Annotated in this window: 49 protein-coding genes and 1 pseudogene (2 of these 50 cut by a window edge); 21 read left to right on the top strand and 29 right to left on the bottom strand. The window is 69.7% G+C overall.

The window, feature by feature from the left end; all coding sequences use genetic code 11:
- From AC1G9L_RS01305 to xanC, 7 genes are all read right to left on the bottom strand, one after another.
- On the bottom strand, nucleotides 1–1,597 hold the 5' portion of the coding sequence (locus AC1G9L_RS01305; RefSeq protein WP_481070071.1) for an MMPL family transporter. The gene continues 761 nt to the left of window position 1, outside the view; the window shows 1,597 of its 2,358 coding nt (coding positions 1–1,597); the start codon lies at nucleotides 1,595–1,597; its stop codon lies beyond the left edge, outside the window.
- 97 nt (nucleotides 1,598–1,694) lie between these two features.
- Entirely contained in the window at nucleotides 1,695–2,342 is a 648-nt protein-coding gene (locus AC1G9L_RS01300) for a LolA-related protein (RefSeq protein ID WP_481070069.1), read from the bottom strand.
- Nucleotides 2,266–3,240: an LpxL/LpxP family acyltransferase gene (locus AC1G9L_RS01295; protein WP_481070067.1), complete on the bottom strand. Its 975-nt coding sequence runs from the start codon at nucleotides 3,238–3,240 to the stop codon at nucleotides 2,266–2,268. Before AC1G9L_RS01295 ends, AC1G9L_RS01300 begins: the two co-directional genes overlap by 77 nt.
- Nucleotides 3,237–3,524 carry an ApeI family dehydratase gene (locus AC1G9L_RS01290; protein WP_420008274.1) on the bottom strand — a complete coding sequence of 96 codons (288 nt, stop codon included), beginning with the start codon at nucleotides 3,522–3,524 and terminating at the stop codon, nucleotides 3,237–3,239. Before AC1G9L_RS01290 ends, AC1G9L_RS01295 begins: the two co-directional genes overlap by 4 nt.
- 9 nt (nucleotides 3,525–3,533) lie before the next feature.
- Nucleotides 3,534–4,283: a lysophospholipid acyltransferase family protein gene (locus AC1G9L_RS01285; RefSeq protein ID WP_481070970.1), complete on the bottom strand. Its 750-nt coding sequence runs from the start codon at nucleotides 4,281–4,283 to the stop codon at nucleotides 3,534–3,536.
- Between the two features lie 56 nt (nucleotides 4,284–4,339).
- Nucleotides 4,340–5,071 (bottom strand): COG4648 family protein, encoded by a 732-nt coding sequence (locus AC1G9L_RS01280; protein ID WP_481070066.1) that lies wholly within the window; start codon nucleotides 5,069–5,071, stop codon nucleotides 4,340–4,342.
- The gene (gene xanC, locus AC1G9L_RS01275) at nucleotides 5,046–5,315 is read right to left on the bottom strand and encodes a xanthomonadin biosynthesis acyl carrier protein XanC (protein ID WP_003470209.1); all 270 of its coding nucleotides are present in this window, start codon (nucleotides 5,313–5,315) and stop codon (nucleotides 5,046–5,048) included. Before xanC ends, AC1G9L_RS01280 begins: the two co-directional genes overlap by 26 nt.
- Before the next feature lie 131 nt (nucleotides 5,316–5,446).
- Here xanC and AC1G9L_RS01270 point away from each other — a divergent pair, with 131 nt between their 5' ends.
- From AC1G9L_RS01270 to AC1G9L_RS01260, 3 genes are read left to right on the top strand one after another with little or no spacing between them, the layout of a single operon-like run.
- On the top strand, nucleotides 5,447–6,805 hold the full coding sequence (locus AC1G9L_RS01270) for an NAD(P)/FAD-dependent oxidoreductase (RefSeq protein WP_481070064.1): 1,359 nt from the start codon (nucleotides 5,447–5,449) through the stop codon (nucleotides 6,803–6,805).
- On the top strand, nucleotides 6,802–7,818 hold the full coding sequence (locus tag AC1G9L_RS01265; RefSeq protein WP_481070062.1) for a chorismate transformation FkbO/Hyg5 family protein: 1,017 nt from the start codon (nucleotides 6,802–6,804) through the stop codon (nucleotides 7,816–7,818). Before AC1G9L_RS01270 ends, AC1G9L_RS01265 begins: the two co-directional genes overlap by 4 nt.
- Nucleotides 7,811–8,344, top strand: coding sequence for an AAA family ATPase (locus AC1G9L_RS01260; RefSeq protein ID WP_019801363.1), 534 nt, complete (start codon nucleotides 7,811–7,813; stop codon nucleotides 8,342–8,344). Before AC1G9L_RS01265 ends, AC1G9L_RS01260 begins: the two co-directional genes overlap by 8 nt.
- Nucleotides 8,345–8,507: 163 nt before the next feature.
- Here the strand turns inward: AC1G9L_RS01260 and AC1G9L_RS01255 are convergent, their stop codons facing one another.
- From AC1G9L_RS01255 to AC1G9L_RS01240, 4 genes are all read right to left on the bottom strand, one after another.
- The gene (locus tag AC1G9L_RS01255) at nucleotides 8,508–9,869 is read right to left on the bottom strand and encodes an AMP-binding protein (RefSeq protein ID WP_481070060.1); all 1,362 of its coding nucleotides are present in this window, start codon (nucleotides 9,867–9,869) and stop codon (nucleotides 8,508–8,510) included.
- 107 nt (nucleotides 9,870–9,976) lie between these two features.
- Nucleotides 9,977–10,993 carry a cytochrome d ubiquinol oxidase subunit II gene (gene cydB / locus AC1G9L_RS01250; protein ID WP_019800012.1) on the bottom strand — a complete coding sequence of 339 codons (1,017 nt, stop codon included), beginning with the start codon at nucleotides 10,991–10,993 and terminating at the stop codon, nucleotides 9,977–9,979.
- Entirely contained in the window at nucleotides 10,993–12,396 is a 1,404-nt protein-coding gene (locus tag AC1G9L_RS01245; protein WP_019800013.1) for a cytochrome ubiquinol oxidase subunit I, read from the bottom strand. Before AC1G9L_RS01245 ends, cydB begins: the two co-directional genes overlap by 1 nt.
- A gap of 382 nt (nucleotides 12,397–12,778) precedes the next feature.
- On the bottom strand, nucleotides 12,779–13,090 hold the full coding sequence (locus AC1G9L_RS01240; protein ID WP_019800014.1) for a hypothetical protein: 312 nt from the start codon (nucleotides 13,088–13,090) through the stop codon (nucleotides 12,779–12,781).
- 889 nt (nucleotides 13,091–13,979) lie between these two features.
- On the opposite strand from AC1G9L_RS01240, the gene AC1G9L_RS01235 reads away from it, so the two are divergent.
- From AC1G9L_RS01235 to AC1G9L_RS01215, 5 genes are all read left to right on the top strand, one after another.
- Nucleotides 13,980–16,067, top strand: coding sequence for a glycosyl hydrolase family 28-related protein (locus tag AC1G9L_RS01235; RefSeq protein WP_152181437.1), 2,088 nt, complete (start codon nucleotides 13,980–13,982; stop codon nucleotides 16,065–16,067).
- Nucleotides 16,068–16,570: 503 nt separating this feature from the next.
- On the top strand, nucleotides 16,571–18,955 hold the full coding sequence (locus tag AC1G9L_RS01230; protein ID WP_481070058.1) for a S9 family peptidase: 2,385 nt from the start codon (nucleotides 16,571–16,573) through the stop codon (nucleotides 18,953–18,955).
- A 410-nt stretch (nucleotides 18,956–19,365) separates the two neighbouring features.
- Nucleotides 19,366–19,920 (top strand): hypothetical protein, encoded by a 555-nt coding sequence (locus AC1G9L_RS01225; RefSeq protein WP_481070057.1) that lies wholly within the window; start codon nucleotides 19,366–19,368, stop codon nucleotides 19,918–19,920.
- 60 nt (nucleotides 19,921–19,980) lie between these two features.
- Complete coding sequence (hemF, locus tag AC1G9L_RS01220; RefSeq protein ID WP_019799743.1) at nucleotides 19,981–20,880, top strand: oxygen-dependent coproporphyrinogen oxidase; 900 nt, start codon at nucleotides 19,981–19,983, stop codon at nucleotides 20,878–20,880.
- Nucleotides 20,877–21,143, top strand: a complete 267-nt coding sequence (locus tag AC1G9L_RS01215; protein ID WP_010342715.1) for a DUF2164 domain-containing protein — start codon at nucleotides 20,877–20,879, stop codon at nucleotides 21,141–21,143. Before hemF ends, AC1G9L_RS01215 begins: the two co-directional genes overlap by 4 nt.
- A 519-nt stretch (nucleotides 21,144–21,662) precedes the next feature.
- Here the strand turns inward: AC1G9L_RS01215 and polA are convergent.
- On the bottom strand, nucleotides 21,663–24,434 hold the full coding sequence (gene polA, locus AC1G9L_RS01210; protein ID WP_481070055.1) for a DNA polymerase I: 2,772 nt from the start codon (nucleotides 24,432–24,434) through the stop codon (nucleotides 21,663–21,665).
- Between the two features lie 413 nt (nucleotides 24,435–24,847).
- On the opposite strand from polA, the gene AC1G9L_RS01205 reads away from it, so the two are divergent.
- Entirely contained in the window at nucleotides 24,848–25,141 is a 294-nt protein-coding gene (locus AC1G9L_RS01205; RefSeq protein ID WP_017910345.1) for a DUF2782 domain-containing protein, read from the top strand.
- Between the two features lie 252 nt (nucleotides 25,142–25,393).
- On the opposite strand, the gene AC1G9L_RS01200 is transcribed toward AC1G9L_RS01205, so the two are convergent.
- Together AC1G9L_RS01200 and AC1G9L_RS01195 are read right to left on the bottom strand one after the other, a co-directional pair.
- Nucleotides 25,394–25,840 carry a universal stress protein gene (locus AC1G9L_RS01200; RefSeq protein ID WP_019799197.1) on the bottom strand — a complete coding sequence of 149 codons (447 nt, stop codon included), beginning with the start codon at nucleotides 25,838–25,840 and terminating at the stop codon, nucleotides 25,394–25,396.
- Nucleotides 25,841–25,925: 85 nt separating this feature from the next.
- Entirely contained in the window at nucleotides 25,926–26,486 is a 561-nt protein-coding gene (locus tag AC1G9L_RS01195; protein WP_019799198.1) for a maltose acetyltransferase domain-containing protein, read from the bottom strand.
- Between the two features lie 231 nt (nucleotides 26,487–26,717).
- Between AC1G9L_RS01195 and AC1G9L_RS01190 the strand changes: the two genes are divergently transcribed.
- The 7 genes from AC1G9L_RS01190 to AC1G9L_RS01160 all read left to right on the top strand — a co-directional run bounded on the left by AC1G9L_RS01190 (nucleotide 26,718) and on the right by AC1G9L_RS01160 (nucleotide 33,548).
- Nucleotides 26,718–27,014: a hypothetical protein gene (locus AC1G9L_RS01190; RefSeq protein ID WP_481070053.1), complete on the top strand. Its 297-nt coding sequence runs from the start codon at nucleotides 26,718–26,720 to the stop codon at nucleotides 27,012–27,014.
- Between the two features lie 292 nt (nucleotides 27,015–27,306).
- The gene (locus AC1G9L_RS01185) at nucleotides 27,307–29,244 is read left to right on the top strand and encodes a M61 family metallopeptidase (RefSeq protein WP_019799200.1); all 1,938 of its coding nucleotides are present in this window, start codon (nucleotides 27,307–27,309) and stop codon (nucleotides 29,242–29,244) included.
- A gap of 118 nt (nucleotides 29,245–29,362) precedes the next feature.
- Complete coding sequence (locus tag AC1G9L_RS01180; protein ID WP_019799201.1) at nucleotides 29,363–30,103, top strand: endonuclease/exonuclease/phosphatase family protein; 741 nt, start codon at nucleotides 29,363–29,365, stop codon at nucleotides 30,101–30,103.
- Nucleotides 30,100–31,305: a cardiolipin synthase ClsB gene (clsB, locus tag AC1G9L_RS01175; RefSeq protein WP_019799202.1), complete on the top strand. Its 1,206-nt coding sequence runs from the start codon at nucleotides 30,100–30,102 to the stop codon at nucleotides 31,303–31,305. The genes AC1G9L_RS01180 and clsB overlap by 4 nt, the downstream gene beginning before the upstream one ends.
- Entirely contained in the window at nucleotides 31,302–32,237 is a 936-nt protein-coding gene (locus tag AC1G9L_RS01170) for a UPF0104 family protein (protein WP_481070051.1), read from the top strand. The genes clsB and AC1G9L_RS01170 overlap by 4 nt, the downstream gene beginning before the upstream one ends.
- A gap of 216 nt (nucleotides 32,238–32,453) precedes the next feature.
- On the top strand, nucleotides 32,454–32,948 hold the full coding sequence (locus AC1G9L_RS01165; RefSeq protein WP_019799204.1) for a hypothetical protein: 495 nt from the start codon (nucleotides 32,454–32,456) through the stop codon (nucleotides 32,946–32,948).
- Between the two features lie 12 nt (nucleotides 32,949–32,960).
- Entirely contained in the window at nucleotides 32,961–33,548 is a 588-nt protein-coding gene (locus AC1G9L_RS01160; RefSeq protein WP_481070049.1) for a hypothetical protein, read from the top strand.
- Nucleotides 33,549–33,584: 36 nt separating this feature from the next.
- Here the strand turns inward: AC1G9L_RS01160 and uvrD are convergent, their stop codons facing one another.
- Nucleotides 33,585–35,786 carry a DNA helicase II gene (uvrD, locus tag AC1G9L_RS01155; protein ID WP_481070047.1) on the bottom strand — a complete coding sequence of 734 codons (2,202 nt, stop codon included), beginning with the start codon at nucleotides 35,784–35,786 and terminating at the stop codon, nucleotides 33,585–33,587.
- Nucleotides 35,787–35,856: 70 nt separating this feature from the next.
- Entirely contained in the window at nucleotides 35,857–36,738 is an 882-nt protein-coding gene (locus AC1G9L_RS01150; protein WP_481070046.1) for a LysR family transcriptional regulator, read from the bottom strand.
- A gap of 115 nt (nucleotides 36,739–36,853) precedes the next feature.
- On the opposite strand from AC1G9L_RS01150, the gene AC1G9L_RS01145 reads away from it, so the two are divergent.
- Entirely contained in the window at nucleotides 36,854–38,371 is a 1,518-nt protein-coding gene (locus AC1G9L_RS01145; RefSeq protein WP_481070044.1) for an MFS transporter, read from the top strand.
- 81 nt (nucleotides 38,372–38,452) lie between these two features.
- Here AC1G9L_RS01145 and AC1G9L_RS01140 read toward each other — a convergent pair whose 3' ends face one another.
- The 5 genes from AC1G9L_RS01140 to rpmB all read right to left on the bottom strand — a co-directional run bounded on the left by AC1G9L_RS01140 (nucleotide 38,453) and on the right by rpmB (nucleotide 43,313).
- On the bottom strand, nucleotides 38,453–39,424 hold the full coding sequence (locus AC1G9L_RS01140; RefSeq protein WP_481070338.1) for an IS110 family RNA-guided transposase: 972 nt from the start codon (nucleotides 39,422–39,424) through the stop codon (nucleotides 38,453–38,455).
- A gap of 363 nt (nucleotides 39,425–39,787) precedes the next feature.
- Nucleotides 39,788–41,209 (bottom strand): FAD/NAD(P)-binding protein, encoded by a 1,422-nt coding sequence (locus AC1G9L_RS01135; protein ID WP_481070043.1) that lies wholly within the window; start codon nucleotides 41,207–41,209, stop codon nucleotides 39,788–39,790.
- Between the two features lie 112 nt (nucleotides 41,210–41,321).
- On the bottom strand, nucleotides 41,322–42,740 hold the full coding sequence (cls, locus tag AC1G9L_RS01130) for a cardiolipin synthase (RefSeq protein ID WP_481070042.1): 1,419 nt from the start codon (nucleotides 42,738–42,740) through the stop codon (nucleotides 41,322–41,324).
- Nucleotides 42,741–42,898: 158 nt separating this feature from the next.
- A complete protein-coding gene (rpmG, locus tag AC1G9L_RS01125; protein WP_169411268.1) occupies nucleotides 42,899–43,066 on the bottom strand; it encodes a 50S ribosomal protein L33 in 168 nt (55 codons plus the stop codon).
- A gap of 10 nt (nucleotides 43,067–43,076) precedes the next feature.
- Nucleotides 43,077–43,313: a 50S ribosomal protein L28 gene (gene rpmB / locus AC1G9L_RS01120; protein WP_010342733.1), complete on the bottom strand. Its 237-nt coding sequence runs from the start codon at nucleotides 43,311–43,313 to the stop codon at nucleotides 43,077–43,079.
- Between the two features lie 300 nt (nucleotides 43,314–43,613).
- Between rpmB and AC1G9L_RS01115 the strand changes: the two genes are divergently transcribed.
- The 4 genes and pseudogenes from AC1G9L_RS01115 (at nucleotide 43,614) to AC1G9L_RS01100 (ending at nucleotide 49,676) form a co-directional block, all read left to right on the top strand.
- Entirely contained in the window at nucleotides 43,614–43,952 is a 339-nt protein-coding gene (locus tag AC1G9L_RS01115; protein WP_019800916.1) for a hypothetical protein, read from the top strand.
- A gap of 56 nt (nucleotides 43,953–44,008) precedes the next feature.
- A complete protein-coding gene (locus tag AC1G9L_RS01110) occupies nucleotides 44,009–45,262 on the top strand; it encodes a TolC family protein (protein ID WP_481070041.1) in 1,254 nt (417 codons plus the stop codon).
- Complete coding sequence (locus tag AC1G9L_RS01105) at nucleotides 45,259–46,455, top strand: efflux RND transporter periplasmic adaptor subunit (RefSeq protein WP_481070040.1); 1,197 nt, start codon at nucleotides 45,259–45,261, stop codon at nucleotides 46,453–46,455. Before AC1G9L_RS01110 ends, AC1G9L_RS01105 begins: the two co-directional genes overlap by 4 nt.
- A 10-nt stretch (nucleotides 46,456–46,465) precedes the next feature.
- A pseudogene (locus AC1G9L_RS01100) lies at nucleotides 46,466–49,676 on the top strand (efflux RND transporter permease subunit).
- 57 nt (nucleotides 49,677–49,733) lie between these two features.
- On the opposite strand, the gene AC1G9L_RS01095 reads toward AC1G9L_RS01100, so the two are convergent.
- From AC1G9L_RS01095 to AC1G9L_RS01060, 8 genes are all read right to left on the bottom strand, one after another.
- On the bottom strand, nucleotides 49,734–51,542 hold the full coding sequence (locus AC1G9L_RS01095) for a DUF885 domain-containing protein (protein ID WP_481070969.1): 1,809 nt from the start codon (nucleotides 51,540–51,542) through the stop codon (nucleotides 49,734–49,736).
- A 175-nt stretch (nucleotides 51,543–51,717) separates the two neighbouring features.
- Nucleotides 51,718–52,641, bottom strand: coding sequence for an IS110 family transposase (locus AC1G9L_RS01090; protein WP_481070038.1), 924 nt, complete (start codon nucleotides 52,639–52,641; stop codon nucleotides 51,718–51,720).
- Nucleotides 52,642–52,958: 317 nt separating this feature from the next.
- A complete protein-coding gene (locus AC1G9L_RS01085; protein ID WP_481070037.1) occupies nucleotides 52,959–53,438 on the bottom strand; it encodes an REP-associated tyrosine transposase in 480 nt (159 codons plus the stop codon).
- A gap of 232 nt (nucleotides 53,439–53,670) precedes the next feature.
- Nucleotides 53,671–54,012, bottom strand: coding sequence for a lipid-A-disaccharide synthase N-terminal domain-containing protein (locus tag AC1G9L_RS01080; protein WP_010342742.1), 342 nt, complete (start codon nucleotides 54,010–54,012; stop codon nucleotides 53,671–53,673).
- 1 nt (nucleotide 54,013) lies between these two features.
- A complete protein-coding gene (locus tag AC1G9L_RS01075; RefSeq protein WP_481070035.1) occupies nucleotides 54,014–54,736 on the bottom strand; it encodes a glycosyltransferase family 2 protein in 723 nt (240 codons plus the stop codon).
- An 84-nt stretch (nucleotides 54,737–54,820) separates the two neighbouring features.
- Nucleotides 54,821–55,786, bottom strand: a complete 966-nt coding sequence (locus tag AC1G9L_RS01070; RefSeq protein ID WP_019800408.1) for an NAD-dependent epimerase/dehydratase family protein — start codon at nucleotides 55,784–55,786, stop codon at nucleotides 54,821–54,823.
- A 194-nt stretch (nucleotides 55,787–55,980) separates the two neighbouring features.
- Complete coding sequence (locus AC1G9L_RS01065; protein WP_017908743.1) at nucleotides 55,981–56,289, bottom strand: helix-hairpin-helix domain-containing protein; 309 nt, start codon at nucleotides 56,287–56,289, stop codon at nucleotides 55,981–55,983.
- 36 nt (nucleotides 56,290–56,325) lie between these two features.
- Nucleotides 56,326–56,562, bottom strand: the 3' portion of a protein-coding gene (locus AC1G9L_RS01060; RefSeq protein ID WP_010342746.1) for a ParB/RepB/Spo0J family partition protein. It continues 684 nt past the right edge of the window; the window shows 237 of its 921 coding nt (coding positions 685–921); the start codon falls outside the window, past its right edge; its stop codon occupies nucleotides 56,326–56,328.

Below are 56,562 nucleotides of genomic sequence, written 5' to 3'. Positions count from 1 at the left end.
CCGGATCGGGCAAGGCGGCCTGGCGCCGACGCTGGGTGGCGGCGCTGGGCAGGTAGCGCGCGGCCATGTCGTAGCCGGCCAGTTCGCCACGCGCCACCAGCGCGTCCAGACGCGGGCGCAGGCGTTCGGACGCGGCCAGCGCGGCCTCGGCCGAGGCCGCCGGCAGCGCCAGCACGTAGCGCACGTCGGGCGCACCCAGTTCCTGGCGCAGGTGCGCGTCGCGGGCCAGGCCGTCGGCCGGCACCGGGGTCAGCTTGGACAGGTCGTTCTGCCAGAACGGCCCTGGCGCGAACACGATGACCGCTGCCGCCAGCAGGGCCAGCGGCAGCAGCGACCAGCGCGGCCGCGGCAGCCGCGCGATGCCGCGCCACAGCCGCTCCAGCATCGGCGAATCGGCATGGTCGCGCGGCGAGGGGTCGATCAGCGCCGGCAGCAGCAGGCGCGTGGTCAGCGCCGCCACCAGCAGGCCGGCGATGGTGAACACCGCCAGCTGACGCAGGCCGTCCACGCCGGAGAACAGGAAGGTGACGTAGGCGATGCAGGTGGAGACCACGCCGGTGGCCAGGGTCGGCCACAGATGGCGGGCGTTCTCGCGCGGATCCAGGCCCGGGCGCTGGTGGCTGAACAGGTGGATCGGGTAGTCCTGCACCACGCCGATCAGGGTGAAGCCGAACGCCACGGTGATGCCGTGCACGCCGTCGAACAGCAAGGCCACTGCGCCCAGCCCGGCCAGGCCGGCGCTGGCCAGCGGCAGCACGCCCAGCACCGGGATCTTCCAGCTGCGGTAGGCCACCAGCAGCAGCACGATCAGCCCCACCGTATCCAGGGTGCCGATCCACTGCGCCTCGTTCTGGGTGCGCCCGCCGATCTCCACCGAGAACGCGCCGGGGCCGGTCAGGGTCAGTTTGCTGGTGCTGCCGGCGGCGACCTTGGCGAAAGCGGCGTGGATCGCGTCCACCGCGCGCTGCTGGCCGGTGGGGTCGAAGCCGGCCGCGCGGGTCTGCGCCACCAGCAGCGCGTCCTTGCCGGCGCGGTCGAACCACACCCCGTCGCGCTGCTGCGGGCCGCCGGCCGGCTGCAGGCTCTCGGCCAGGTGCAGCACTTCCAGGGTGGGATCGCGCGGCAGCAACGGCTCCACCATCGCCGCCGCCGGCGAGCCCAGGTCCTGCAGCCGTGCCTGCAGCGCATCGCGCAGGGTCGGCGCATCCAGCGGCCTGGCGTCGAAGCTGTCGCTGAGCAGATAGCGGTACGGCAGCAGGCGCGGCGGGATCGCGTCCAGGCCGGCATCGGCGCCGTTGGCGACCAGTTCGAACACGTCGCGCTGCGCGGCCAGTTCGGCATGCAGCACCTGCGATTGCCGCGCCAGCGTGGCCGCATCGGCCCCGGACAGCGACATCAGCAGCAGCCGCGAGCCGGGGCCTTCGCCGAGTTCGTCGAGCAGGAGTTTCTGCGCGGGAGTGCGAGCTTCCGGCATGAATTTGCGCAAGTCGCCCGACACCTGCAGCGCATTGCCCAGCCAGATGCCGGCCACGGTGAGCAGGGCCAGCCACAGCAGGGCCAGCGAGATGCGCATCTTCGAGCTGAGGGCTCGCGTCATTGCCGCATCCCCACGCCGCCCTGCGCCGTGCGATCAGCCACCGCACGCGCAGCCGTCAGGCCGGCAGCACGCTGCCGGCGGGCGCCTCGTACGGGGATCACGCCGCGTCGCCGTGGCACAGCGCGGTCAGCGCGGCGCCGTCGGCAACGGCGCCGGCGGCCTGCGCGGCACCGGCCAGCAGGGTGCGCTGCACGTCGCCCTTGGCCGGGGTGGTCTCGATGCAGCGCAGTTCGGCACCACGGCCGTACAGGCGCAGGCTGCGCACGTGCGCGGCCATGGCCGGATCCTTCGGCTGCAACTGCAGCTGCCAGCGCTCGCGGGTGCCGCTGCTGCTGATGTTGAACTGCTGCTGCAGCAACGCGCGGTCGCCGGACAGCAACGCGCCGAAGCCGCTCTGCAGGCCGGCCAGCTCCGGCACGCGCGCCAGCGAGAAGCGCCGCGGCGGCTTGCCGTCGCGCTCCAGCGTGGCCTCGCCGCCACGCAGGGTGGTGGTCTCGTGGTACGGCACGGTGACCTCGCGCACCAGGGTCTGCGCGTCCGGGCGGCGGTACTCGCCCTGCACCCGCAATGGCGTCTTCAGCAGCGCCGAGCCGCGCAGTTCGACGAAGGCGGTGCTGACCGGTGCCGGCCGTGCCAGCTTCTGCAGGATCCAGTCGGCGTCCGGCGCCTCAGGCGATGCGGCGCTCAGCGGTGCGGCGCTGCACAGCAGTATCAGCATCCACGGCAAGGTGCGGCGCATCGGCATGGCGGTTGTTCCAGAAGTCGTAGAAGTTGAACCAGTTGTAGGGCGCGGAGCGGGTGTAATGCTCCAGCCTGGCGGCGTAATCGCGGATGAGCGCGGCCAGCACCGGCGCGCGCTGCCGGCGCGGCACGTCCAGGCCTTCGCTGAAGGTCTCGAACACCAGTTCGTAGCGGTTGCCGCCGCGGTACAGGCCGAACGCCAGCACCACCGGCACCTTGAGCGCGGCGGCGATCAGCCACGGCGAGGTCGGGAACAGCGCGCCCTGGCCGATGAACGCGGCCGGCAGCGCCGGATCCTCCGGGCGCGGCCGGTCCACCAACAGCGCGACCAGCGCGCCCTCGTCGGTGGCCTGCTTGATCGCCATGACGATCGAGGTGCTGTCCATGCCGGCGTCGATGATGTTGGCGGCCAGTTGCGGGTTCAGCGCGCCGAGCAGCTCGGTCATCGCCGGGTTGTGGGCCTTGTCCAGCACCACCTTGACCTGCACGTCCGGACGCTCGGTGGCCAGCACCCGCAGCGCGTCGAAGCTGCCCAGGTGCGAGCCGAAGATCAGCACGCCGCGGCCGCGGTCCATCTGCGCGTGCAACTGGTCCAGGCCGCGGATCTGCACCCGGAAACGGTGCATCTGCCCACACAGCATGAACACCCGGTCGAGGATGGTCGAGGCGAAGGTGTGGATGTGCCGGGCCACCTCCAGCAGGGTGGCCGGGCGGTCGAACACACGGCTCAGGTAGTGCCGCGAGTCGCGCCGCTCCGGGCCGCGCACCAGCAGGAAGTAGAGGGTGATCGGGTACAGCAGCAGGCGGCCGACGGCGCGGCCGCCGTAACGAGCGATGCTGCGGATCAGCCACAGGGCGAAACGGCCGCCGCCTTCCGGGCGGTGCTTCCAGCCGGCGCTCACGGCGCCGCCTCGGCGTTGAGTTCGCCGCTGACCAGCAGGTCCTCGCCGCGCAGCACGCGGAAGCGCCAGCGCAGTGCGGCGCCGTCCAGTTCCACCCGCGCCGGCTGGCCGGGAAACAGCGGCTGCACGAACTTCACCTGCGGCAGGCGCAGCGGCGCGCGCGCGCCGTGCGCCGCCTCCACGGCCTGCAGCACGTGGTCCAGCACCACGACGCCGGGCACCACAGGGCGGCCCGGGAAGTGGCCGGGCAGGCTGGGATGATCATGCGGTACGACGAATTGCATACGGGCGACTCATATCCTGGGTTCGAGCATCGCACGGACGGCCTGGTGCGCGCGCTGGGTCACTTCCTGGCGAGTCAGCGGGCCGTCCTCGCCGTTCACCCGGATCGGCGTGCCGATCCGCACCCGGATGAGGCCGGGCCGGACCCGGAACAGGCTGGTCGGCGGCAGCACCTTGCCCGCCCCGTCCAGCGCCACCGGCACCACGTCCACCCCGGCATCGATCGCGGCCTGCAGCAGCCCGGCCTTGAACTCGGCCAGCGCGCCGCTGCGGCTGCGGGTGCCCTCCGGGAACAGGCACAGGTCCTGGCCACGGCGCAGCAGCGCCGCTGCCTCGCGCCGCATCATCGCCCCGGCGCGGCGGCTGTCGCGGTCCAGGAACAGCATGCCGGTGTCGCGTGCATACCAGTTCACGAACGGCACCTTCAGCATCTCGTCCTTGAGCAGGAAGCGCAGCGGCACCGGCAGCGCCATGAACAGCGCGCAGATGTCGATGATCGACTGGTGGTTGCTGACGAACAGGTGGTTGCGCGACCAGTCCACCCGCTCCTGGCCCTCCACCTGCAGCCGCGCCCCGGCGCCGAACAGCAGCACCGGCGCCCAGAAGCGCGCGCCCATGCGCAGCGGCAGGCGCGGCCCGCTCAGCCGCAGCAGCACCAGCGCGACGACGATGCCCAGCGCGGTGTGCGCCAGGGTGAATGCCAGCTGCAGGGCGTTCCACACCGCCCAGGCCATGCGCGAAGGCATCCCAGCCTGCGGCAACTTGCTGTTTTCCTTGATGATCTGCACGACCCTTGCGTCCCCTGCACTCCCGCACGTCAGCGCAATAGATCGCGCCAGAAAACCGGCCCCAGCCGCGCCAACCGGTGCAGGAAATCGGGCAGATTACGGTAGGGACGCTGCGGAAACCAGCGCCCGCGCAGCAGGTACTCGCCGACGAAGAAGCCGCCGATGACCCCGTAGCCCAGCAGATTGGCGAACAGCGAGGCGCGCGCGTCGCTGATCGGCAGCGGCGCGGCCAGGCCCAGTTGCGCCAGCACCCCGCTGGGCTGGGCGCACAGCGCCAGCACCAGGTTGAGCAGGGTCAGCCCCACCAGCAGCAGGGTCCAGGCCAGGGTCAGGCGCCGGGTGTAGCGCAGCTGCTCCGCGGTGATCGGCATGCCGGCCTGGCGGTACAGCGCCTCGACGATGCGGGTGATCAATGGCGTGCGCCCGCGCTGCAGGCTGCGCCCGAAGAACCAGGCCACCCAGGCGGTGAACAGCACCGGCGGCGCGGCCAGCAGCAGCAGCGCGTGCGGCGAGTGCCACAGCGGCACCAGCGCCGCCGTCGCGGCGATGGCCAGCGCCCAGGCCCAGGGCCGCCAGCGCGCCATCGGCTCCACCAGCACCATCAGCACCAGCGCCGCCCCGGCCAGCACCGCCAGGTCCGGGCGGTGCGCGGCGTTGGCCCAGTGCGCCAGCGGCGAGTAGGCCAGCGCCAGCAGCACGCCCAGGGCCAGCGCCCAGGGCGCGGCGTCGGCCGGCTCAGCTGGTCTTGTTGGCTTCGACATGCGCCGACAGCGCGCGCAGCGAGGCGAAGATGCGGCGGTTCTCGTCGTTGTCCGAACGCAGCTGGAAGCCGTAGCGCTTGCTGATCGCCAGCGCCAGCTCCAGGGCGTCGATCGAGTCCAGCCCCAGGCCGGTATTGAACAGCGGCGCCTCCGGATCGATGTCGCCGGGCTGGACGTCTTCCAGGTTCAGGCTCTCGACCAGCAGCTCAGCCAGTTCACGTTCGGCGGCGGTTTGCGAAGACATCCAGGGGCTTCCAGGCGTAAGGACGGGTGCGACAAGATGGTGCATCGGGCGCTGCGGCGCAACCATCGGCCCGCGAACGGCACGCTATCATGCCGTTTCGCCCCGCCGTTGCGCCCGCAGGTTCCCTCAGGATGACGTCCCCCGCTGTTGCTTCCCCTCCCCCCACCGCAAGCGCCATCGAGGCGGAAACGCCCGACGTGCTGGTGATCGGCGGGGGGCCGGCCGGCTGCGCGGCGGCGATCGCCCTGGCGCAACGCGGCTGGCGGGTGACGGTGCTGGAAAAGGACCACCACCCGCGCTTCCACATCGGCGAATCGCTGCTGCCGATGAACATGCCGATCCTGCAGCGGCTGGGCGTGCTCGACCAGGTGCGGGCGATCGGCGTGCTCAAGCTCGGCGCCGACTTCCCCAACGACGCCGGCGGCTACAACACCTTCCGTTTCGCGCACGCGCTGGGCGCGCAGTCCGACTTCGCGCTGCAGGTGCCGCGCGCCGACTTCGACCGGGTGCTGTTCGCGCATGCGCGCGCGGTCGGCGCCGACGTGCACGAGGGCGTGCGCGTCGAGGCGGTGCAGCTGGACGGCGAGACGCCGACGGTGCAGGCGCGCAGCGCCGACGGTCTGCGCCACTACCGGCCGCGCTACCTGATCGACGCCAGCGGCCGCGACACCTTTCTCGGCAACAAGCTCAAGCTCAAGCGCGCCAACCCACGGCACCAGTCGGCGGCGCTGTTCAGCCATTTCCGCGGCGTGGCGCGGCGCCCGGGCGAGGATGCCGGCAACATCAGCATCTACCGCCACGCGCACGGCTGGATGTGGCTGATCCCGCTGCCCGACGACGTGATGAGCGTGGGCGCGGTGTGCGATCCGGAATACATGAAGACCCGCCAGGGCTGCGACAGCGAGACGTTCCTGCTGCGCACGCTGGCGCTGAATCCCGACGTGGTGGCGCGCATGGCCGACGCGCAGCGCGTGGCGCCGGTGCATGCCACCGGCAACTACGCCTACGAATGCACGCGCATGAGCGGGCCGCGCTGGCTGATGCTCGGCGACGCCTACGCCTTCGTCGACCCGATGTTCTCCTCCGGCGTGTACCTGGCCATGCACAGCGCCGAGCGCGGCGCGGCCATGGTCGACGCGGCGCTGCGCGACCCGGCCCGCGAAGCGCGACTGCAGCGACGTCTGGAGCGGCACCTGCGCAGTGGCCTGGACGAGTTCAAGTGGTTCATCTACCGCTTCACCTCGCCAACCATGCGCGAGCTGTTCGCGCAGCCGCGCAACGTGCTGCAGGTGGAGCAGGCGGTGGTGGCGATGCTCGCCGGCGACGTCTTCGACAACCGTGCGGTGCTGCGCCGCCTGCGGGTGTTCCGCGCCATCTATGCGCTGTCCGCGGTGGCGATGCTGCCGCGGGCATGGCGCGCCTGGCGCCACCGCCGCCGCCAGGCCCGCGAATCGTTCCACGGCGACACCTTGCACGGAGACACCCCATGAGCCGCCCGCACCTGCAGTTTCCGCATCACACGCAGGGCCATCCGCAGTTGCAGGTGGACTACGTCGCCGAGACCGACCCCAGCCAGTGGCTGGGCGAGGACCGCGTGCTGGCGGTGTTCGGCTTCGGCGAGACCGCGCCCTACCACGACGACCCGCGCTACCTGCGCGTGCCGCTGCAGCCGCACGGCCCGCGCATGCTCGAGGTGTGGCGCACCGACGCCCCCGTGCAAAGCGGCCGCGACGGCGCCATCGCCTGGGCCAGCGACGGCCGCCTGCAGTTCGGCGTGATCGAGATCGACGAGCGCCAGGTCGACCTGGACATCGAGGAAGCCGCCGCGCTCGCCTACGCGCAGCTCAGCGCCTTCGTCGCCGGCAGCGCCACGCCGCGCCTGCTGCGGATCTGGAACTATCTGGACGCGATCACCCTGGGCAGCGGCGACCGCGAACGCTACCGGCGCTTCTGCGTCGGCCGCGCGCGCGGGCTGGGCGATTTCGACGCTACCCAGTTGCCGGCGGCGACCGCGGTCGGCCGCTGCGATGACGCACGGGTGATGCAGATCTACTGGCTGGCCGCCGCGCAGGCCGGCACCCCGCTGGAGAACCCGCGCCAGGTCAGCGCCTACCGCTACCCGCGCCAGTACGGCCCGCAGCCGCCCAGCTTCGCCCGCGCCATGCTGCCGCCGGCCGGCAGCGACATGCCGCTGTTGCTGTCGGGCACCGCCAGCGTGGTCGGCCACGCCTCCATGCACCAGGGCCAGTTGCTGGCGCAGTTGGAAGAGACCTTCGCCAACTTCGACGCCCTGCTGGCGGCCGCGCGCGAACACGCCCCGGACCTGCCGCCGCAGTTCAGCGACGGCACCCGGCTGAAGGTCTACGTACGCGAGCCCGGCGACCTGCCGCTGGTCGCCGACGCCCTCGATGCCCGCTTCGGCGAGCGCGTGCCGCGCCTGCTGCTGCACGCGGTGATCTGCCGCGACGAACTGGCGGTGGAGATCGACGGCGTCCATGGTTGAACGGCAACGCAAGATCGTCCTGGTGTCCGGCGCCCCTGGCGCCGGCAAGACCACGCTGGCGGTTCCGCTGGCGGCGCAGCTGGGCTTTCCGCTGTTCTGCAAGGATTTCATCAAGGAGACGCTGACCGACGCCCTGGGCGATGGCGGCGGCGATCTCGCCGCGTCGCGCCGTCTCGGCGGCGCCGCGATGGAGATGCTCTGGTCGCTGGCACAGCGCAGTCCGCACGCGGTGCTGGAAGCCAACTTCCGGCCCCGCAGCGACTACGAGCGCGGCAGGATCGCCGCACTGCAGGCGAGGCTGGTGGAAGTCCATTGCCACTGCGGCCATGACGAGACCCTGCGCCGCTTCCGCGCGCGCGCCGCGACGGGCACGCAGCATGCGGCGCACCCCCTGCGGGAACTGCCGCCCGACCTGCTTGCCGACTATCCCGGTCCGATCGGCCTGGGGACGGTGATCGACGTGGACACCCGCATGCCGGTGGATCTGCCACACCTGTTCGCGCAGGTCGCCGCCGCGCTTTCCTGAGCGGGTACCGGCAGGATCGCGGCAGAACCGGTTATGCCGCAGCGATGGGCATGCCTGCGCTTGCGATGCGACCTGCCGCGATCCAGGCTGGGCGCATCGCAGACGTTGGGGTCGATTGGCCGCTGGCCAAACCAGCCCGATCCCGGCGCGGTCGACCGCCCCGTCAGTCCTCGCGCGCCGCCAGCAACGCCAGCAACCGATCGCGCGGCAGCTTGCCGGTCTCGTTGCGCGGCAGAGCGTCGAGCAGGCGCAGCCGGCGCGGCAGGAACACCGGGTCCAGTTCGCGGCGCAGCGCGGCCAGGATCGCGGCCTCGTCCAGGGTCGGCGCCACCACCACCGCGGCGATGCGGCCCACCGCCTGGCCCGGTTCCGGGTCCAGTTGCAGCATCGCGCCGTCCACAACGCCCGGCAGCGCCAGCAGACGCCGGGTAAGATCGGCCAGCGAGGCGCGCTTGCCGGCGATTTCCAGCAGGTCGGCCTGGCGGCCGCGCACCTGGAAACGGCCGTCGGCGTCCACTTCCATCAGGTCGGCCAGCAGCACCGGCTGCGGCAGATGCGGCGCGTGCACCAGGGTGCCATCCGGCTGCGGCGCCACGCGCACGCCGGGCAGCGGCGTCCACGGCACTTCGCAGGCGGTGCGGCGGCTGGCGAACACGCAGGTCTCGGTGGAGCCGAACATCTCGCGCACCTCGCCGCCGAAGCGCGCCTCGGCGGCGGCGGCCAGTTCCTGCGCCAGCGGCGCGGTGGCCGAGACGATGCCGGCCAGCGGCGGCAGGGCGACACCGGATTCGACCAGCGCGCGCAGATGCACCGGCGTGGTCACCAGCAGGCGCGGCGCCGGCAACTGCGCCAGCGCGCGGGCCACGTCCTCGGGAAAGAACGGGCGCCCGGCGTGCACCGCCAGCGGCGTCACCAGCGGCAGCAGGATCGACAGCTCCATCCCGTACATGTGCTGCGGCGGCACCGTGGCCACCACCTGCGGCACCGCCGTATCCGGCCACAGCCCGACCAGTGCCAGCAGGTCCTGGCGGGTGCTGGTGAGGAAGCTGCCCCAGGTCTTGGGATTGGGCTTGGGCGCGCCGGTGCTGCCGGAGGTGAAGCCGATCGCCACCAGCGCGTCGTCGGCCAGTTGCGGCATCGGCCCATCCAGCGACGGCAGCGCGTCCGGCAGCTGCCAGTAGCGCGGCGGCGGCTCGGCCAGCGCCAGGTCGCCCAGGCAGTAGCAGTCGGCATGGGTGCGCTGCACCTCGGCCACCACCGCCGGCGCGCGCGAGGACGGCAGCAGCGAGGTCTGCCCGCGCAGCGCCACCGCGCAGAACGCGACCATGAAGCGGTAGCGGTCCTCGCACAAGTTCAGCGCATGCCGGCCGGCCGGCAGTACCGCGGCCAGGCCGCGCACGTGGCCGAGGAAGGTGGCCAGGTCGATGTGCTCGCCGTTGGCGAAGGCCAGCGGGCGCCGCGCATCGCCGACGGCCAGTGGGTGCAACAGGGGCGCGACGGAAATTTCGGAGGAAACAGCGGACATGCGGGGCGGCGGCTCGGGCGGGCGGTGACCCGCACGGCGCGGGGAGCCGGTAGCTTGGCCGCCACCGCCGCCGCTGGCAAGCCGCCCGGCCGCGGCGGCGGCCGCCGTCAGTGGTGGTAGCCGGTGTCGGCGGTGATCTTGCCGCGGAACACCCGGTACGACCACGCCGTGTAGCCCAGGATCACCGGCAGCAGCACCGCCAGCCCGACCAGCACGAAGCCTTGCGAGGACGGCGGCGAGGCCGCTTCCCAGATGGTCAGCCCGGGCGGCACGATGTTCGGCCAGATACCCAGCACCAGGCCGAAGAAGCCGAGCACGAAGAAGCACAGGGTCAGCACGAACGGGCGCGCATCGCGGCCCTGCGCCATCGCCGCCCGCCACAGCGCCAGCGCGTTGACCAGCACCAGCAGCGGCACCGGCGACAGCCACCAGAAATTCCCGTCGTGGAACCAGCGCGCCATGATCCGCGAGTCCAGGAACGGCAGCCAGGCGCTGACCAGGCCCATGAACACCACCACCACCAGCACCAGCGGCCGGGTCAGGGTGCGGGCGATGCGCTGCATCGCGCCCTCGGTCTTGAGGATCAGCCAGCTGCCGCCGAGCAGCGCATAGCCGAACACCACCGCCGCGCCGGTGAGCATCGAGAACGGACTGAACCAGCCCAGCACCCCGCCCAGGTACTTGCCGTCCTGCAACGGCATGCCTTCCACCAGCGCGCCCAGGATCACCCCCTGCCAGAACGCCGCGCACAGCGAGCCCAGTGCGAACGCCCAGCCCCACAGGTACTTGGAGGTGCGCGCCTTGAAGCGGAACTCGAAGGCCACGCCGCGGAACACCAGCGCGATCAGCATCAGCAGCACCGGCAGGTACAGCGCCGACAGCACCACCGCGTAGGCTTTCGGGAACGCTGCCAGGAGGCCGGCGCCGCCGAGTACCAGCCAGGTCTCGTTGCCGTCCCAGATCGGCGCGGCGGTATTCATCATCAGGTCGAGCTGCTCCTCGTCCTCGGCGAACGGCGCCAGGATGCCCAGACCGAGCACGAAGCCGTCCAGCAGCACGTACATCAGCACGCCGAAGCCGATCACGCCGAACCAGATCACCGGCAATACGGTCGCCATGTCCATCAGCGGGTCTCCTCGATGTCGTCGTCGGCCGCCGACAACGGCCGCGCCGGGGTCTTGTCGCCCTCCTGCATGCGCGGCGCCGGCTCGTGCGGCAACGGTCCGTGACGCAGCATGCGCAGGATGTACCAACTGCCGAAGCCGAACACCAGCGCGTAGGCGAGCACGTACACGCTCAGCGAGATCCACACCATCGCCGGGCTGACCGTCGGGCTGACCGCATCGCGGGTATGCAGCAGGCCATAGATCACGTACGGCTGGCGCCCGATCTCGGTGACGAACCAGCCGGCGACCAGCGCCACGAACCCGGCCGGCAGCATCGCGTTCCACGCCAGGTGCAGCGCGCGCCGGCGCAGGAGCGTGCCGCGCCACCAGAAGAACAGCGACACCAGCGCCAGCAGCAGCATCGCCATGCCCATCCCGACCATCACCCGGAACGCGTAGAACACCGGCTTCACCGGCGGCCGCTCGTCCCGCGGCACCGCGGTCAGCGGGGTGATCTCGCCATCCAGGGTGTGGGTGAGGATCACGCTGCCCAGGCGCGGGATGGTCACCTCGTAGTCGTTGCGCTCGGCGGCCTCGTTAGGCACCGCGAACACCACCAGCGGCACGCCCTGCCCCGGCGCCTCGCCGTGCCAGTGCCCCTCCATCGCCGCCACCTTGATCGGCTGGTGCTCGAGCGTATTCAGGCCGTGCGCGTCGCCAGCGGCGATCTGCAACGGCAGCGCGATCGCGGCGAACGCCACCGCCAGCTTGAGCATGCGCCCGGCCGCGTCCAGATGTTCGCCGCGGCGCAGATACCAGCCACTGACCCCGCCGATCACGAAACAGGTGGTGATGAAGGCGGCCAGCACCATGTGCGTGAGCCGGTACGGGAACGAGGGATTGAAGATCACCTCGCGCCAGTTGGCCGGATGGAACACGCCCTCGACCACGGCGTAGCCGGCCGGCGTCTGCAGCCAGCTGTTGGCCGACAGGATCCAGAACGTGGAGATCAGCGTGCCGATGGCGACCAGGCAGGTAGCCAGGAAGTGCAGCTTTTCCGGCACCTTGTGCCAGCCGAACAGCATCACCCCGAGGAACGAGGCTTCCAGGAAGAATGCGGTCAGCACCTCGTAGCTGAGCAGCGGGCCGAGGATGTTGCCGGCACGTTCGCTGAGCACCGCCCAGTTGGTGCCGAACTGGAAACTCATCACGATGCCGCTGACCACGCCCATGCCGAAGGACACGGCGAAGATCTTCAGCCAGAAGAAGTACAGATCGCGCCACACCGTGTCGCGGGTGCGCAGCCAGCGCCACTCCAGGAACGCCAGCCAGCTCGACAGCCCGATTGTGAAGGCCGGGAACAGCACGTGGAAACTGATGACGAATCCGAACTGGATGCGCGACAGCAGCAGGGCGTCCATGAGTAGCGCCTGAGGCAGCGGAAACGATGCCTATTGTTGGTGCAGCGCGGCGAAATGGGATGTGACGGTTTGTCGCAGGAAGGACATCCGCGGGTGTCTAAGCACACCTACGCCGGATGGGTATCCCTTCGGCATCTGGAGCCTCAGCGACAAAAGGGCTGATCAACGCGGCCCAAGGGAAATGACCTCGGCATGGGCCACGCTGACAACACTCAGACCCGGTGTTCTCCCGCCGGCTTCGGCGTTTTTCGGAAAATTTCGACGACGACAGGCGAATCAGACATCGCCGTTTTCGGCTCGATCACTGGTTCGACAACGCACACGGCAGTGGCACTCCCACCGCGGCGCTGACCGTCTCACAATTGCTCGCCCTTACTCGCCTTTACTTCAAATAGATCTCGAGAATACTGCACCCTTTGGCTTGCACATTGACCTTGCGCTTATTGAGCAGCGCGGCCATCGCGATGGCCAGCATGCCTTTTCCTCCAGATTGCGCTTCATCGAACGTCATGATCGGCGCGGAGGGAGATGCGGTCTTGCACTCTTGAGACACGGCGCTAAACCAAACGAAATGACCTGTCCCCGATTGATACGCGTTGATCTGTGTGATTTCAACATCATTCAACCACTCGTTGGCGAACGACGGACCAGAGAAACACAGTAGAAACAGCAATGTCACCCACTTCATCTTCATGTATCGCCCCCTTTTATCTTGAATTTTTGGTTTACACGAAAAACACCATCAACATCTGAATTTACAGATTCCCAGATGCCCACCCCAGGCGACGTCATCACCATCTTTTTATCTAAGACTGAAAGAAAAGCGCAATTATATTGAAACGCCCACACCCCTTTGAAGATCAATCAGTTTGGGCGCCCCGCCCTTGCCTGCCCCGCCTGCCAGCAGTATGCCATTTTCACCCTGCGCCTGCACTCGCTGATTCCGAGTGCGCAGCTCCGGATAGACGCCTGTGGCCGACGGGCACCTCGATGCGCCAGTATTTCACGGTGTTGGCAGCTCGACGGCATAGCCATCATCCCGCGCAAGTCGGCCGGATGCTGCAGAGCTCGCATGACAGTGAAACGCCACCTGCTGAGACTTGAAGTGCAATCGGAGCGGGCTTTTGCAAGGCGCGCCGACGCCTCGAACAAAATCTGGCGATCCTGCCGCAAGTCGCGACGCCCGCACCCCATCACCGTCGTCCGTGACCTCTCATCAGACGCGAGGGACGCCCTTTCGTGAACTCCATGCGCTGCGCATGCGCACTGCGACCGATGTTCTCGGCGATTTTTCCCGGCACCCCCAAAGACTCCATCGATGGCTCGCCCGACACGCCATCTTGCGACCTGATTCAACACATCCCTTCAACGAAATCTCATCCGATGAGAGCGATCTTTCGGATGCTGCCGTTTCGCCCCATGGAGAACGGGTCTTATAGATCAATCATGCGCCATTCCCGCCGCACCCGTGGTACCCGCGCTCTTCAAGCACGACGGCATGTGCAACGAGGACCTCGCGTTTCCGCGGCCTATCGAGCAACCCCTCTTCCGCCAACAGCGCAATTTCATAAAGGATCAGGAAAATGACAGTTCCCAACAGCCGCAGCCGTCGACTCCACCATGGCGACGGAACGAACGACACGTTTCCCGGCCCTGTGGCTCACGCCGCAACTCATATAAAGGTATTTATTTTCAGCGGTGACAGGGCGATCGAACTGGATGGCGATAATTTCGACGTGGAAAGCGTTGGAGATGAATCCGGCACACGCGTCATATTGCGTCGCCCACCATCTGCGGAGGAAACAATCTTGTTAATCAGAGCGGCGCCCTACGTGCAGGAGATTGATCTCGTGGGTCGAGGCGAATTCGACGCGATCCTGATCGAACGCGGACTGGATGCGCTGGCCATGCAGATTCAGCAGATTGTTGACTCATCGGAAATGTCACGGGACGTACCTGCTTCGATGGCAGGTACCGGTGGTGACGCTCACTCACCTTTCCCGGCAGCCTCGCGTGAAAGCAATGCGCTGCTTGCTGCAGCGGAAGCCAGCGATCCTGACGACACGTCACTACGTGAGAGTCTCGCTCAAACCACTGGGGGAGACTTGATTGGTTACGCCTTTCCCGCGACTGGCGGAAGCACGACGGTCAAGAAATTCCTGGATGGCCTATGGGCAGCGACAGGCGCGCAGAACATACGGTTTCAGCAGGCGGCGGCCACCGGATCTTTGCCCGTACATGTTGCCGAGAAATTGAGCTACCTTCCTGTATCAGTGCTGGAATTCGGCGCTGATCGCACCGGCGCTTCCGATTCGTCGGCAGCATTTCAGGCCGCGGTGAACTACGTGCAGAGTCGTGGCGGCGGGATTGTGCATGTACCATACGGCATCTATCAGATCGATGCTGCCGTGACGATTTCACGAGGGGGAATCGCGATCAAGGGCGACGGCGTCCTGGAAGAGTTTGTCGGCCCATTTGGCTCGACTGTTCCGCAACTCCGCGGCAATGGGTCGTGGATCCGTTTGGGCTCGATGACCGAGAGCGCGTTTGTTTTGGCATCCGGCTCGAACAATGTGCAGATATCTGGGCTTGGCTTCAATCAGGCCAAGCCTTCACCTGCACCCGGCTGGAATCCACCCGCGTACAAGCCTTGCATCCGGATCATTGCCGGCGGCGCTTGCTTGCTGGACAACCTGGTGTTTTTCGGCGTAACTGCCGGTATTGAAGTGGGCCAGCCGGGCGTCAGTACCGGACGCACGCGAATCGACAACGTATGGGGCGAGTTCTTCTCGTTCGGGATAAAGATTAATTTTGCGGCCGATGTGGTCCGCATCAACAATTTTCACCAATACCCGTTCTGGAGCGCTTTCACGGCAGATGTCGCCGCTTACACCCAGGCAAACACCTATGGCCTGATCTCGTACCGCAACGACAACTGTCAGATTGCCAACTTCTTCGTCTATGGCGTCTGGCGTGGCATGTACTTGGCCACAAGCGGGGACGGCGCCACCAATAAAATGATGGTGGCGAATGCCGACCTGGATGCGTGCGCGACCGGCGTCATGATAGACGGCAACGGCATCACCGCATCGATGACCAACCTTCAATGCCAACCCGGACCGAACACGCAGCTATCAAATAGCCGGGGTGTCTTCATCAATGGTGACAGAAATAGCCTGATGCTAGGCAATGTGCGTGTCGCGCGGACGACAGCAGAGGCTGTATTCGTCAGCGGGAACGACAACGCGATTGGCATCAGCAATTGCTATTTTGACAATTGGGACGATGCGCTGACTGGAGCCTTTACTGCGATTTCATCCACCAGCGCCTCGAACAGCATCCACCTGTCAGGCGCAATTACTTATTCCACGGGCACTGGTGCGCATGGGGCGTTTCTTGGTGGCCAGATGCAGGCCTACCACTGGCCCAACTGCGCCTCCGGCTCTCTGGCCGGCACGGTAGATGGTCGCGGCTTGGTGTCGATTACCCATGGACTCGGATTTGTTCCGGCACGCATCTTTGTCAACAACCAGACCGACTACGCGTTCCTCTTGAATGTGACGAATGCGGATAGCGCGAGCATCGAAGTCTCGGTTCGGGATGTGAACAAGGCCGGCGCTAGAGCCCCATCCGGGACGAATCTCGTGATCAACTGGTCGGCCAGCATGTAGCACGGGAAAGACGTTCAGTTCGACCAGCGCGGCTGCTCCAGTCGGTCGCCGCGCTGTCGACCGTTGGGGTGGGGCATGCACCCGCGACTTCCCAAGTCCCCAAAGACGCCGTTCGGCAAGACCAGGGCATGGTCACTTGGTCTTGCGGGCATCGCCGCTCGCGCGATGTTCCGGATTCGTACACGCAGGACGCCGCACCGGCGCCGCCTGCAGCCACCCGCCACGGCCAGGCATCGGAGGATGCGCCGCCCCGGCGCTGCCTACTGTCAACTGTGCGGTGATCGACATGTATTCATCGATACATGTTCGTGCCGGCGGCGCGATGCCTACGGTTGCCGGTTGCACTGATTGGAGTCCGCCGGCGCCTCGGCGCCGCCCAGGCACCGGCGCGCCACGTGAGTGTTCACCTGTCGCTCTTGCGCCATGCGCCCATGACCATCGGCGCAATCGCGCCTCCCTGGCGACTGCTACCCTTGTGGTTTGCCGTTCGCCCGGAATTCCAGATGCGTCGTCTCGCCCTGAGCGCTGTTGTGTTGCTGTCCCTGTCCTGCCTGCCGCCGCTGGCCGCGGCCCAGGAGACCACCGCCCCGCTGACCATCGAGCAGGCCATGGCCGATCCGGACTGGATCGGGCCGCCGGTCGAGGACGCCTGGTGGGCCTGGGACGGGCGCCAGGTGCAGTACCAGCTCAAGCGCACCGGCAGCCCGGTGCGCGACACCTACCGCCAGGGCGTCGACGGCGGCGCCGCGCAGCGGGTCGAGGACGCGCAGCGCAGCACCCTGGACGCGGCCAATCCGGTCTACGACGCACGCCGCCAGCGCATGCTGTTCGTGCGCAACGGCGACGTGTTCCTGCGCGACCTGCGCAGCGGCGAGCTGACCCAGCTGACCCGCAGCAACCAGGCCGCGGCACGCCCGCAGTTCACCACCGATGGCGGCGCGCTGTGGCGGGTCGGCAACGACTGGTACCGCTGGAGCCCCGGTGGCGGCGTGCAGCAGGCCGCGGTGCTCAAGGCCGAGCGCGATCCCGATGCCGCGCCCAAGCCCGACGTGCTGCGCGAGCAGCAGCTGCGCACGCTGGAAACCCTGGCCCGCGACCGCGCCCAGCGCGAGCTGCTGCGCCAGCAGGAGCAGGCCTGGCGTCGCGCCGACAGCAGCCGCGCGCCGGCGCCGGTGTACCTGAGCGACGACGTGGTGGTCGACGACAGCGCGCTGTCGCCGGACGGCCGCCACCTGCTGGTGGTGACCCACGCCAAGGGCGCCGAGGAAGGCCGCGAGAGCAAGATGCCGCGCTACGTGACCGAGTCCGGCTACGCCGAGTTCCAGGAAGCACGCACCCTGGTCGGCCGCAACTCGCCGGTGGCGCAGACCCTGTGGCTGGTCGATGCGGTGGCCGGCAGCGCGCGCAAGCTCGACCTGTCGGTGCTGCCCGGCATCGGCACCGATCCACTGGCGGCGCTGCGCAAGTCCGCCAAGCAGGAGCCGCTGCAGAGCCCGCGCGCGGTGCGCGTGGAAACCGACGGCGACGGCAGCGGCGCCTCGATGCACTGGAGCGAGGACGGCCGCAACGTCGCCGTGCTGCTGCGTGCGGTGGACAACAAGGACCGCTGGATCGCCAGCGTCGACCTGGACAAGGCCGTGCTGCAGCCGCGCCACCGCCTCACCGATCCGGCCTGGATCAACTGGAGCTTCAACGATTTCGGCTGGATGCCGGACAACCAGACCCTGTGGCTGCTGTCCGAGCAGTCCGGCTATGCGCACCTGTACACCCAGCGCGGCAACGAGAAGCCGCGCCAGCGCACTTCCGGCAAGTGGGAAGTGTCGGCGCCGATGGTCAGCGCCGACGGCCAGGGCTTCCTGTTCCTGTGCAACCGCAAGTGGCCGGGCGACTACGAGGTGTGCAAGCTCGACCTGCGCAACGACAGCGTCGCCGAGCTGACCTCGCTGGACGGCGTCGAGGACTTCGCGCTGTCGCCGGACGGCCAGCAGTTGCTGGTGCACTACTCCGGCCCCTACCTGCCGCCGCAACTGGCGGTGGTGCCGGCCGCCGGCGGCAACGCGCGCGTGCTCACCGACACCCGCAGCGCCGCGTTCAAGGCGCGCCCGTGGGTGCAGCCGCAGTTCGTGCAGGTGCCGTCCAAGCACGGCGCCGGCACCGTCTGGGGCAAGTACTACGGTCCGGCGCAGCCGGAGCCGGGCAAGCGCTATCCAGTGGTGATGTTCGTGCACGGCGCCGGCTACCTGCAGAACGTGTCGGCGCGCTACACCCCGTACTTCCGCGAGCAGATGTTCCACAACCTGCTGGTGCAGAAGGGCTACATCGTGCTGGACCTGGACTACCGCGCCAGCGCCGGCTACGGCCGCGACTGGCGCACCGCGATCTACCGCAACATGGGCCATCCGGAGCTGGAGGACTACCTGGATGGCCTGGACTGGCTGGTCGACAGCAAGCAGGGCGACCGCAGCCGCGCCGGCATCTACGGCGGCTCCTACGGCGGCTTCATGACCTACATGGCGCTGTTCCGCAGCCCCGGCACGTTCAAGGCCGGCGCCGCACTGCGCCCGGTGGCCGACTGGAGCCAGTACAACCACGAGTACACCTCCAACATCCTCAACACCCCGGACCTGGACCCGGAGGCCTACCGCACCTCCTCGCCGATCGAATACGCCAGCGGGCTGCGCGACCACCTGCTGATCGCCCACGGCATGGTCGACGACAACGTGTTCTTCAAGGACTCGGTGGACATGACCCAGAAGCTGATCGAGCTGCACAAGGACAACTGGGAGATCGCGCCGTACCCGCTGGAGAAGCACGGCTTCACCCGCGCCGACTCCTGGCTGGACGAGTACAAGCGCATCCTCAAGCTGTTCGAACGCGAGCTGCGCTGAGCCGGTCGCATATCGAGGCGCCTGCCGTCGACGTGCGGCAGGCGCTGGGGAACCCGCGCGGCGCCTGCAGCAGGACGCCGCCAACCTCCTGCACCGCCCACGCATCACGCCATCGCGTAGGAGCGGCTTCAGCCGCGACGCATTACCGGCAACGCCCCGTCGCGGCTGAAGCCGCTCCTACGCAAGCACCCACAGCCACCGGACCCAGCACTGCCTGCGCCCCTGCGGTTTTTGGCAGCCCCCGGCCCGGACGGCAACGGACGACCTTGCCATCGGCCAAGCGCCCGGCACATGCGCAGGGGACACCATCGCGCGCCCAACCGGCTTGCGCCCGGGTCCGCCATCCCTATCCTTGCCGGACTGCCGCCGGTGCGGCGCCGCCAGCGCCGCCCCGCCCCGAAGGACCGCCGATGTCGCCCCCGCCCCTGCCAGCCGCCCGCAACCAGACCATCGACGCGATGGCCAAGCTCACGCTGCTGCTGGGGGTGCTGTCGCTGCTGTACGGGATTGGCCAGGCGCTGCTGCTGCTGGCATTGCCGGACGGGGCGATCGAGGGCGCGCTGCGCGAGGCCGGCCTGCCATTGCCGCCGCTGCTGCAGTGGTGCGTGACCCATGCGCTGGCGCTGTCCTGGCTGACCGCGCTGCTGTCCGCGGCACTGTGCGCGGCGGCGTGGGCGCTGCTGCAGCGGCGCGACTGGGCGCGGCGGGCGTTCATCGTGTTCCTGGTGGTCACCGCCGCGGCCAACTTCGCGGCGCTGCCGCTGCTGTGGCAACTGTTCGACCTGCTGCATGCGTGGACCCTGCTGCAGGGCGTCGACCCGCAACAGCTCCAGCACGACCTGGCGCTGGGCCGGATCACGCTCATGGTCAGCGGCGCGCTGACCGCCCTGGTCTTCGCCGGCCTGCACGGCTGGCTGGTCTACCAGCTGTGCCGCCCCGCGATCCGCGCCGAGTTCCGCCGCTGACCGCCTCGTCCGTGCGGTTCGCCGCAGACGGCTGACACAGCGAGCTTCTAGAATGGCGGCATGCATACCTTCGACCGTGTCCGCGACTATCTCACCGGCCTGCAGGACCGCATCTGCGCGGCGATCGAGGCCACCGACGGCCAGGCCCGTTTCGCCGAAGACCTGTGGCAGCGCGCGGAGGGCGGCGGCGGCCGCACCCGCATCCTGCGCGACGGCGCGGTGTTCGAGCAGGCCGGCATCGGCTTCTCCGACGTCGCCGGCACCCGCCTGCCGCCCTCGGCCAGCGCCAACCGCCCGGAACTGGCCGGCGCCTCCTGGCGCGCGGTCGGGGTGTCGCTGGTGTTCCACCCCCTCAGTCCGTACATCCCCACCACCCATGCCAACGTGCGCTACTTCGAGGCACAGCGCGATGGCGCCACCGTGGCCTGGTGGTTCGGCGGCGGCTTCGACCTGACCCCGTACTACCCGTTCGACGAGGACGCCCGCCACTGGCACCAGACCGCGCACGACCTGTGCGCGCCGTTCGGCGAAGACCGCTATCCGGCGCACAAGCGCTGGTGCGACGAGTATTTCTTCCTCAAACACCGCAGCGAGACCCGCGGCGTCGGCGGCCTGTTCTTCGACGACCTGCATGCCGATTTCGAGCGCGACTTCGCCTACCAGCGCGCGGTCGGCGACGGCTTCCTCGACGCGTACCTGCCGATCGTGGAACGCCGCCGCAGCCAGCCCTGGGGCGAGCGCGAGCGCGAGTTCCAGCTGTACCGGCGCGGCCGCTACGTCGAATTCAACCTGGTCTACGACCGCGGCACCCTGTTCGGCCTGCAGAGCGGCGGCCGCAGCGAGAGCATCCTGATGAGCCTGCCGCCGCGGGTGCGCTGGGAATACGGCTTCCAGCCGGAACCGGGCAGCGCCGAGGCGCGCCTGGCCGAATACCTGGTGCCGCGCGAGTGGCTGGCGTGAGCGCGCCGGCGCGCACCGCGGTGCTGGGCCGCGAGGACAAGCGCGCCATCGCCGAACAGCTGCAGGCCTACCTGCGCACCGAGCTGCAGCAGCAGGTCGGCGCGTTCGAGGCCGAATTCCTGCTCGACTTCGTCGCCGAGCGCATCGGCCCGCACTATTACAACCGCGGCCTGCACGATGCCCGCGCCACGCTGACCGCGCAGATGGACACCCTGGACGACGCGCTTTACCAATTGCAGCAGCCGACCGACGCACGCCGCTGAACGCGGCAGCAGACGCCGGGAACGTGGCGCCGAAAAACTGCGGGCATAAAAAAGCCCCGCGGACCAGGGGGAGGTCGGCGGGGCCAGGGAACGGAGACTTGGGGAGGAGTCGCCGTTCCTGGATCTGCTCCAGGGGATGGGAGGAGATCCGCGACAGGTATTGCGCCTGTCGAGGGATATAAGAACATTTCCCACCTTGCTCGTTCGTGAAGATTTAAGTTAAAAATTTGTCAGATTAAGGACGGATTCATTCGCAAAATCCGCCCGAAATAAACAGCGTCAAAATTCCGTTCAACCGCTGCAGCGCCGCGCGCCGCAGGGTGTGACGCCAGTTGGAATTCCAGGGGCTTCAGCGCGCCTCGGGTCAAAAAAGCAGCGCGAATGGGAAAGCGAAAATCACTGGCGGGATAATCCGTCCGAAAACCCGATTCGATTTTTCCGCGAGCCGGCACCACGCTGTCTACGCAAGGCACCGCGACGTCATGCCGGGTCCTGGATCCAGCTTCAGGACCGAGGCGCTCAATGCGCCTCGTCCCAGTTGTCGCCAACCCCGCTGTCCACCACCAGCGGCACCTTCAGCTCCGCCGCGGCGGACATCCGCCCGGTCACTTCCGGCAGCAGGGTGTCGACGAAGTCGGCATCGGCCTCGAACACCAGTTCGTCGTGCACCTGCAGGATCATCAACGCGCGGTCGCGGTGGTCCTGCAGCCAGGCGTCCACGCCGACCATGGCGCGCTTGATGATGTCGGCGGCGGTGCCCTGCATCGGCGCGTTGATCGCGGCACGCTCGGCGCCGGCGCGCAGGCCCTGCTGGCGGGCGTTGATGTCGTTCAGGTACAGGCGGCGGCCGAACAGCGTCTCGACATAGCCCTGGGTGCGCGCCTGCTCGCGCATGCGTTCCATGAAGTCGCGCACGCCCGGGTAGCGGCTGAAATACAGCGCCACGTAGTCCTGCGCCTCGCCGCGGCCGATGCCCAGGTTGCGGGCCAGGCCGAACGCGCTCATGCCGTACATCAGGCCGAAGTTGATCGCCTTGGCGGCGCGGCGCTCGTTGCCGGTGACCTCTTCGAGCTTGCGCCCGAACACCTCGGCGGCGGTGGCGCGGTGCACGTCCACGCCGCTGCCGAAGGCACGCAGCAGGCCGGGGTCCTCGGACAGGTGGGCCATGATCCGCAGCTCGATCTGCGAATAGTCGCAGGCGATCAGCTTGCGCCCGGGCGGGGCCACGAAGGCGCGGCGGATGCGGCGGCCGTCGTCGGTGCGGATCGGGATGTTCTGCAGGTTGGGATCGGAGGAGGACAGCCGCCCGGTGGCGGCACCGGCCTGGTGGTAGCTGGTATGCACGCGGCCGGTATCGGGATTGACCATCTCCGGCAGCTTGTCGGTGTAGGTGCTGCGCAGCTTGGCCAGGCCCCGGTACTCCAGGATCACCCGCGGCAGCTCGTGCTGGTCGGCGATCGCCTCCAGCGCCTCTTCGTTGGTGCTGGGCTGGCCCTTGGGGGTCTTCAGCACCGCCGGCAGCTTCAGTTCGTCGAACAGCACCGCCTGCAACTGCTTGGGCGAGTCCATGTTGAAGCTGCGCCCGGCCAGCTCGGTGGCCTTCTGCTGCGCGGCCAGCATGCGCTGGCTCAGCACCTGGCTCTGCTTGCGCAGCTCGGCGATGTCCACGCACACGCCATTGGCCTCGATGCGCGCCAGCACCGGCACCAGCGGCATCTCGATCTCGCGGTAGACCCGCGCCAGCGCCGGCTCGGCGTCCAATTGCGCCGACAGCGTGCGGTGCAGGCGCAGGGTGATGTCCGCATCCTCGGCCGCGTAGCGGGTGGCGTCGTCGATGGCCACCTGCGAGAAGGCGATCTGCTTGGCGCCCTTGCCGGCCACGTCCTCGTACTTGACCGTGTCGTAGCCCAGGTAGCGCCGGGCCAGCGAGTCCATGTCGTGGCGGCTGGCGGTGGAATTGAGCACGAAGCTCTCGAGCATGGTGTCGTCGGCGTAGCCCTGCACGTCCACGCCGTGGCGGCGCAGCACGTGCAGATCGTACTTGCCGTGCTGGCCGACCTTGGCCTTGGCCGGATCCTCCAGCAGTGGCTTGAGCATCTCCAGCGCCAGCGCGCGATCCAGTTGCACCGGAGCGCCCGGGTAGTCGTGGCACAGCGGCAGATAGTCGGCGCGGCCCGGCTCGGTGGCGAAGCTGAGCCCGACCAGGTTGGCGCGCATCGCGTCCAGCGCGTCGGTCTCGGTGTCGAAGGCGAAGCCGTCGGCGGCGCGCAGGCGCACCAGCAGTTCCTCGAACTGTTCGGGCGTGCTCACCGCGGTGTAGTCGCCCTTGGCGGCCAGTGCCGGATCCAATACGGCGGCATCGGCCGGTGCGGCGCCACGGGCATAGCCGGCGGCGGTGCCGCGCAGGCTCGGCGTCACCTCGCTGGCGGCCTCCGGCGCGGCCACGCCGCCGTCCAGGTCGCGCAGCGCCTGGGTGAAGCCGTAGCGCTGGTACAGGCCGCGCAACTGCGCCGGGTCCTGCTCGCGCAGGCCCAGCGTGCGCGGCCCGCCGGGCAGGGCCACGTCGGTCCTGATGGTCACCAGGTCGCGGTTCAGCGGCAGCCGCTCCAGCGCGGCGCGCAGGTTGTCGCCGATCTTGCCCTTGATGGAGCCGGCATGCGTGATCACCCCGTCCAGCGAGCCGTACTCGGCCAGCCACTTGGCCGCGGTCTTGGGCCCGCACTTCTCCACCCCGGGCACGTTGTCGATGGCGTCGCCCATCAGCGCCAGCAGGTCGACGATCTGGTGCGGCCAGACCCCGAACTTCTCCATCACCGCCGCATCCGAGTCCATGCGGCTGCCGCTCATGGTGTTGACCAGCTGCACGCCGGGGCGCACCAACTGGGCGAAATCCTTGTCGCCGGTGGAGATGGTGACGTCCAGGCCGTCGCCGGCGCCCTGCAGGGCCAGGGTACCGATCACATCGTCGGCTTCGACCCCGTCCTCGCGCAGGATGGTGATGCCCAGCGCATGCACGATCTGGCACATCGGCTCGACCTGCGCGCGCAACTCGTCGGGCATCGGCGGGCGGTTGGCCTTGTACTGCGGGTACAGGTCGTCGCGGAAGGTCTTGCCCGGCGCGTCGACCACGAAGGCGACGTACTCGGGGCGCTCCTTCAGGGTGGCGCGCAACATGTTGACCACACCGAACAGCGCGCCGGTGGGCTCGCCGGCGGCATTGGTCAGCGGCGGAAGCGCGTGAAACGCGCGATACAGGTAACTGGACCCGTCGATCAGGACTAATCGGCTCATCGGCCAATTCTACGCTGCGGCGTGTAGCCCCTCTCCCGTCGGGAGAGGGGTTGGGGTGAGGGTCCGGCGCGAAGCGCCGCGCTGATTTGATCCACGAGGCTGCGCCCGTACCCTCATCCGCCCCTGCGGGGCACCTTCTCCCAATGGGAGAAGGGAAACGCCAAAGCCCCTCTCCCGTCGGGAGAGGGGTTGGGGTGAGGGTCCGACGCGAAGCGGCGCGCTGACTTGGTCCACGAGGCTTCGCCCGTACCCTCATCCGCCCCTGCGGGGCACCTTCTCCCGAAGGGAGAAGGGAACAGCGAGCCCCTCTCCCCCGGGAGAGGGGTTGGGGTGAGGGTGCGGCACCATTCGCACACCGCACGCAGACACTCGGCGCATACTCTGCGCATGTCCTGCCTGTGGAGTACACCGCAATGAAAGCCCTGATCCTCGTTCCGCTGTTGCTGCTGGCGGGCTGCGCCTCGACCGGCCTGGGCCCGGACGGCGCGCCGATGGACGTGCGCGGCGCGGAAACGACCCAGCGCAAGATGGACAACGGCGATACCGTCGACGAATACCGCGTGGGTGGCCAGTTGCGCATGGTCAAGGTGACCCCGGCACGCGGTCCGGCCTACTACCTGTACGACCGCAACGGCGACGGCCACATGGAAGTGGACGGCAGCAAGGACAATGTGTCGCCCGTGTACTGGAAGCTGTACAGCTGGTGATGTCGCGCCCGGCGCGCCGCCCAACGGCGGCGCGCGTGAGGGTGAGCGCATCTTCCCGATCTGCCAGAGGACGGATGCACGTGCGTATCGGGCGCCAGCCCCCTGTCGCGGCGTCGCCTCTTGGCGCAGCCGCGTGACAGGCCGAAGCGTATCGGCAAGGCCATAGGTCGCTGCCGCCAGCGGCCGGATGCCAAACGCAGGCCTCAAGCGGTTTCGGCACCGCGCCGACATCGGCGCGGGCGCGCCCGCACGTCAGCGGATCACCAGCACCGGGATCTGGCTGTTGGCGAGCACTTCCGCCGTCTGGCTGCCGAGCAGGACACGGCTCATGCCGCGGCGGCCGTGCGAGGTCATCACGATCAGCTCGCTGTTGCAGGCCACGGCCATGTCGATGATGCCCTCGGCGGCGTAGCGGTCGAGCACGTGACGGCCGTGCGCGGTCACCCCGGTCGCTTCGGCGGCGGCCAGCGCCGGCGCCAGGATCTTCTGCGCGCCGGCTTCGCGGTCCTGGCGGTATTCGGGGCTGGCCTCGTAGCCCACGCTCCAGCCCATCGCGTCGTACATGCCCATCGCCCACGGCTCGGACACGGTGACGATATCCACCTCCGCGCCGAGCGCGGCGGCCAGCGCCAGGCCCTGTTGCAGGCCCTTGGCGGACAACTCGGAACCATCGATGGCGATCAGGATGCGCTTGTACATGGCGGTGCTCCGGTAACGCCGCGCGTGGCGGCCAGGAAAGCATTGCACACCCGCTGCGCAGCGCCCGCCTTGACCCGGATCAAATTCAGTCGCTGTGCGGCTTCAGCGGGCGTGCCGGATTGCCGGCCACGCGCGCGCCGGCCGTCACGTCGCGGGAGACCACGCTGCCGGCGCCGATCACCGCGTCGTCGCCGATGGTCACACCCGGCAGCACGATCGCGCCGCCGCCGATCCAGACATTGCGGCCGATCATGACCGGCCGCCCCAGCTCCAGCCCCTCGGCGCGCTGCGCGGCCTCGCGCGGATGATCGGCGGCGTATAGTTGCACCGCCGGGCCGATCTGGGTGCCGGCGCCGATATGCACCGGCGCCACGTCGAGGATCACGCAGTTGAAGTTGAGGAACACGTCCTCGCCGAGGTGGATGTTGTAGCCGTAGTCGCAATGGAACGGTGGCCGCACCACCGCGCCGCGTCCGACCGAACCCAGTCCTTCGACCAGCAATGCGTGCCGCCGTGCAGATGGCTCGGCCAGCGCCGCGTTGTAGCGCCGCATCCAGGCACTGGCCGCGTCCTGCTCGGCCTGCAGTTGCGCGTCGTTGGGACGATACGCCTCGCCAGCCAGCATCTTCTCTTTTTCGCTTCGCATCCTTGCCCTCCCAGGCAGTGGTCGAAGGGGAATGATCGCAATGATCGCATCGCGCTGCGTCACGGCGCGTGTCCCCTGGCGGTGACGCGCAGGCGGCAGCCACGGCGACGTCGTGACCCACAGACCACGCCGCATTCACCGTCCAGCAACGCCTACGCGTCCGATCATCGAATGCCTGTGCCGGCACATTCCAGCCCGCGTGGACTCTCTCCCAGACAAAGGCGGTGCGCGATGTCCGAACGTGTGGAAGCAGGTCAGATGGTGTTCGTCGCCGATGGCGAGGTCGGTGTGGGGGCGGTGCGCGAGGTCCGCGACGGCGGCGCCACGTTCGTCGTCAATATCGAGAACGGCGGCGACTTCGTGGTGCCGGCGAGCGCGGTGCGCGACGTGCATTTCGGCAAGGTGATCCTGGCGGTCGAGCACCTGCCGGCGCCGCTGCGCGAGGCGTTGCGGCATCCGCATGCTGCGGAGCTGCCAACCTCGACCTATGCCGCCAGCGATCCGGGCGACGGGGCGCTGAAGGACTGAGGCGGCACGCTTTCCGGCTGCAATACCGAAGCTGCGATGCAACCGGAGTCCAGGGGTTGCGCACTTGGTGGCCGTCCACAGTGGGACAGAGCCGGACGACCAACGCTGTCGCCAGGCGCTGGAGGGATACCGCTGTCGCGCGGCCTTCCCGGGATCACAGCCCGGAAGCCGTGGCACCGGGATGAACGGCATTGCCTGGCACCTTCGTGACCGGGCCGGGCAAGTGCGCCGGCGACGGCGGCAGGTGCTAACGTTCCGCGCTTCGCATCCCATCCCGCTCCCGGAGCCGCGCATGTCCGCCACCACTTTTCCCGTCTCCCGTCGCGCCCGCCGGGCGCTGGTCCTCGGCATCGGTCTTGCGCTCGCTGGCGCCGCGCAGGCGCAGGTGGTGCGCACGCCCGACGTGCCGGCGCCGCAGGACACGTCCTACCCCGGCACCCTGACCCTGCAGGTGGACGCCGGCGACGTGCGCCAGGGCATCTACCGGGTGCGCGAGACCATCCCGGTCAGCGCCGGGCGGCTGACCCTGCAGTACCCGCAGTGGATCCCCGGCGACCATTCGCCGAGCGGGCCGGTGGCGATGCTGGCCGGCCTCACCCTCACCGCCAACGGCAAGCCGCTGCCGTGGCGACGCGACACCTTCGACGTGTACAGCTTCCACGTCGACGTGCCGCAGGGCGTGAGCGCGATCGACGCCAGCTTCCAGTACCTGTCGCCGCGCGACGACGGTTTCGAGATGACCGACAAGATGCTGCAGCTGGAGTGGAACAAGGTGGCGCTGTACCCGGCCGGCCACGACACCCGCGGCATCACCGTGGCGCCGAGCGTGACCCTGCCGGCCGGCTGGGAGTTCGGCACGGCGCTGGAGACCGCCAGCCGCGACGGTGCCACCACCACCTTCAAGCCGGTGGACTTCACCACCCTGGTCGACTCGCCGATCTACGCCGGGCGCTACTTCAAGCGCGTGGACCTGACCCCGGCCGGCGGCGCGCCGGTGCACCTGGACGTGGTCGCCGACGCGCCGCGGTTCCTGGACATCAGCGCCGAGCAGCTGCAGGCGCACCGCAACCTGCCGGTGCAGGCGATCAAGCTGTTCGGCTCGCACCACTACGCGCATTACGATTTCCTGTTCTCGCTGTCGGACGTGCTGGGCGGCAACGGCCTGGAACACCACCAGTCCAGCGAGAACGGACTGGCGGCCGACTACTTCAGCGCCTGGGACGAGAACGCGCCGGACCGCGACCTGCTGGCGCACGAGTACACGCACTCCTGGAACGGCAAGTTCCGGCGCCCGGCCGACCTGTGGACGCCGACCTTCAACGTGCCGATGGGCGACTCGCTGCTGTGGGTCTACGAGGGCCAGACCCAGTACTGGGGTTATGTGCTGACCGCCCGCGCCGGGATGTGGACGCCGCAGCAGTTCCGCGACGCGCTGGCGATGACCGCGGCCAACTACGACCGCAACCGCGCGGGCTTCCGCTGGCGCTCGCTGGAGGACACCACCAACGACCCCACCGCCGCGCACCGGTCCCCGCTGCCCTACCGCAGCTGGCAGATGAGCGAGGACTACTACAGCGGCGGGCAGATGGTGTGGCTGGCGGTGGACGCCAAGCTGCGCGCGATGAGCGGCGGGCGCAAGTCGCTGGACGACGTGGCCAAGGCCTTCTTCGGCATCGACGACGGCAGCTTCGCGGTCAAGACCTACACCTTCGACGACGTCGTCGCCGCGCTCGACGGCGTGGTCCACTACGACTGGGCCGACTACATCAACCGCCGCGTCTACCAGGTGGACCCGCCGCTGCTGGAAGGCCTGCAGGCCAGCGGCTGGAAGCTGGTGTACACCGACCAGCCCAGCGCATTCGAGAAGCAGTACGACGGCCGCCACCAGTCGGCGCGGCACCGCTACAACTTCGCCTGGTCGATCGGCCTGGTGATGAACGACGACGCCAGCATCAACGACGTGCTGTGGGACGGCCCGGCATTCAAGGCCGGGGTCAGCAGCGGCGCCACGGTGCTGGCGGTCAACGGCCAGGACTACTCACGCGACACACTCAAGCAGGCCATCGCCGACGCCAAGGACGGCAGCACGCCGATCGTGCTGACACTCAAGTACCAGGGCGGCGTGCGCGACGTGCCGGTGAACTACCACGACGGCCTGCAGTATCCGCACTTGGTGCGGGTCGAGGGCACCCCGGACTACCTGAGCAAGATCATCGCCGCACGGCGCTGAGCCGACACCGCCGCCGCTGCCGGCAATGCAGCGGCGGCAAATGCGCGACGCGACACCGTCACGCGCCGCACGCGGACGCAGACGACAATGGCAGGCGTGGTTTCCGTCCTGTCCCGGCATGCCTGCGATCGAGTTGCTGACCATCAATGCGCACATGGGCTTCAGCGTGCTGAAGCGGCGCTTCATGCTGCCGGAACTGCGCGCGGCGATCCGCGCCCTGCCCGCGGACCTGGTGTTCCTGCAGGAAGTGCTGGGCGAACACCAGCTGCATGCCGGCCGCCACGCCGACTGGCCGGCGCAGAGCCAGTACGAATTCCTTGCCGATACGCTGTGGCCGCAGTTCGCCTACGGCCGCAATGCGGTGTATCCGCATGGGCACCACGGCAACGCGCTGCTGTCGCGCTTCCCGATCGCCTACTTCGTCAACCGCGACGTCTCCATCGCCGGCCACGAGCACCGCGGGCTGTTGCATGCGGTATTGGAGATTCCCGGGCACGCCGAAGCGGTGCATGCGATCTGCGTGCACCTGGGCCTGCGCGAGGCGCACCGGCGCCGGCAGATCGGCCTGCTGGGCGCGTTGGTCGCCGAACTGCCTGCACAGGCGCCGCTGATCGTCGCCGGCGACTTCAACGACTGGCGCCAGCGCGGGCATCCGCTGCTGCAGCGGCACGGCCTGACCGAGGCCTTCGCGCAGCTGCACGGGCGCGTGGCGCGCAGCTTCCCGGCGCGCTGGCCGCTGTTGCCGCTGGACCGCATCTATGTGCGCAACGTGCACATCGAGGCCGCACGGGTGTTGACCGGCCGGCCGTGGTCGCACCTGTCCGACCACGCCCCGCTGCATGCCAGGATCGTGCTGTGAACCGGGCGGCGAACCGCGACACGCGCTGGCGCCAGGGCCACCGCCTGCAGTTGCTGGAGAACGGCGATGCGTACTTCCCGCGCGCCTTCGCCGCGATCGACGCGGCCCGGCACGAGGTGTTGCTGGAGACCTTCATCTGGTTCGAGGACGAGGTCGGCCTGGCGTTGAAGGACCACCTGGTCTCGGCCGCGCGCCGCGGCTTGCGCGTGCACCTACTGGTGGACGCGTTCGGCTCGCCGGATCTCTCGCCCGGCTTCGTGCGCGAACTGACCGAGGCCGGCGCCGAACTGCGCCTGTTCGACCAGCAGCCGACCCTGCTCGGCGTGCGCCTGAACGTGTTCCGGCGCATGCACCGCAAGCTGCTGGTGGTGGACGGGCGGATCGGCATGATCGGCGGCATCAACTGGTCAGCCGATCACCTGGCCGATTTCGGCCCGGAGGCGAAACAGGACTACGCGGTGGAGGTGCACGGCCCGGTGGTGGCGGACATGGTCGCGTTCGTGCGCCGGACCCTGGTCACCCACGGCACCGGTGCGGGTTGGGTGCCGCAGGAGAACGTTGATGTGCCGCCCGCCGGCGCGGCCGAGGTATGCTTCCTGCCGCGCGACAATGCCGGCCGTTCGCGCAGCATCGAGCGCGCCTACCGGCAGGCGTTCCGCAGCGCGCGGCACGAGATCGTGATCGCCAACGCCTACTTCTTCCCCGGCTACGGCTTCCTGCGCGACCTGTGCGCCGCTGCGCGCCGCGGGGTGGCGGTGAAGCTGATCTTCCAGGGCCAGCCGGACACGCCGCTGGCGCTGTTCGCCGCACGCGCGCTGTACCGGCATCTGGTCGATGCCGGCGTGCACATCTTCGAATACTGCGAGCGCCCGTTCCACGGCAAGGTCGCGGTGATCGACGGCCACTGGAGCACGGTGGGATCGAGCAACCTGGATCCGCTGAGCCTGGCGCTGAACCTGGAAGCCAACCTGGTGATCCGCGATGCCGCCTTTGCGCGCGACCTGCACGGGCGCCTGCAACGGCTGATGCAACGGCATTGCCGCGAGGTGGTGCCGGCGCGGGTGCCGCGCGGGCGCTTCTGGCAACCGCTGCTGCGGCCGCTGCTGTTCCACCTGCTGCGCAACGTGCCGCAGTGGGCCAGCCGACTGCCCAAGCGCACGCCGCGCACCGCCGTGCTGCGGCGCAGGCGGCATGCGCCATGAGCCGACCGCGCAAACGCTGGCGCGTGCTGCGTCGTTTCGCCTACCTGGCCTTCCTGGTTCTGGTGGCGATCCTGCTGGTACGTGCGGCGCGCACGGTGGACTGGGCGCAGGTCGGCACCACTCTCGCCGGTTACGGTGCCGGCACACTGGCCGCCGCGACCGGGGTGACCCTGGCCAGTTATCTGCTGTATGCCGGCTACGATCTGGCCGCGCGACGCTACGCCGCGCATGCGCTGCCGACGCCGCGGGTCATGGCGATTGCGGACATCGCCTACGCGTTCAGCCTGAATGTCGGCGCGCTGATCGGCGGCACCGCCCTGCGCTACCGCCTGTATGGACGCGCCGGGTTGGGCCTGGCGACGATCAGCCGCGTGGTCGGCTTCGCCATCGCCACCAACTGGGTGGGCTATCTGCTGCTGACCGGCGTGCTGCTGGTCAGTGGGCGCCTGCGCATGCCGGCGCAGTGGCCGCTGAGCGGCGCGGCACTGCCCTGGATCGGCACCGCGATGCTGGCCGCGGTGCTGGCGTATCTGATCGCCTGCAAGCGCGCGCATGGCCGCATGCTGCAGGTGCGCGGCCACGTCCTGCACCTGCCGCCGTTGCCGCTGGCGCTGCTGCAACTCGGCCTGGGCACCGGCAACTGGGCGCTGATGGGTGCCCTGCTGTACGTGCTGATGCCGGCCGGCGTGGCCTACATCTCCGCCTTGGGCGCACTGCTGGCGGCGGCCGTGGCCACCGCCATCGCCCACGTGCCGGCAGGCATCGGCGTGCTGGAAGCGGTGGTGCTGCCGCTGCTCGGCGCTCAGGCGCCGCAAGCGGAACTGCTGGCGGCATTGCTGGCCTATCGCGCCTTCTACTACCTTGGCCCGCTGCTGCTGGCCTGTGCCGGCTATGCGCTGCTGGAAGCGCGGAGACGGCGCGGCGCGGGCTGAGCGAGGCCGTGTGCGCGACGGACCCAGCCTCCTGACCACCGGACTTGTTGCGGTACGCCCCCGGTGCTAGCGTCGCAGCGCACGCGTCCTGGAGCAGGACGGTCATGCCGCCGCACGGATGCGCTCTTCGGCACCCCGGTAAGGTCGACCGAGCGAACGCGCGCAGCGCACACCATTGGCTGTCCTCATCGCCGCACACCATTCCCGGGAGGTCGCATGAAACTGCTGTTCGCCGTCGCGCTCGCGACGCTGCTGTCGCCGTGTCTGTCCGCATCCGCCGCACCCGCTGCGCCCTCGCCCCTGCTCGGCAACTGGGCCGTGGACGTGGCGCGCCTGGATCGGGCACCCCAGGATCGGCCCAAGGCCGTCACCCTGCGCTTCAGCGAAGCGGGCAAGGGCAAGTTGGCGGTCAAGGTCGACATTGCCGAACAGGGCGGCGGCACCATGCATGCCGAAGGCGTCGCCGCGCTCGATGGCCGCGCCACCCCGGTGAAGAACAACTTCGAGGCCGATGTCTTCGCCCTGCAGATGCCCGCGCCCAACGTGCTGGTGATGATGCTGGCCAAGGACAGGAGCGTGGCCTCGACCCGCATCTACACCGTCGCCGCGGACGGCCGCTCGATGACCGAGACCGTGTCCGCATTCGCACCGGACGGCACGCCGACGATGCGCACCAACTACTTCACGCGCGTCGCGGCGTCGCAGCGCTGACGCATGCGCAGGGTGACGCGTCGCCTGCGCACATCAGAACGCGGGCTGCCAACGATCGCAGCCGCGGCCATCTGGACGAGCCTGCTCGGCGGCTGCGGTGCAGCGGGATCACCATCGCATCCCCCACGCAGCGAACCGCCGCGGGTCTGGATCGGCATGCCGTGTTCGGCAACGACACGGCAGCAGGATCGGCATCTGCTCGTATCGCCTGCCGACAACCCGAGAATCTGCGTGGATCGCGGTGCGGCGCGCCTGGACTACCGCCCGGATGCGCTGCGCGTCATCGTTTACCGCAATGAGGTCGCCGCAGTGCTGTTGCAGTGTGCATCGGCGCAGCAGGCGGCGACGTTCTTTCGCGAAAACCAGGGGAAGCGCGCAATCCTGGTCGTGGGCGACACTGCCATCAGTGAGCCTCACGTGTCATTGCCCACGATGGGGTGCGGGTGGCTATCCGCCAGCGACCTGCAGGACGCCATCACCCAATGCGAGCGCATCGCCAGCGCCTGGTCACGGCCGACGCAGCGCTGCTGGAACTTGTGCAATCAGGCCGAAAACGCAGGCAGCGACGGCATCTGCATCGCGCACAAGCGCACGCCCTGATCGCGAGGCGGCACGAAGTCCGCCCGCTGCCGCCACTCACAACACCGTCAGATTGGCGTACGCCATCACCAGCCACTTGGCGCCGGCCTCGTCGAACTGCACCTGCACGCGGGCGTGGGCGCCGCTGCCTTCGTAGTCGATGACCACGCCGCCGCCGAACTTGGGGTGCTGCACGTTGGCGCCGAGCTTGATCGCCGGGGCCTCGATCACGCTGTGCCCCAGGCTGCGCGGCGCGCCCAGCGAGGCGCTGCGCGAGACCTGCACCTTCGGCCGCACTTCGTGCAACAGTTCGCGCGGGATCTCGCGCAGGAAGCGCGAGGGCACGTTGTAGTTGTCCTGGCCGTGGATGCGCCGCGACTCAGCATAGCTCAGCACCAGCTTGTGGCGGGCGCGGGTGATGCCGACGTAGGCCAGGCGCCGCTCTTCCTCCAGGCGCCCGCTCTCTTCCAGCGAACGCGCACTGGGGAACAGGCCGTCTTCCATGCCGGCCAGGAACACGATCGGGAATTCCAGGCCCTTGGCCGAGTGCAGGGTCATCAGCTGCACGCCTTCTTCGCCGGCCTGGGCCTGGCCTTCGCCGGCCTCCAGCGAGGCGTAGGCCAGGAACGCGACCAGCTCGGTCATCGCCTGGCGGCCTTCGTCGGCGTCCTCGTCGCCGTCGGCGCGCACGAAGCGCGAAGCCACCGAGACCAGTTCGTCGAGGTTGTCGGTGCGCGATTCCGAATCCAGCCCGCCGCGGCTTTCCTTGCCCCAGTGCTCGCGCAGGGTGGAGCGCGCCAGCACCTGGTCGATCTGTTCGGGCAGCGGCAGCCCGGCCACGTCCAGGGCCAGTTGCTCGATCAGGCCGAGGAACTGGCCCAGCGCGTTACGCGCACGCGCGGCCAGGTCGCCGCCCTGCTGCGCGGCCTGTCGCGCCGCCGCCCACAGCGACAGCGACTGCGCGCGTGCCAAACGCCGCACTTCGTCCAGGGTGCGGTCGCCGATGCCGCGCGGCGGCGTGTTGACCGCACGCTCGAACGCCGCATCGTCGGCGCGGTTGGCGACCAGGCGCAGGTAGGCCAGGGTGTCCTTGATTTCGGCGCGCTCGAAGAAGCGCATGCCGCCGTAGACGCGGTACGGCACCTGTTCGGCGATCAGCGCCTCTTCGAACGCTCGCGACTGCGCGTTGCTCCGGTAGAGCACCGCCGCCTCGCTGTAGCTGCCGCCGTCGCGTACCCACTGGCGCACGCGCTCGACCACGTAGCGCGCTTCGTCCACCTCGTTGTAGGCGGCGTACAGGTCGATCGGCTCGCCATCGCCCGAATCGGTCCACAACTGCTTGCCGATGCGGTCGGGGTTGTGCGCGATCACCGCGTTGGCGGCGTTGAGGATGTTGGCGCTGGAGCGGTAGTTCTGCTCCAGGCGGATGGTCTGCGCGCTGGGGAAATCGGTGAGGAAGCGCTGCACGTTCTCGACCTTGGCGCCGCGCCAGCCGTAGATCGCCTGGTCGTCGTCGCCGACCACGAACACGTGGCCGCTGTCGCCGGCGAGCACGCGCACGAAGGCGTACTGGATGGCGTTGGTGTCCTGGAATTCGTCGACCAGGATCTCGCCGAAGCGGGCGCGGTAATGCGCCAGCAGCGCCGGGGTGTCGCGCAGCAGTTCGTGCGCGCGCAGCAGCAATTCGGCGAAGTCGACCAGGCCGGCGCGGTCGCAGCGCTCCTGGTACAGCGCGTAGGCGTTGCGCAGGGTGGTGACCCACTCGTCGCGTGGTTCCGGCTGGATGTGCTGGGCGCGGCGGCCCTCGTCCTTCTGCTGGTTGATCCACCACACGATCTGCTTGGGCGGGTACTTGCCCTCGTCCAGCTCCAGCTGCTGCACCACGCGCTTGACCAGCCGCAGCTGATCGTCCGAATCGAGCACCTGGAAGCTCTCCGGCAGCTTCGCGTCCTGCCAGTGCAGGCGCAGCAGGCGGTGCGCCAGGCCGTGGAAGGTGCCGATCCACATGCCGCGGCTGCCGTTGCGCAACTGCAGGTCGGCGCGGTGGCGCATCTCGCCCGCAGCCTTGTTGGTGAAGGTGACCGCCAGGATCCCGTGCACAGGCACCCCATGCACCTGGTGCAACCAGGCGATGCGATGGGTGAGCACGCGCGTCTTGCCGGAGCCGGCGCCGGCCAGGACCAGGTAGTGGCCGGGCGCTGCGGAAACGGCCTCGCGCTGGGCGGGGTTCAGATCGTCGAGCAAATGAGAGACATCCACCCGCGCATTTTAGCCGGTGCAGCGGCGCAGCGGCTGCGACAGCGCGCGTCGCCCGGCACACGACGTGGCGTCAATCGGTGCGGAACAGCCGTTCGGCCAGGAAATCCACGAACACGCGCAACTTCGGCGACAGTTGCCGGCTCGACGGCCACACCACGAAGAACGCGCCGCCATCGGCCATGTGCGCGGCCAACACCGGCTGCAGGCGGCCGTCGGCCAGCGCATCCTGCGCCAGGAACACCGGCATGCAGGCGATGCCCAGGCCGGCGATCGCCGCGGCACGCACCGCTTCCATGTTGTTGCAGGTGAGCACCGCCGGCGGCAGCGGCGCCGGTTCGGCCAGCGGCCAGTCCTGCGGCTTGCCGGTATCGGGCACGCGGAACAGCACGCCATCGTGCGCGGCCAGCTCCGCCGGGGTCTGCGGCACGCCGCGGCGGCGCAGGTAGTCCGGCGCGGCGCACAGGCAGAAACGGAACGGCCCCAGGCGCCGCGCCAGCAGCCGCGAGTCGGCCTGCACGCCGCTGCGGATCACCGCATCCAGACCGTGTTCGAGCAGGTCGACCACGCGGTCGTCGAACTCCAGGTCCAGCGCCACGTCCGGATAGCGCTGGCGAAACTCGGGCAACAGCGGCACCAGGAAGCGGTAGCCGATGGTCGGCAGGCCGACCCGCAGCCGCCCGCGCGGCGCACGCCGGGTCTGCACCAGCGCCTCCTCGGCCTCGCGCAGGTCGGCCAGCACGCGCTGGCAATGCTCCAGGAACAGCGCGCCCTCGGCGGTCAGCGCGATGCGCCGGGTGGTCCGCTGCAGCAGGCGCACGCCGAGCTCGCGCTCCAGCGCGGCCACGCTCTTGCCCACCGCCGAGGCCGAGATGCCGAGCACGCGGCCGGCGCCGACGAAACTGCGCTGTTCGGCGGCACGGACGAAGGCGACGATGCCGGTGAGGCGGTCCATGTAGCGATATTAGAGCGTTCCATTCCGCAAAGCGCGGAGGAGAGGGGCCTTTTTCGTGAATTGCCGCCCCGTTATCTCTAGTGGCATTCCGACATCCGCCGCAAGAGCCGCTCCGATGACCGCCGCTTCGCCTCCCGATTCCACTGTCCTGCCGCGCCGCGGCGCCGCCCTGGCCGCAGTGTGCCTGGCCGCCCTGGCACTGCCGCTGAACTTCTCCGGCGGTGCCGTCGCCACCCCGGCGATCGGCGCGGCCCTGGGCGGCAGCGCACTGGCCCTGGCCTGGATCACCAACGCCTTCATGCTCAGCTTCGGCAGCCTGCTGCTGGCAGCCGGTGCGCTGGCCGACCGGCAAGGGCGGCGCCGGGTGTTCCTCGTCGGCCTGGCGCTGTTCGCCAGCGCCAGCCTGGGGGTGGCGGTGGCCGGCTCCGTCGCGGCGATCGACCTGTGGCGGGCGCTGCAGGGCGTCGGTGCCGCCGCCGCGCTGGCCGCCGGCACCGCGGCGCTGGCGCAGCTGTACACCGGCGCGGCGCGCACGCGCGCGTTCAGCCTGCTCGGCACCACCTTCGGCACCGGCCTGGCGTTCGGCCCGCTGGCCGCCGGCGCGCTGAGCGAACGGCTGGGCTGGCGCGCGATCTTCTTCGGCGTGGCCGCGGTCGCCGCGCTGGCGTGGGCCCTGGCCGCGCGCTGGCTGCCGGCCTCGCGCGATCCGGCCGCCGGTCCGCCCGACCGTGCCGGCGCGCTGTGTTTCAGCGCGGCGCTGGCGCTGTTCACCGCCGGCCTGATCCAGGGGCCGCACAGCGGCTGGGGCAGCGCCGCGACGCTGGCCCTGCTCGGTGCCGCCGCGCTGCTGCTGTTCGCCTTCGTGGAGATCGAACGGCGCCGCCGGCATCCGCTGCTGGACCTGAGCCTGTTCCGCTACCCGCGCTTCGTCGGCGTGCAGTTGCTGCCGGTCGCCACCTGCTACAGCTACGTGGTGCTGCTGGTGCTGCTGCCGCTGCGCATGATCGGCGTGGATGGCGCGCCCGCCGCCAGCGCCGGTCTGACGCTGCTGGCGCTGTCGGCGCCGATGCTGCTGGTGCCGAGCCTGGCTGCCGCACTGGCGCAGCGCATCGCCCCGGCCTGGCTGTCCGCGGCAGGACTGGCGGTGGCCGCGGCCGGCCTGTGCTGGCTGGGCGCGCGGCCACCTGCGCAAGCGCTGCCGGCGCTGCTGCTGATCGGTGCCGGTACCGCCCTGCCCTGGGGTCTGATGGATGCGCTGTCGGTCAGCGTGGTGCCGACCGAACGCGCCGGCATGGCCGCCGGCCTGTTCGGCACGCTGCGCGTGGCCGGCGAAGGCATCGCCCTGGCCAGCGTGGCGGCTTTGCTCGCGGCCTTGGTGCAGGTGCGGCTGGCCGCCGTCGCACCGCTGCTGCCGCACGCCGCTCTGGCGGACACCGCGCAGCGGCTGGTCGCCGGCGATCTGTCGGCCTCCTTGCAGGAGGGCGCGCTGTCCGCGGCGCAACTGCGCTCGGCCTACGCCGCGGCCTTCGGCACGCTCACCCGGGTGCTGGCGGCGATCACCGCGCTGGCGGCGATCGCGATCTGCCTGCTGCTCGGGCGCACGCCGCAAGACGCAGTGGATGGGGGCCTGTGATCGCGATAGGAGACCCGCCTGCAGCCGGCCGTGGCTAGAAACGACGCAAAGGCCCTGCCCCTGTAGATACCGTCTTACCCCCTAGCAGGCAAGGCCCCTTTTCGGATCGAACGCCGTACCGGATTTGAGAACCCCGTAGGCTAGGTGCAGGAGCTTGCGCATGGCGGCGCACACGATCTGCTTGCCGGCTTTGCCGCGTTCGCTCAGTCGCTGTTTCAGCGTCCGGATGATCGGGTTGTGGGTCATGGCCACCAGGGCCGGCATGAACAGGCCCGCGCGCAGGCGGGGCGAGCCGGTGCGCGAGATGCAGACGTGGCCTTTGCGCTCGCCCGACTCCTGCAGGCACGGATTCAGGCCCGCGAAGGCGGTCACCGCCGAGGCATCGGCGAAGCGCCTCACATCGCCAAGCTCGGCCAGCATCAAGGCCGCGCTGGTGTCGGCAATCCCCTGGATGCTCACCAGCAGTTCGCGCTGCCCACGCAAGGTCGGATCCTGGTCGATATGGTCATCGATGGCCTGCTCGATCTGGGCGATGTGGTGTTGCAGATCGGCCAGATGGACCTGGATCGAGTCCTTCACCTGGGCCGGAGCGACGTCCAGCCGGTTGCGCTCCATCTGCAGCATCTGTTGCAGATCCTGGCGCCGGCGCACCAGCGCTTTGAGCTGCTTGAGCGCCGGCGGATCAGGGTGCCAACGGCGTAACTGCTCGCGGTGACGCAAGGCATAACTGGCGATCAGCTTGGCATCGCTGCGATCGGTCTTGACCCGGCTGAGCTGGCTGCGCGCGTACGCGGCCGTCTGCGCCGGGTTGAGCACGCACACCCGATAGCCGCGTGCGTGGAGGAACTCGGCCAGCGCCTGGTGGTAGGTGCCGGTGGCCTCCATGGCGATCCAGCTATCGGGCTGCGCATGCGTCTGCAGCCATGCCTGCAGGGCCTGGAAGCCCTTGGCATCGTTGGACAACTTGGCCTTGGTACGGTGCTTGCCATTGGTCAGATCGATGGCCACATCGAAACTGCGTTTGGCGACGTCGATGCCGATGACGGGAGACATACGCGATTCCTCCATCGTGTCAGGGTCATGATCGGCGCTGGGCCCGGTCCTGCCTTGTCGATGCGAGTTCACGCCCAGGGGCGGACTCTGGATACCGTTCGGACACACAAGGGCCAGCATGTGGAGGGCGGAGCCGATCTACGATGCAAGCTCGAAGCTTTAGGAGCGACTGGACCTCCCACACCTCCTCCGATGATCAGTCGGAAGACATGACGCCTGTTTAGGGGCGACATGTCCAGATACAAGGAGCGGCTTCAGCCGCGATGGGCCTTACCGAAATCCCGGGTCGCGGCTGAAGCCGCTCCTACAAAGGAGGTCACGGCTGCGCCGCGCGCAATTGCGGCCGGGCATACGCGGCGGTGCTCAGTGCGCAGTGGCGGACAACTCCAGCGCCAGCAGCGCCTGCGCGGTCTGCTGCGCCTGCACCCGCAACTCGGGGATCGCCAGGCTTTCCCACAGGCTGCCGATGCGCAGGCTGCCGAGCACGCGGATACGCGGCGCGGCGTGGCCATCGGCGTCGAGCAGCGCACCATCGGCGGCGCTGCCCACGCCGATGCCGTGCGGCCCCGGCTGTGCATGGCCGCAGCCCAGCAACTGGTGCAGCAGCGGATTGCGCATGGTCTGCGCGCGCAGTTCGACGCCGGTTGCGTTGATCACGCAGTGCGCGTCGAGTTGCAGCGGCACGCCGTCGGCGCCCATGCCGTTGACCTGTACGCAGGCGCCGACCGGGAACACCGTGTCCAGCCGTGCGCGGTGCAGGCGCAACTGGCCGACCCGGCGCATCGCCTGCAGTTGCGCGAACACCGGCGCGGCGATGCGATGCCGGTGCACGTCCCAGTAGCGCACCACGTGGCGCAGGAAGCGGCGCTGCTCGGTGATCGACAACGATTGCCACAGCGCCTGGCTCAGCGGGCGTATCCGGTCCATCACGCTCTGCCAGGGCCGGCCCTGCGCCTGTGCCGCGGCCGCATGGCGACGCAGTGCGCGCACGCGCTGGCGCAACGGCATCGCCAGCAATGCCTGCGCATCGAAGTCGGCCGGCGCGCCATGCGCGGCGTGCGGCAACGGCAGCAAGGCGTGCCGTGAGACCACGTGCACCGGGCCGCGGTGCGCATTGGCCAGCAGGGTCAGCACGCTGTCGGCCATGCTCAGGCCGGAGCCGACGATGCACACCGTGGCCTCGCGCGGAATCGCCTGCAACTGCGCGTAGTCCCAGGCCTCGATCCGCGACGGCGCGTCGAGACTGGGAGCACCGCGCGCCGGTAGCGGACGCAGGCTGTTGCCCAGCGCCAGCACGGTGGCGCCAGCGTGCAGTTGACCACCGTCGTGCAATTGCAGAATCTGACCGCCGGTCGGCTGCGGATGCAGCGCCAGCACCCGCGCCTGGCGCCATTGCAGGCGCGCAGGTCCCTCGGCCTGCGCCTGCAGCAGGCGCGCGCGCAGGTAGGCGGCGTAATGCCGGCGCTGCACGTAGGCCTCGGCCAGCGCCGCGCGCGCCAGCTGCGGATACAGCGCCTGCCGCTGCAGCCAGTCGAGGAAGTCGTCGGGCGCGTCGGCGAAGGCGCTCATGCGCCCGGCCGTCACGTTCAACAGGTGTTCGGCGCAGGGCGTCGCATAGGCCACGCCCTGCGCAAGCGCCGGCTGCGATTCGATCAGTTGCACGCGCAGCGCGGTGCTGGCCTGGCGCAGCACGTGCAAGGCGACCAGCACGCCGGCCGCGCCGCCGCCGACGATGGCGATGTCGCAGTCGTCGTCGACCGGGTCGCTGGGCACACACTCATTCATGCGGCGATTGTAAGGGAAGCCCCCCACCAGGCCGGCCCATGGCTGAGAACCGTCGCGCATGTGCCGGCACCGATCGCGCATGAGCGCGTCATGCGCCTGTCATCGGCGTGCGTCACATCAGCGCATCGGCCAGGCGCGCGATGCCTTCGCGGCTGCGCCGCCAGGCCGGCCGCTTGCGCCAGTCCTGCAACGTCAGCACCCGCGCGTCGGCCAGGTAGTCGGCCTCCACGGCGCGCAGTCGCTGCACCACCGCGGCGCTGTAGCACAGCATGCCGACCTCGGCGTTCAACGCGAACGAGCGGATGTCCAGGTTGATCGAGCCGACCAGGGCAATGCCCTCGTCCACGCTCAGGTGCTTGGCGTGCAGGAAGCACGGCCGGTACAGCGCGATCTTGACCCCGCTGCGCAGCAGCTCGTCGTAATAGGCTTCCTGCGCCCACGCGGTGAGCCGCTGGTTGTTGCTCTCGGACAGGATCAACTGCACGTCCACCCCGGACAGCGCGGCGATGCGCAGCGCGCTGAGCGTGGCCTCGTCCGGTACGAAGTACGGCGTGACCATGACGATGCGCCGCCGCGCCAGATGGATCAGCGCGTTGACCGTGTCGCGCGCGTTCTCGAACGGGTACGCCGGCCCGCTGGGCAACAACTGCGCGGCGACGCCGCCGCCGTGGATGGAGGCGGGCGCGACCACGCTCAGGCGCAGCCCGGTCTCGATGAACCAGTCGCTGGCGAACACCGCTTCCAGGTGCGCCACCACCGGCCCCTGCACGCGCGCCACCAGTTCGCGGTTGGGATGGCCGGGCACGAACTGCGGCTCGGCCAGGTTCTGCGAACCGATGTAGCCGACGCGGTTGTCGATCACCGCGATCTTGCGGTGGTTGCGCAGGTCCATGCGGCCGCTGCGGCGCCAGCGCAGCCCGCCCGGCAGCAGCGCCTGCACCTCGACCCCGGCCGCATGCAGGCGCCTGCGGTAGCGGCGCAGGCCGCGGCGGCCGCCGCGCGCATCCAGCAACAACCGGCACTGCACGCCGCGCGCGGCGGCGCGCAGCAGCGCCGCGCTCACCGCATCGCCGACCGCGTCGTCGAACATCAGGTAGTACAGCAGGTGCACGCGCTCGACCGCCGCGTCGATGTCGTCGATCAGCGCCTGCAGCGAGGGCGCGTAGCGATCGAGCAGCTCGACGCTGTTGCCATGGGTCGGCATGAAGTCGCCCTGGCGCTCGACCAGCGGCACCACTTCGGCGACCACGGTGTCGGCCGGCGGCGCCCAGCGCAGCGCGGTCAGCGGCACCTGCTGCTCACGGATCACCTGCGAGGCCAGCGCCTGGCGGCGGATGCGCTCGCGCGACAGCCAGGGGTGGCCGAGCAGCAGGTACAGCGGCAGCCCCAGCAACGGCACGAAGCCCACCAGCAGCAGCCAGCTGCGCGCCGCGCCCGGCGTGGTGCGGGTGGGGATCCACAACAGCGCCACCAGCCGGATCAGCCAGTCCAGCGCCAGCAGCCACGTGCCTTCCAACCAGACCGGCAGCATCGCGATCCTCGCAACCCAGGTCGCCCGATTCTGCGGACTGCGCCGGCAAACGCAACCATGGCCGCAGCGGTGGCGGGTTTTCCATCCCCCAGACGCACGAAACCCGCCTTGCGGCGGGTTCCGTGTCCAGCGTGAACAGCGATCCGAGGATCAGCCGATCACTTGATCTTGCCTTCCTTGTACAGGACGTGCTTGCGCACGACCGGATCGTACTTGAGGAATTCCATCTTCCCCGGGGTGTTCTTCTTGTTCTTGTCCGTGGTGTAGAAGTGGCCGGTACCGGCCGAGGAAATCATACGGACCTTATCGCGCTTGCCTGCCATGATGCTCTACTCCTCAGACCTTTTCGCCGCGCGCACGCAGCTCAGCCAGAACGGTGTCGATGCCGTTCTTGTCGATGGTGCGCAGCGCGTGCGCGGAAACCTTCAGCTTGACCCAGCGGTTCTCGCTGGCGACCCAGAAACGGCGCTCGTGCAGGTTGGGCAGGAAACGACGGCGGGTCTTGTTGTTGGCGTGGGAGACGTTGTTACCCGTCTGCACACGCTTGCCGGACACTTGGCATACGCGGGACATTGCGCACCTCGATAGTAGTTTGGTCGCCCATAGCCTGGGAGACGGCGGCCCCGGCAGCCCTGCGGCCACCACGCGACGTGGGAAATCAAACGGTTACGCTGGGAGAGGCCGGCCGGAGATCGCGCATCCGGCCGCCGGCCCCGACCTCGTCGGGCACAGCGAGCCTCGCATTATGCAGGCGATCAAGGGCTTGTGCAAGTTGTCCACAGGACCAGGCGCCGCGCGCAAGTCCGGGCGTATGGACCAGGCAGGCGTTGCTATTGTATCCGGCGCAAGCCGCTTGCTAGCCTCGCCCGGACCATGCGCCGCTTCTTCCGTCCACTGCGTACCTCCCTGCTGATGCTGCTGCTGGCGGCGTTCGTGGTCGTGCCGGTGGCCGATGCGCTGGCCTGCGCGCTGGAGCCGGAATCGGCCGACGCGGTGCACGCGCCCGCCGCGGCGCGTGCCGATGGCGAGGACAGCGACGGCAAGCATGCCGGCGCCTGCAGCCACAACCATTGCCACCACTCGAATCTGAGCCTGCCGGCGAGCGCCCTCGCCGTGTTCGGCGCGCCGCGACCGGCGCGCTGGATGCAGGCTGTCGACGCTTCCCCTGCGGGCGTCGTCCAGGACGGATTGAAGCACCCGCCCAGAGCGTGAGTTGAGCGTGTCCCGCGATCGCGGGGTTCCGTTTTCCTCACTTCTGGAATTTGCTCATGTCGACTCCGACACGTCGGCCGCCGCGCGCGGCCGGGCGGGTCGTCGCCGTGCTGCTGGGCCTGGTCCCGGCCGCGCTGGCGATGGCGCAGACCGCCCCTTCCTACGACACCTTGCTGCAACGCCTCGACCAACTGCCCGGCAGCCGCGTCGGCGCGGCGCTGACCGAGGCCGCCGATGCGCGCGCCGAACAGGCCCGGGCGCTGCCCAACCCATCGCTGTCCTGGTCCACCGAAAACGCCTGGGGCAGCGGCACCTATGCGGGCACCGGCCGCGCCGAAACCTCGCTGACCCTGGCGCAACCACTGGAACTGTGGGGCCAACGCGGCGCGCGCATCCGCGCGGCACGCGCCGACGCCGACGCGGCCGCCATGCGCGGCACGCAGCATCGCAGCGAGGCCGCCAGCGAGATGGCCTCGGCCTACGCGCTGGCCGAAAGCGCGCTGCGCCGTCATGCGCTGGCCGAGGAAGCGCTGGGCCTGATCCGCGACGACGCGGCCGCCGTCGAGGCGATGGTCGCGCAGGGCCGCGAGCCGCAACTGCGCGCAGTGCAGGCGCGCAGCGAAGTGGCCGAGGCCACCGCGGCACTCGACGAGGCGCAGGCGTTCCGGGACGCGGCGCTGGCACGCCTGGCCGCGATCGCCCTGCTGGACACACCGGTGCAGTCCCTCGACGGTGGCCTGCTCGACCGCGCGCCGCCGTCGCCGCGCGCGACCGAGGCGGCAGCGCTGCCGGTGCGCATCGCCGCCGCGGAAGCCGAGGCCGCCGACCGCCAGGTCGAGGTGGAGCGCAAGCGCGCCCTGCCCGAGTTGAGCCTGACCGCCGCGCAGACGCGTTTGCGCGAAGACCGCGCCCACGCCTACACGCTCGGCCTCAGCCTCAGCGTGCCGCTGTTCGATCGCAACCGCGGCGGCATCCGTGCCGCCAGCGCCGAACGGCGCGCAGCCGAGGCGCGGCTGGAGCAGCAACGCCGCGCCAGCGCCGCCGACCGCCTGTCCGCGCTCGCCACGCTGAAGGCCGCCGACAGCCGCACGCGCGCGGCCGACGCGAGCGTGGCCGCTGCGCAGGAGGCCTACCGCCTGGCCCGCATCGGCTTCGATGCCGGACGCATCGCACAACTGGAGCTGCGCAGCACCCGCGCGGCGCTCATCGCCGCGCGCGGCACCGCGGTGGACGCGCGCCTGGCACGGGTCGCGGCGGAAATCGCATTGGCCCGCCTGGAAGGGCGCGCGCCGTTCATGGAGGCACAATGAACCTGTCCCGTTCGATCTCCCTTGCCGGCAGCGTGCTGCTGGCGCTGCTGCTGGCCGCCTGCGCCGGCGACAGGCAGGCCGCCCCGGCGGCCGATGCCGCGCACGACCATCGCGACGAGGGCAAGGACGCAGCCCACGCACCGGCGGCCAAGACCGATGCCACTGCCCACGCGGATGCCGAAACCGGCGACGTGGTGCGGCTGACCCCGCAACAGATCGCCGCCTCCGGCCTGGACGTGGTCGCGGTCGGCCGCGGCGGCGGCGCCTCGGTGCGGCTGGCCGGCCGGGTCGAACCGGCAGTGGGCGCACGCGCCTCGGTGGCTTCCACCGTGACCGGGCGGGTCGAGCGCGTGCTGGTCGCGCCGGGTGCCGCGGTGCAGGCGCAGCAGCCGCTGGCCATCGTGGTCAGCGGCGAGGCCGCGGTGTTCCGCGCCAATGCCCTGGCGGCCGCAGCCGAGGCCAAGGCCGCCGGGCTGGCACATGCCCGCGACCGCGCCCTGGTCGAACAGGGCGTGGTCGCCCGCCAGGAGCTGGAAACCTCGCATGCGCGAGCGCGGGCGGCGCAGGCCCAGGCCGCCGCCGCGCAGGCCCAGGCCGCCGCCAACGGCGCGCCCGATGCCAGCGGCCGCGTGCGCATCGTCAGCCCGGTGGCCGGCATCGTCGGCAACGTGCAGGTCACGCCCGGCAGCGTGGTCGCCGCCGGCAGCGTGGTCGCCGAGGTCGCCGATCCGGCGATGAACGCGCTGGTATTCAGCGCACCGCCGGCGCTGGCGGCGCAGGTCGCGCCCGGCATGCCGCTGGAGGTGCGCGGTGCGGGCGGCAGCTTCGCCGCCAAGGTCACGGCGGCGGCGGCCGACCTGCGCCAGCCGGGCGGCGCCGCGGTGATCCGCGCGATGCCGGTCGATACCCCCCTGCCGCCGGCCGGTTCGCCGGTTTCGGCCGTGGTCGTCACCGACGGCCAGGACGGCGCGCTCAGCGTCCCCGCCGATGCGGTGCAGACCGTCGAGGGCCGCAACGCGGTGTTCGTGGCGGTCGCTGGCGGCTTCAAGGCGCAGCCGGTGCTGGTCGGGCGGCGCGCCGGCGACCGCATCGAGATCATGGGCGGACTGCGCGGCGACGAACGCATCGTCGGCGCCAACGCCTTCCTGCTCAAGGCCGAACTGGCCAAGGGCGACGCCGAACACGGCCACTGAGGAGGCGACCATGTTCAACCTCATGATCGACACCGCCGTGCGCTACCGCTGGCTGGTGGGTGGCCCTGGCCGCGCTGCTCGCCGCCGTGGGCCTGTTCCAGTTGGGCAGGCTGCCGATCGACGCGGTGCCGGACATCACCAACCGCCAGGTACAACTCAACACGGTGGCGCCGGCCCTGACCCCGGAGCAGATCGAACGGCAGTTGACCTACCCGCTGGAAACCGCGCTGGCCGGCATCCCCGGCCTGACCGCCACCCGCTCGCTGTCGCGCAACGGCTTTTCGCAGGTCACCGCGATCTTCACCGATGCGACCGACCTCTACTTCGCGCGCCAGCAGGTGGCCGAACGCATGCGCGAGGCGGCCGAGGCGTTGCCAGACGGCGTGACGCCGCGGCTGTCGCCAGTGACCACCGGCCTGGGCGAGGTGCTGATGTGGACGGTGGACTTCACCGCGTTCGACCCGGCGCGGGTGGCGCGACCGGGCGCGGCGGGCTGGCAGGCCGGGGAGGTCTACCGCACGCCGGACGGCGAGCTGCTGCGCACGCCGCAGGAGCGCGCCACCTATCTGCGCACCGTGCAGGACTGGATCATCGCGCCGCAGATGCGTTCCAGCCCCGGCCTGGCCGGCGTCGACACGGTCGGCGGCTACGTCAAGGAATACGGGGTGCATCCGGACACGGCGCGGCTGGCTGCGCACGGCCTGGGCCTGGCCGACCTGGTCGCCGCCCTGCAGCGCGCCAACGTGCAGGCCGGCGCCGGCTTCGTGCAGCGCGCCGGCGAAGGCCTGGTGGTGCGTGCCGATGGCCTGGCGCTGAGCGCCGACGATCTCGCGCAGGCGCCGGTGGCGATCCGCAACGGCATCGTGGTGCGCGTGGCCGACGTGGCCGATGTCGCCTCCGGTCGCGCCCCGCGCCTGGGCGCGGCCAGCCGCAACGGCCACGAGGCGGTGCTGGGGACCGCGCTGATGATCGCCGGCGGCAACAGCCGCACCGTCGCGCAGGCCGCGGCCGCGCGGCTGGCGCAGGTGAACACGTCGCTGCCGCCGGACATCGTCGCGGCACCGGTGCTGGACCGCAGCGTGCTGGTCAACGCGACCATCAAGACGGTGGCCAGGAACCTCACCGAGGGCGCGCTGCTGGTGGTGGTGATCCTGTTCCTGCTGCTGGGCAACCTGCGCGCGGCCGCCATCACCGCGCTGGTGATTCCGCTGTCGTTCCTGTTCGCGGTGATCGGCATGCACCGCTTCGGCATCAGCGGCAACCTGATGAGCCTGGGTGCGCTGGACTTCGGCATCCTGGTGGACGGGGCGGTGATCGTGGTCGAATCGACCCTGCTCATGCTCGGCCAGCGCCGCGCCGCGCTGGGCCGCGGGTTGAGCGCCGCCGAGCGCCTGGGCGTGGCCGCCGAGGCGGCGCGCAAGATGGCGCGGCCCGCCGCCTTCGGCCAGTTGATCATCCTGCTGGTGTTCGCGCCGATCCTCACCCTGCAAGGCGTGGAGGGCAAGACGTTCCAACCGATGGCCGCCACCTTCATGCTGGCCCTGGTCGGCGCGTTCCTGTTTTCCTTCACCTTCGTGCCGGCGATGGCGGCGCTGCTGGTGCGCGAGCCGCCGCTGCCGGACGACGCGGGGCATGCGGCCGGGGGGGCGCACGAAACGCGGCTGCTCCGCGCGCTGCGCACGCGCATCGCGCCGGCGATCCGCACCGCCGTCGCGCATCCGCGCACGGTCGCCGGCGGTGCGGTGGCGATGCTGCTGGCGGGCGTCGGCGCGTTCGCGCTGCTGGGCCGCGAGTTCATGCCGACGCTGGACGAAGGCAATGTGGCGATGCAGGCGCTGCGCGTGCCGTCCACCTCGCTGGAACAGTCGCTGGCGATGCAGCTGGCGCTGGAAAAGGCCATCGCCACGCAGCCGGAAGTGGCAACGGTGTTCTCGCGGACCGGCACCGCCGAGGCGGCGATCGACCCGATGCCGACCAACATCTCCGACAGCGTCATCGTGCTCAAGCCGCGCAAGGACTGGCCCGATCCGGCGCTGGACAAGGAGCGGCTGGTGGCCCGCCTGGAGGCGCTGGCGGGGCAGCAGCTCGGCAACAGCTTCGAGTTCAGCCAACCGATCGAATTGCGCTTCAACGAGCTGATCTCCGGCGTGCGCACCGACCTGGCGGTGATGATCTTCGGCGACGACTTCGGCCAGTTGCAGAAGGTGGCCGAGCAGATCGCATCGAAGCTGCGCGCAGTGGAAGGCGCGGCCGACGTGCGGGTGGAGCAGATCTCCGGCCTGCCCACGCTGGATGTGACCATCGACCACACGGCGGCGGCGCAGGTCGGACTGAGCGCGGCGGACGTGAGCGACGCGCTGGCCACCGGCATCGGCGGCCGCGCCGCCGGCAAGATCTTCGAGGGCGACCGCCGCTTCGACGTGGTGGTGCGGATGGACGATGCCGCGCGCAACGATCCGGACCAGCTGGCCGCGCTGCCGATCGCCACGCCGACCGGACAGGTGATTGCGCTGGCGTCGGTGGCGCGCATCGCCGTCAGCGAAGGGCCGAACCAGATCAGCCGCGACAACGGCAGCCGCCGCGTGGTGGTGCAGGCCAACGTGCGCGGCCGCGACCTGGGCGGTTTCGTCGGTGCGGCGCAGGCTGCGGTGGCCGACGTGCCGTTGCCGCCGGGCGCCTACCTGACCTGGGGCGGTCAGTTCGAGAACCTGCAGCGTGCCGAGCGGCGGCTGGCGGCCGTGGTGCCGGTGGTGTTCCTGCTGATCGGCGGCCTGCTGTTCATGGCCCTGCGCAGCGTCAAGGAAGCGGTGCTGGTGTTCAGTTGCGTGCCGCTGGCGCTGGTCGGCGGCCTGCTCGCCCTGCTGCTGCGCGGCATGCCGTTCTCGGTGTCGGCCGCGGTGGGCTTCATCGCCGTCTCCGGCGTGGTCACCTTGAACGGCCTGGTGCTGATGCAGGCGATCCGCGAGCGCCTGGAGGCCGGCGATCTGCCGCTGCAGGCGGCGATCGACGGCGCGGGCAGCCGCCTGCGCGCGGTGCTGACCACCGCGCTGGTGGCGATCGTCGGCTTCATTCCGATGGCCATCGCCAGCGGTTCCGGTGCGGAGGTGCAGAAACCGCTGGCGACGGTGGTGATCGGCGGATTGATCACCGCCACCGCCCTGACCCTGCTGGTGCTGCCGACCTTCGCCGCACGCGTGGCCGGGCCACGCCACGCCGGCTGATCCGGCGCAGGCCGGCGCCCTTCCCGCAGGAAGTGGCGCCGGCCTGTGCGGCGGCGGTCAGGCCTTCTTCTTGCGCGCGGCGATGTAGGCGCGGATCTGCTGCTGCAGCACCGGCAGCGGCACCGAGCCCTGCTGCAGCACCGCGTCGTGGAAGGACTTGATGTCGAAGTCCGGGCCGAGTTCGCGCTCGGCCTCGGCGCGCAGATCGAGGATGGTCAGTTCGCCGAGCTTGTAGCTCAGCGCCTGGCCCGGCCAGGAGATGTAGCGGTCGACCTCGGTGGTGACCTCGTGCTCGCTGAGCGCGGTGCGCTCGCGCAGGTAGGCCTGCGCCTGCGCGCGGGTCCAGCCCTTGTGGTGCACGCCGGTGTCGATCACCAGGCGGCAGGCGCGCCACATTTCGTAGCTGAGCCGGCCGAAGTCCTCGTAGGGCGTGGCGTAGATGCCCATCTCCTTGCCCAGCTTCTCGGTGTACAGCGCCCAGCCCTCGCCGTAGGCGGAGATGTAGTTCTCGCGGCGGAACGCCGGCTGCGCGCCCTGTTCCTCGGCCAGCGCGCCCTGCAGCGAATGGCCCGGCGAGGACTCGTGCAGGGTCAGCGCCGGCAGGTTGTACAGCGGCCGCGACGGCAGGTCGTAGGTGTTGAGCCAGTAGGTGCCGACGCCGCCGCGGCCGGCAGTCCAGAACGGGGCGATGTCCGCCGGCACCGGCACGATGGTGAAGCGCCCGCGCGGCAGCGTGCCGATGAACTTGCCGACCTCCCCGTCCACGCGCTTGGCGATCCACGCGGCGCGATCGAGCAGTTCCTGCGGGGTCTTCACGTAGAACTGCGGATCGGTGCGCAGCAACTGCAGGAACGCCGGGAAGGTCTTCTGCCCGGCCGGCGCGTGGAAGCCGACCTGCTGGATGATCGCGTCCATCTCCTTCTGGATCCGCGCCACCTCGCGCAGGCCGAGCTGGTGGATCTGCTCGGGGTCCATGTCCAGCGTGGTGTACTCGCGGATCTGCTGCCGGTAGTAGGCCTTGCCGTCGGGCAGGGCTTCGGCCGCCAGCGTGGTGCGCGCCTGCGGCATGTACTCCTGGCGATAGAAGGTCAGTAGCTGCGCGTAGGCCGGGATCACCTTGTCGCGCAGCGCCGCCTGCGCCTGCGCACGCAGTTGCGCCTGCTCGGCGGCGGGAATCTGCGCCGGCATCTGCTTGAACGGCGTGTACAGCACCGCGGCGGTCGGATCCTTCAGTTCGGCCACGTTGGCGATGGCGCCATCGCGACCGTCGAGCACCGCGCGCGGCACGCTGAAACCACGCTTGAGCCCGGCGCGCATGTTGTCGGTCTGCTGGGCGAAGTAGCGCGGCACGTCCTCCAGCCGCGCGATGTAGGCGCGGTACTCGTCGGGCGTGCGCAGCGTGCGCCGGGCCATGAACGCCAGGTCCGACCAGAACGCGCTGTCGGAGTTGAACGGCATTTCATAGGCGCGCAGGCGCACCGAGGCGGCCAGGTTCTCCACCTGCGGCCGGTAGATCGCCAGGTTGACCTGGTTCTCCGGCGAGAGCTGGGCGGCATCGAGCGTGTCCAGCTGCCGCAGCACGTCGTCCCATACCTTCAGGCGCGCGGCCTGCGCGGCCGCGCCGACGTCGGGCAGATGGGTGTTGTCGCCGCTGCTGTCGCTGTCCTCGTCGGCCTGGCCGAGCTGCGCCTGGCGCCAGGCCCACTCCTTCTCGTAGATGGCCTGGAAGCGCGCATCGGCAGCGCTGGCATTGGCCGTGGCCGGTGTTGCACTGGACGCTGCCGACGCCGGCGGTGTGGCCAGTGCGGGCGTGGCCACGGCGAACGCGATCAGCAGGGAAATGGCCAGCGGGGTCTTGGCGAGCATCGGCATGGGCGGCACACGGCGGGAACGGATCGTCGATGATCGCACCACAACCCTGCCTGGCGGGTGGGCCGGAAGTCCTGTGTGGGGCGATGGCATGCGAAGACGGTATTAGGGCATCTGCTAACGCGCTTTGCCGGAACCAGCGGGCATGCCGTCATTTCGTAGGAGTCAACTGTCATGCACCTGCGATGGCAGGAGGAGCGTACGGGGCCTGATCGCGCGCGATGGCATTGAGCCAGCGCAGGAACTTGTGCATGCAGGCGACGATGGCGACCTTGGCCGGCTTGCCCGCTGCGCGCAGACGCGCGTAGGTGTTGGCCAAGGGGGATTTGGCGCGGATACTGGCCCAGGTGGCCATGTACAGCACGCGCCGCACGTCGGCACGTCCGCCTTTGATGCGGCGCTGGCCTTTCCAGCAACCGCTGTCGTGATTGAACGGGGCCAGCCCGACCAGGGCAGCGAGCTTGCGTGGCGGCAGTGTGCCCAGTTCTGGCAGCCGCGCGGCCAGAACCGCGCGCAGGATCGTGCCGAGCCCAGGCACCTTGGGTAGGCTTGAGCAGGTCTTGCCCTGCTGCTCGATCTCCTGCGTCAACGTCTGGATCTGCTGGTTCAGCAGGGCGATCACCTCTCGGCAGCGGTGTTGCACCTTGGCGCTGGTGATGTGCTCCAGGCGCCGCCGATGGGCATCACGCTGGCTCACCAGGGTGGCACGCAGGTCCAGCAGTTCGCGAAGAGACTGCTGGTGCCCGGGCACCACGGGCGTGGGCATGGTCGGGATGTGCTGGGCGGCGATGGCCAGCAGGCGCGCGTCCAGGGCATCGGTCTTGGCATGCAGGCCCAAGGCCTGGGCGAGCTTGCGCGGACGATCGGCGGCCATCCGCACCACAGGCAGGTCGGCCTGCCGCAACACCTGCAGCACGGCATGTTCGTAGCCGCCACTGGCTTCCAGCACGATCCGCTCGCAGCCCAGCTCGGCCAGGCGCTGGGCCAGCGCACGCTGCCCCTGTGGCGTATTGGGCTGGGTCCAGGCCTGCTCGTCCGGCAGGACATGAATGACCAGCTCGGCCTTGGATACATCGATCCCGACATGGCGCCGCATAGACGTTCTCCGCAGTAGACTCATGGACGAGAGCGCTCCTGCCGATGCCCATGCTTGTGGAGTTCGAGCTCGTCACTCGGGCAACTGTTCGGGCTTGTCAGGCAGGAGAACCGGAGTGCGGCGGCGCTGACTCCTACTCGTGCTTGCTGGCACTGCGGCTAAACGGCCTGCCGCACTCCGCTCTCACCTGCAACGATAGACCCTTATTTGACACAAGCGGCTTCAGCCGCGACGGGCGTTACCGGGAATGCCCGTCGCGGCTGGAGCCGCTCCTACAGTGGGCCTTCCGTAGAACCTCCCCAGTCACGACTGCCACTTCACGGTCGAGAAGTCAGCCACACCGCATCCCAATACGGATAGTCGCCCAGCCGCGGCACCAAGCCGGCACGCAGTGGGTTGGCCACGATGTAACGGGCGACATGCAAGACGTCGTCGTCGCGCCGCAGCGCATGATCGTGAAAACCGCGCGACCAGACGCAGCCTCCACGCCCGCGCGCACGATTCACAGCGCGGGCGCATCGCCCCTTCGCCCGCTGCATGGCATCGGCCAATGTGATGGTGGCCTGCAGTTCGATCAGGCCGTGCCAGTGATCGGGCATCAGCACCCAGCACAGCAGGCGAGCATTGGGCCATGTGCTTCGTTCTGCCAGACACGCGGCGGCCGCACGGGCGCATCGCCAATCTGCGAACAACGGCGCCCGCTCGAACGTCACGGCGGTCAGCAGGTAGAGCCGACCCATGTCGCTGTGGCGTCCGGCGCGCAACGCGCGATGGCCTCTGGCTGGTTGGATGTGCATGGCACCAGCATCCACCTCGCCCTCGCGCGGCAACAGCGGCGCCTGGCGATGGCGCCTGTCGGAATAGTGCTCGAATCCTTATCGGAACGGTCCTGGCAGAGGCTGTGCGCGTGCTTGCCGACGTGTCGGCGGGGCGGCGGGCCGGGTCGCGGCTGAAGCCGCTCCTACGACAGGGCCAGCTGCGATCGGAGGGTATTACGCGCCCCTGCAATCGCGCGCAGCGGCACCGCGCTCAATGCGTCGCGCGGTCGCGGTGCCAGCCGCGGTGCTTGATGTCCAGGTACAGGCTGTAGAAGGCCGTGAACGCGGGGAACAGGTTCTGCAGCACGCCCACCGAGTCCTGCTTGGCCGAGAACATGAAGTAGCTCAGCGTCATCAGGCTGCCGACCACGCTCATGTACCAGAACAGGCGCGGGATCACCGGCTTGCCGGCGCGCTTGGAGGCGACGAACTGCACCAGCCAGCGGCCACCGAACATCAGCGCGCCGACGTAGCCGATCAGCTTCCAGCCGGTGACGTGCAGCCCGGTCCAGTACAGCGCCTGGATCGGTTCGTTGAGGAAGTTCGCCTCCATCTCAGCGCTCCTGCACCGCGGTGCGGCGGCTGCGCGCGATCAGCCAGGCCACGCCGCGCAGGTCGCGGATGCCGACCAGGGCGCGGTTGAGATTGTTGTACTTGGACACGCCGGAAGTGCGGTGGCGGTGGTTCACCGGCACGCTCAGGGTCCGCCAGCCGGCGCGCTGCATCAGCGCCGGCAGGTAGCGGTGCATGTGGTCGAAGTACGGCAGGTCCAGGAACGCCTCGCGCTCGAACAGCTTGATGCCGCAGCCGGTGTCCGGGGTGTCGTCGCGCAGCATGCGCGCGCGGATCGCATTGGCCCACTTGGAGGCCCAGCGCTTGCTGCCCGAATCCTGCCGCGATACCCGCCAGCCGGCGAACAATTTGACCAGCGGCTCGGCTGCCTGGCGCGCGGCCAGCAGCTTGGGGATGTCGGCCGGATCGTTCTGGCCGTCGCCGTCCAGGGTGGCGATCCACAGCCCGCGCGCGGCCTTGACGCCGTTGCGCACCGCGGTGCTCTGCCCGCTCTGGCTGACATGGTGCAGCACGCGCAGCTCCGGTGTGGACGCCTTCAGCCCTTCGAGCACCGCCAGGGTGTCGTCGCGCGAATGGTCGTCGACATAGACGATCTCGAAATCGATCGTGCCGCGCAGCGCGGCGACGATCTCGGCGACCAGCGGCGGCACGTTGTCGCGCTCGTTGAACACCGGGACGACGACGGAAAGGGAAAGCTGGCTCATGGATTCGGCAGGGCTGGGCGCGGGGGCGCGTGGGGGAAAAAGCGGGGCATTGTGCCGCGGACTAAGGGATCCGCGCATGAAGCGTCAGGCGGCGGCGCCGAAATACTCCCGGCACCAGGCCACCACCTGCGGCAGGCCGACCTCGATCGGGGTGCTCGGATCGAAGCCGAACGCGGCGTGGGCCCGCGCAGTATCGGCCATCGTCTCGATCATGTCGCCCGGCTGCATCGGCCGGTACAGCTTTTCGGCGCTGCGCCCGGCGGCGCCCTCGATCACCGCGATGAAATGCTCCAGTTCCACCGGGGTGTGATTGCCGAGGTTGAACACGCGATGCGGCACCGGCTCGCTGGAGGCGTGATCGAGCGCGCCGAGCACGCCGGCGACGATGTCGGCGACGAAGGTGAAATCGCGGCGCATGCGCCCGTGGTTGAACACTTCGATCGGGCGCCCGGCCAGCACCGCGCGGCTGAACAGCAGCGGCGCCATGTCCGGGCGGCCCCAGGGGCCGTACACGGTGAAGAAACGCAGCCCGGTGGCGCGCAGGCCGTACAGCTGCGCATAGGTATGGGCCATCAGCTCGTTGGCGGCCTTGGTCGCCGCGTACAGCGAGCGCGGCTGGTCGATGCGCTTGTCCTCGGAGAACGGCGGCGTCGCCGAATCGCCGTACACCGAGCTGCTGGAGGCGTAGACCAGGTGCTCGACGCCGCGGTGCCGGCACAGCTCCAGCATGTTGACGAAGCCGACCAGGTTGCTGTCGACGTAGGCGTAGGGATTCTGCAGCGAATAGCGCACCCCGGCCTGCGCGGCCAGGTGCACCACGCGGGTCGGCTGGACCTCGTCGAACAGCGCGGCCAGGCCGTCGCGGTCGGTCAGGTCGAGCGTGCGGATGTCCGCGCCCGCGCACAGCGCGGCGACGCGGTCGCGCTTGAGCTGCGGGTCGTAGTAGTCGTTGTAGTTGTCCAGGCCGACCACCAGCTGCCCGGCGGCGCGCAGCGCGCGGACGGTGTGGGCACCGATGAAGCCGGCGGCGCCGGTGACGAGAGTGGGCATGGCGGAATCCTGGAAAGCGAAAGACGAAGAAATGGCGGGCGTCGCGGCCGGGCAACGCTCAGGGCAGCCCGGCGTTGACGCCGCCCGGATCGATGGCACCCGCGCGGCAGTGCTGCATGCCGTCCGGGCTGATCTGCGTGTCCTGGTGGCTCATGCAATGCTCCGGTTGCTGCCCCGCGCCGCGGCGCGGGGCCTCAGCGCAGGGTCAGCGGCGCGTCCTTGGCCAGCGCCGCCTTGCGCTCCTTGCTGAACTCCCACCACGGGCGCGGCGTCTCGCCCTGCATGAAGCGCACGATCGACAGGAACACGTCGATCACGCAGTGGTCGTGCACCACGCCCGTGCGCAGGCACAGCTGCGCGTACATGTCGTACGGATCGCGGCCCTGCAGATGCGCCGGCACGCGGATGCCGATCAGGCGCAGGTCCTTCTCGCAGGCCGGGCCGACGTTGGGCAGGTCGGTCAGGCGCAGCAGGTGGTGGCGGTCGACCTTGCTGGGATGCATGGCGGTGGCGGTCCTGGCGGACGCGGGCGGCGGCGCTCAGGCCTGCCGCGGACGCAGTTTCTCGAGCACGCCGTCCAGCGTGTCCAGATCGGTGTAGTGGATTACCAGCTTGCCCTTGCCGCCGCGGCCGTGGGCGATGGACACCTTGGTGCCCAGCGACTCGGACAGCTCGGTCTCCAGCGAGGCGATGTCGGCCTGCGGCGCGGTGCGCGCCGGCTTGGCCTTGCGGTTGCTCGGCACCTTGCCGGCGGCGAACTGCTGGGCGCGGTGCTC

It is taken from the genome of Xanthomonas sp. NCPPB 1132 (assembly GCF_056629235.1).
The sequence above is the reverse complement of the archived record's forward strand: the minus strand, read 5'-3'. Positions and strand labels throughout refer to the sequence as shown.

Bases quoted from the DNA above. Each gene is read 5' to 3' on its own strand.
- AC1G9L_RS01300 (WP_481070069.1), bottom strand. From the start codon at position 2,342: ATGCCGATGCGCCGCACCTTGCCGTGGATGCTGATACTGCTGTGCAGC.
- AC1G9L_RS01290 (WP_420008274.1), bottom strand. From the start codon at position 3,524: ATGCAATTCGTCGTACCGCATGATCATCCCAGCCTGCCCGGCCACTTC.
- AC1G9L_RS01280 (WP_481070066.1), bottom strand. From the start codon at position 5,071: ATGTCGAAGCCAACAAGACCAGCTGAGCCGGCCGACGCCGCGCCCTGG.
- xanC (WP_003470209.1), bottom strand. From the start codon at position 5,315: ATGTCTTCGCAAACCGCCGCCGAACGTGAACTGGCTGAGCTGCTGGTC.
- AC1G9L_RS01270 (WP_481070064.1), top strand. From the start codon at position 5,447: ATGACGTCCCCCGCTGTTGCTTCCCCTCCCCCCACCGCAAGCGCCATC.
- AC1G9L_RS01265 (WP_481070062.1), top strand. From the start codon at position 6,802: ATGAGCCGCCCGCACCTGCAGTTTCCGCATCACACGCAGGGCCATCCG.
- AC1G9L_RS01260 (WP_019801363.1), top strand. From the start codon at position 7,811: ATGGTTGAACGGCAACGCAAGATCGTCCTGGTGTCCGGCGCCCCTGGC.
- AC1G9L_RS01255 (WP_481070060.1), bottom strand. From the start codon at position 9,869: ATGTCCGCTGTTTCCTCCGAAATTTCCGTCGCGCCCCTGTTGCACCCA.
- cydB (WP_019800012.1), bottom strand. From the start codon at position 10,993: ATGGACATGGCGACCGTATTGCCGGTGATCTGGTTCGGCGTGATCGGC.
- AC1G9L_RS01245 (WP_019800013.1), bottom strand. From the start codon at position 12,396: ATGGACGCCCTGCTGCTGTCGCGCATCCAGTTCGGATTCGTCATCAGT.
- AC1G9L_RS01240 (WP_019800014.1), bottom strand. From the start codon at position 13,090: ATGAAGATGAAGTGGGTGACATTGCTGTTTCTACTGTGTTTCTCTGGT.
- AC1G9L_RS01235 (WP_152181437.1), top strand. From the start codon at position 13,980: ATGACAGTTCCCAACAGCCGCAGCCGTCGACTCCACCATGGCGACGGA.
- AC1G9L_RS01230 (WP_481070058.1), top strand. From the start codon at position 16,571: ATGCGTCGTCTCGCCCTGAGCGCTGTTGTGTTGCTGTCCCTGTCCTGC.
- AC1G9L_RS01225 (WP_481070057.1), top strand. From the start codon at position 19,366: ATGTCGCCCCCGCCCCTGCCAGCCGCCCGCAACCAGACCATCGACGCG.
- hemF (WP_019799743.1), top strand. From the start codon at position 19,981: ATGCATACCTTCGACCGTGTCCGCGACTATCTCACCGGCCTGCAGGAC.
- polA (WP_481070055.1), bottom strand. From the start codon at position 24,434: ATGAGCCGATTAGTCCTGATCGACGGGTCCAGTTACCTGTATCGCGCG.
- AC1G9L_RS01205 (WP_017910345.1), top strand. From the start codon at position 24,848: ATGAAAGCCCTGATCCTCGTTCCGCTGTTGCTGCTGGCGGGCTGCGCC.
- AC1G9L_RS01200 (WP_019799197.1), bottom strand. From the start codon at position 25,840: ATGTACAAGCGCATCCTGATCGCCATCGATGGTTCCGAGTTGTCCGCC.
- AC1G9L_RS01195 (WP_019799198.1), bottom strand. From the start codon at position 26,486: ATGCGAAGCGAAAAAGAGAAGATGCTGGCTGGCGAGGCGTATCGTCCC.
- AC1G9L_RS01190 (WP_481070053.1), top strand. From the start codon at position 26,718: ATGTCCGAACGTGTGGAAGCAGGTCAGATGGTGTTCGTCGCCGATGGC.
- AC1G9L_RS01185 (WP_019799200.1), top strand. From the start codon at position 27,307: ATGTCCGCCACCACTTTTCCCGTCTCCCGTCGCGCCCGCCGGGCGCTG.
- AC1G9L_RS01180 (WP_019799201.1), top strand. From the start codon at position 29,363: ATGCCTGCGATCGAGTTGCTGACCATCAATGCGCACATGGGCTTCAGC.
- AC1G9L_RS01170 (WP_481070051.1), top strand. From the start codon at position 31,302: ATGAGCCGACCGCGCAAACGCTGGCGCGTGCTGCGTCGTTTCGCCTAC.
- AC1G9L_RS01165 (WP_019799204.1), top strand. From the start codon at position 32,454: ATGAAACTGCTGTTCGCCGTCGCGCTCGCGACGCTGCTGTCGCCGTGT.
- AC1G9L_RS01150 (WP_481070046.1), bottom strand. From the start codon at position 36,738: ATGGACCGCCTCACCGGCATCGTCGCCTTCGTCCGTGCCGCCGAACAG.
- AC1G9L_RS01145 (WP_481070044.1), top strand. From the start codon at position 36,854: ATGACCGCCGCTTCGCCTCCCGATTCCACTGTCCTGCCGCGCCGCGGC.
- AC1G9L_RS01140 (WP_481070338.1), bottom strand. From the start codon at position 39,424: ATGTCTCCCGTCATCGGCATCGACGTCGCCAAACGCAGTTTCGATGTG.
- AC1G9L_RS01135 (WP_481070043.1), bottom strand. From the start codon at position 41,209: ATGAATGAGTGTGTGCCCAGCGACCCGGTCGACGACGACTGCGACATC.
- cls (WP_481070042.1), bottom strand. From the start codon at position 42,740: ATGCTGCCGGTCTGGTTGGAAGGCACGTGGCTGCTGGCGCTGGACTGG.
- rpmB (WP_010342733.1), bottom strand. From the start codon at position 43,313: ATGTCCCGCGTATGCCAAGTGTCCGGCAAGCGTGTGCAGACGGGTAAC.
- AC1G9L_RS01115 (WP_019800916.1), top strand. From the start codon at position 43,614: ATGCGCCGCTTCTTCCGTCCACTGCGTACCTCCCTGCTGATGCTGCTG.
- AC1G9L_RS01110 (WP_481070041.1), top strand. From the start codon at position 44,009: ATGTCGACTCCGACACGTCGGCCGCCGCGCGCGGCCGGGCGGGTCGTC.
- AC1G9L_RS01105 (WP_481070040.1), top strand. From the start codon at position 45,259: ATGAACCTGTCCCGTTCGATCTCCCTTGCCGGCAGCGTGCTGCTGGCG.
- AC1G9L_RS01095 (WP_481070969.1), bottom strand. From the start codon at position 51,542: ATGCTCGCCAAGACCCCGCTGGCCATTTCCCTGCTGATCGCGTTCGCC.
- AC1G9L_RS01090 (WP_481070038.1), bottom strand. From the start codon at position 52,641: ATGCGGCGCCATGTCGGGATCGATGTATCCAAGGCCGAGCTGGTCATT.
- AC1G9L_RS01085 (WP_481070037.1), bottom strand. From the start codon at position 53,438: ATGCACATCCAACCAGCCAGAGGCCATCGCGCGTTGCGCGCCGGACGC.
- AC1G9L_RS01080 (WP_010342742.1), bottom strand. From the start codon at position 54,012: ATGGAGGCGAACTTCCTCAACGAACCGATCCAGGCGCTGTACTGGACC.
- AC1G9L_RS01075 (WP_481070035.1), bottom strand. From the start codon at position 54,736: ATGAGCCAGCTTTCCCTTTCCGTCGTCGTCCCGGTGTTCAACGAGCGC.
- AC1G9L_RS01070 (WP_019800408.1), bottom strand. From the start codon at position 55,786: ATGCCCACTCTCGTCACCGGCGCCGCCGGCTTCATCGGTGCCCACACC.
- AC1G9L_RS01065 (WP_017908743.1), bottom strand. From the start codon at position 56,289: ATGCATCCCAGCAAGGTCGACCGCCACCACCTGCTGCGCCTGACCGAC.